Raw genomic sequence first — 55,816 nt, 5'->3', positions numbered from 1 at the left:
TGAAGCCGATCACCCTCGCCGAGGGGCTGATGCAGGACGTGACCGAAATCGCCCGCCGCTATGCCGACCGGGCCGATCTGACGAAGATTCCCTGCGTCTCCAGCTGGAACGGGAAGCGCGCCGAAGCGCTGAAGAGCGAAAGCGTCACCGTTTCGACGGGCGGCGTCGAGAACCACGTCCGTTCCGCCTGAGGTCTGATGTCCGACGCCGCCCCGCCCGTTTCGCTGCTGGTCTTCGGCGGCGGCTGGCTGGGCCGCGCGGCGGCGCTCGAGGCCATCCGTCGCGGCGGCCGGGCCGTCGCCACCTCGCGCGATCCCGACACTCGCGGCGCGCTTGAGGCCGACGGGATCGGCGCCGTCGATCCGGCGGACGAGGCCGCGCTGGCGAACGCCGTGGCCGGCGCCTCGGCCCTGCTGGTCACCGCGCCGCCGGATGCCCACGGCTGCCCGGGGCTCAAGGCCCTGATCCCGGCCATCACCGCCTCGGGCGCCTGGCCCGACTGGATAGGCTATGTCTCCTCGACCGCCGTCTTCGGCGACCGCGCGGGCGGTTGGGCCTTCGAGGATGACGAGCTGAACGCCGCCAGCCTGGAGGGCGCGCGCCGCGTCCGGGCCGAGCGGGACTGGCTGGACGCCGGGCGGGGCATGGGGCTGACGGTCCAGCTGTTCCGCCTGCCCGCCCTCTACGGCCCTGGCCGCTCGCCGCTGGACCGCCTGCGCGACGGCACGGCGCGGATCGTCCGCAAGCCGGGGCAGATCTTCAACCGTGTGCATGTGGACGACGCGGTGTCGGGCCTGTTCGCCTCCATGGCGCGCCCACACCCCGGCGCCGCCTACACCCTGTGCGACGACGAGCCTTCTGCGGCGGACGTGGTCATCGAGGGGGCGGCGAAACGGCTGGGCCTGCCTCTGCCGCCCGAGGTCGATCTGGACGATCCGTCGGTGTCGGACGCCATGCGCCGCTTCTACCGCGACTCCAAACGCCTCTCGAACGCCAGGGCCAAGGCGGAGCTGGGCTGGAGGCCGAAATATCCGGGCTGGCGCGAAGGGCTCGAGGCGCTCATCCACGAGCGTGGATGAGCGCATTTTTGTTGGGCCGCGGTCGTCGGCCCTCCGGGACCTCCCGACCCGACGCGGCCTGGCGCTTCGCGCAGGCTGATCGTCAGGCAGTGATCTGAATTGCGCTCAAGCAGTGAGCGACCGCGTCGCGAGCGGTAGCGCCCTTCCTTAGAAAGGAAGGATGTTGCGCTGGCGGCTGTAGGCCATGGTGCCGACGTTGGCGCCGAGGCGCAGGCCGACGCCCGTGCGGATGGGGGCCAGGACGATGCCGTCGGCGCGCTGGTAGTTCACGCCCAGACCGCCGATCAGATAGGCCGAACCTTCCACGCCGGGGTAGCGGCGGTAGATCATGTCGGGGTGGTACAGGCCGTAGACCAGGGTGAAGACCCGGCTGCCGTTGCCGCCGACGTCCCAGCCGATCGAGATGCCCTGCCAGAACACTTCCTGCGAGGCCGACAGGTCCTTCATGTGCAGGGCGCCGCGGCCGTAGCGCAGGCCGACGCCGGCGGCGCCGGAGGCTTCCTCGCCCGCGATATAGGCGGTGGGGGCGTCGCCCTGGTCGGCGAAGATGCGCTCGATGGCGCCGCCGATGGCTTCGGCGGCGATGCCCAGCTCACGCGAGCCGGCGGCGATCAGTTCGTCCGAGGTGTAGGCGGGAGCCGTCTCGTCCGAGCGGATCGGATAGTTCGGATTGCTCGGGCCGGCGGTGGCGCAGGCGCCGAGGGCGGAGGTCGCGCCGAGCGCGAGGCCGGACTGGATCAGGTGGCGGCGGTGCATGGTCTGGCTCCGGGATCGGTTCACCCGACTATCGCGGGCGCTGAACCCAGCGTCGCCGGGCTTTGCGTCAGCCTTGGGGCCGTAAAGTTAACGGGAGATTGCTGGTGGGCTCCGTTGAGGGCGGAGGCAGTCTTCGGGCATTTGCGGATGGGAAGTGGCTAGTGACGAGTGGCTGGCCACCAGCGTGCGACGGCGCCGTGAGCGCCGCCCTTCCGCATCGATCGAACCCCCGAACATTAGCCACTAGCCACTAGCCACTAGCCCCCCGTGCACCACCCCGTCAGCTCCGCAGCGTCGCGCCCAGCTTGGTCGCCGCGGCGACGACCCTGGCGGTCAGCGCCTCGATCTCCGCGTCGGTCAGCGTCGCCTCGACGGGCTGGAGTTCGACCTCCAGCGCCACCGACTTGAAGCCCTCGTCCACGCCCTTGCCGCGATAGACGTCGAAGACCCGGACGTCCGAGATCAGGGCCTTGTCGACCCCGGCCACGGCGCGCACCAGATCGCCGGTGGCCTTGGCTTCCTCGACCACGAAGGCGAAGTCGCGGGTCAGCGGCATCAGGGTCGACAGACCGGCCTTGCCGCGCGCCTTGGACTTCGCGCCGCGCGGCTCGGGGACCGCGTCCAGCACGATCTCGAAGGCCAGCATGGGCGCGTCGGCGTCCAGCGCCTTGAGCACGCGCGGGTGCAGGGCGCCGAACTCGACCATGACGTTCTTCGGACCCAGCTGCAGACGGGCCGAGCGGCCCGGGTGCCACCAGTCGCGGTTCTGGCCCTGAACCAGCTGCAGCGACGCCGTCGGGGCGCCCAACTGGTCCAGCAGGGCGATCAGGTCGCCCTTCAGCGCGAACAGCGCGTCTTCCGGCGCGCCGCCCCAGTGACGGGCCGCGCGCGGGGCGACCAGACCGGCGATGACGGTCCGCTGGCCGTTCGGCTGGTCGTCCAGATAGATCGGACCGATCTCGAACAGGGCCGCGTCGGCGTGGCCGCGCGCGGCGTTGCGCGCCGCCGCCTGGATCAGGTTCGGCAGGGCCGAGGGCCGCATGCAGTCCAGATCGGCCGCGATGGGGTTCTCCAGCACCAGCTTCTCATCGCCGCCGCCGAACAGGGCCGCGATCGACTGTTTGGTGAAGGACCAGGTGACGGCCTCGGCATAGCCCATGGCGGCCAGCGCCCGGCGGGCCAGACGCACGCGCGCCTGACGCGGGTTCAGCACGCCCTTCGACGGGGCGCCCTGATCGGGCAGCGGGGTGGTCGGCAGCTTGTCGAAGCCCTCGATGCGGGCGACCTCTTCCACCAGATCGGCGGGGCCTTCCACGTCCCGGCGCCACGACGGCGGGGTCACCGACCACGGCGAGGCGCGGTCCACGGTGAAGCCGAGGGCGATCAGGATGTCGGCGATGCGGTCGTCCGTCAGCGACAGGCCGGTCAGCGAGCCGACGCGGGCGGGGTCGAAGGCGAAGGCGGTCGGTACGGCCGGCGCCTGACCGGCGACAGTCACTTCGGACGGCTCGCCGCCGCAGAGCTCGAGGATCAGCTTCGTGGCCAGCTCGACGCCCGGCACGACCGACGCCGTGTCCACGCCGCGCGCGAACCGGTACTGGGCGTCCGAGGTCAGGGCCAGGGTGCGGCCCGTCTGGGCGATGACGATGGGGTCGAACCAGGCGCTCTCGACAAAGACGTCGACGGTCTCGTCCGAACAGCCCGTGCTCTCGCCGCCCATGACGCCGCCAAGGCCGATGGGGCGTTCGCCGGCGGCGTCGGAGATGACGCACATCGACGGGTCGACGGTGTAGGTCTTGCCGTCCAGCGCGATCAGGTGCTCGTGCTCGCCCGTGTCCTTCGCGACCTGTCCGGCGCGGACCACGATCTGGTCGCCCGACAGCTTGGCGATGTCATAGACGTGCAGCGGGCGGGCGCGGTCGTAGGAGATCAGGTTGGTGATATCCACCAGCCGGTTGATCGAGCGCAGGCCGATGGCCTCCAGACGGCGCTTCAGCCACTCGGGCGAGGGGCCGTTCTTCACACCGCGGATCGTGCGGCCGGCGAAGACTGGGCACAGCTCCGGCGCATCGATGCGCACCGTGACCGGCGAGGCGAAGCTTCCGGCGACCGGTTCGATGGCGGGGGTCTTCAGCACGCCCAGACCGGCGGCGGCCAGGTCACGGGCGATGCCCGCCACGCCCAGCCAGTCGGGGCGGTTCGGGGTCACTTCAAAGTCGATGACCGGCTCGGCGCCGAAGACGCCGGCGGCGGGCGTGCCGACCTGCAGGTCGTCGCCCAGCTCCAGGATGCCGTCGCTCTCGCCCGGCTGCTCCAGCTCGGCGGCCGAGCACAGCATGCCGTTCGAGACCACGCCGCGGACCGGCTTCTCGACCAGGGTCACGCCCAGTCCCGGCACATAGGCGCCGATGGGGGCGTAGATGGTGGTCAGGCCCGCGCGCGCGTTCGGGGCGCCGCAGACGATTTCCTTCAGGCCGTCGACGGTCTCCACCTGGCAGACCTGCAGGCGGTCGGCGTTGGGGTGGCGTTCGGCCGAGATGATCTTCGCCACGCTGAACGGGGCGAGGGCCGCGACCGGATCGTGGACGTCCTCGACCTCCAGCCCGGCCATGGTCATGGCGTCGGCCACCGCCGAGACGTCAGCCCCGGTGTCCAGGTGGTCCGTCAGCCAGGAAAGGGTGAACTTCACGCGTCCTCGCTGGTGATCTTCAGGTTGTCAGCGATCTGCGACAGGAAGTCGGGGTGGCCGGTGAAGCCGATGCCGACGAAGCGGCAGCGCACGAAGCGGGTGTTGGCGAACGGCACCACGCCGGTGACCTTCTCGCCGACGGTCTGCAGCAGCAGGTTCTTGCCGTTGTCGGTGATGCCCAGGTTGCAGCCTTCGAAGTGGACGTTGTCGGTGGCGAACAGAACCGCCGGGCCCTCGATCAGGCAGTCGGTGAAGGTCTTGCCGTCGATCAGCGTCTTGCCCGCCTGGATGTTGCTCATGGCGAACAGCGGCAGCCAAACGGCTTCCTTCTCGAACGTGGTGCGCTCGGCGACGGACGGGTCGATCTTCAGGGTGGGGGCGGTATCGGTCATGACTGTCGTCTCGTTCTCGAAAATGGGGTTCAGCTCAGGCCGCTGGCCGGGTTCGGCGCGGCGAAGGCGGAGAAGCCGTAGTGGGCCAGCCACCGGGTGTCGGCCTCGAACATGGGGCGCAGGTCCGAGATGCCGTATTTCAGCATCGCCAGACGATCCACGCCCATGCCGAAGGCGAAGCCCTGGTATTCGTCCGGGTCGATGCCGCAGGCGCGCAGGACATTGGGATGCACCATCCCGCAGCCCAGGATCTCCATCCAGCTGTCGCCGGTGTTCAGCTTCAGCTCGCCGCCCGAGCGGTCGCAGCGGATGTCCATTTCGGCCGACGGCTCGGTGAAGGGGAAGTGGTGCGGACGGAAGCGGGCGTCGACGCCGTCCAGCTCGAAGAAGCGGGCGACGAAGGTCTCCAGCGTCCACTTCAGGTGGCCCATGTGGATGCCCTTGTCGATCACCAGACCCTCGACCTGATGGAACATCGGGGTGTGGGTGGCGTCACTGTCCTTCCGGAAGGTCCGGCCCGGCGCGATGATCCGGATCGGCGGCGTCTGGCTCATCATGGTCCGCACCTGCACCGGGCTGGTGTGGGTGCGCAGGACCTTGCGCTCGCCCGTTTCCGGGTCGGGCTTCAGGAAGAAGGTGTCGTGCATCTCCCGCGCCGGATGCTTGGGCGGGAAGTTCAGGGCGGTGAAGTTGTGGAAGTCGTCCTCGACGTCCGGACCCTCGGCGACCGCGAAGCCCATGTCGGCGAAGATGGCGACCATCTCGTCCATGACCTGCATGGTCGGGTGCACGCTGCCGGTCCGGCGCGGGCGCGGCGGCAGGGTCAGGTCGACGTGCTCGGCCTTCAGCCGGGCGTCCAGCTCGGCGGCTTCCAGATCGGCCTTGCGGGCGGTCAGGGCGGACTGCACGCGGTCGCGCAGGCCGTTGATCTTCGGACCCTGTTCGCGGCGCTCGTCGGGGCTCATCGCGCCCATGCCTTTCAGCAGGCCGGAGATGGAGCCGGACTTGCCGAGGGCGGCGACGCGGATGTCCTCGACGGCGGCGGCGGTCTCCGCCGAGCCGATGGCGTTGATCAGGTCGAGTTCGAGTTGGGCGAGATCGGTCATTGTGGGCAGTCGTCTAGCGGGCGCGGACGCTTTCGTCACGCCCGACGGCCAGCAGATACGAAAACGCCCGCCCCGGCGAGCCGGAGCGGGCGTGTTTCAGATCGCTTGCCTGAGCCGATTAGGCGAGGGCGGCGCGGACCTTGTCGGCGATCGCCTTGAAGCCGGCTTCGTCGGCGGCCATGGCGGCCAGAACCTTGCGGTCCAGTTCGATGCCGGCCTTGTTCAGGCCGTTGATGAACTGCGAGTAGGTGAAGCCTTCGATGCGGGCCGCGGCGTTGATGCGCTGGATCCACAGGGCGCGGAAGTTGCGCTTCTTGGTGCGACGGTCGCGGTAGGCGTACTGGCCGGCGCGATCAACGGCGGCCTTGGCGGTGCGGATGGTGTTCTTGCGGCGGCCGTAGAAGCCCTTGGCCTGCTTCAGAACCTTCTTGTGCTTGGCGTGGGACGTAACGCCCCGGGTAACGCGAGCCATGATGTTTTCTCTTTATCGGGAAGTCCCTACCGCTCGACCCGCGGGGTCTCGCTGCTTGAGGGACTGTCGTTCAAATTCGTTGCGGTTGGATCAGTCTGCTGCGTGCGCCGATCAGGCGTACGGCATGTAGGACTTGATCTTCTTGGCGTCGGCGTCGGCCATGACCGAAGTGCCGCGGTTCTGGCGGATGTACTTCGAGTTGTGGCTGATCAGGCGGTGGCGCTTACCGGCGACGCCGGCCTTGACCTTGCCCGTGGCGGTGAATTTGAAGCGCTTCTTGGCGCCCGACTTCGTCTTCAGCTTCGGCATTTTCACTCTCTCTTTTGAGTGGGCTACCGCTCTTCGAGCTACTTGAGCCCGAAGGTGATCGCCCTGATTAAGAACCGCCCAGGCATGCCTGTTCGCCCGGCGGTTCGGTACGCGAAGGCGCGGCTTCTAGGCGAAGCGGGGCGCAAACGCAAGCAGAGTCTGACTCCGGAGCCTATTGCGGCGGGTTGTGGGTCTCCAGGAAGCGGACCATCTCGGCCAGCATCCGGTGACGGGTTTCCGGCCGCGACAGCCAGTGGTCCTCGCCTGACAGTTCGATCAGCTCATAGGGCTTGCCCGCCCGGCGCAGGGCGTCGGCGAAGATCTGGCTCTGCTCGAACGGCACCACGGTGTCGTCCCGGCCGTGCAGCAGCAGGATCGGGGCGTCGGCGCGGGCCGCCTGCCAGGCCGGAGAGATCGGGTTCAGGTCGCTGTCGCCCAGCCGGTCCGCGCCCATGAAGCGGTTCCAGTAGCGGACGACCGGCGAGTCGCGTCGGCCGCCCTGCTCGGCTTCCCACAGCACCATGCGGCGCAGGTCCGACACCCCGGCCACCGAGACGGCGCAGCGGTAGACGCCCGGGTCCAGGGTCGGGCCGGCCATGGCCGCGTAGCCGCCGTAGCTGGCGCCCACGATGCAGACGCGCGCCGGATCGATGATGCCTTCGCTCGCCAGATAGCGGACGCCGTCCGACAGGTCGGTCTGCATCTTGCGGCCCCACTGGCCGTAGCCGGCCTCGAGGTGGGCCGTGCCCAGACCGTCCGAGCCGCGGAAGTTCGGCTGCAGGACGACATAGCCGCGCGAGGCCAGCGCCTGCGCCCACCAGTCGAAGCCCATGTAGTCGCGCGACGCCGGTCCGCCGTGCGGCAGGACCACCAGCGGCAGGTTGCGGGGCTCGGTGACGCCGGGCGGGAGGGTCATGTAGCCGGGGATGACCATGCCGTCGGCGGCCGGATAGCTGACCGCCCGCACCTCGCCGACGCGGGCGCCGGTGATCGAGGGGTATTCCTCGCCGATGATCTCCGCCGTGCGGCGATCCAGGTCGACCAGCTGGTAGGTGCCCGAGTCGCCCGGGCCCTGGGTGTGGACGACGATCTGGCGCATGTCGTTCGACCAGGCGGTCAGACGGATCTGCTTGCCGCGGAAGGTGCTCTGGATCGTCCGCCAGGTGCGTTCCGCCACGGGATCGAGGAACTGCCAGCGCTCGGAATCGTCGTCGGCCAGCGTCCGCGCGCCGATCAGCAGCCCGGTTTCCGGATGGTGCATCAGATTGGTCGGCTTGCCCTCGAACGGCAGGTCCGAGATGGTCCCGGTGGCCAGTTCGACGGCGTAGTAGCCTTCGGGGCGGCCGTCGATCGTACCGTACAGGATGACGCTGTCGGTGGTCTGGCCGAAGCCCGCCAGTCCGGGGGTGTCGATGCGGGCGTCGGTGCGCCAGACGGTGCGCCAGAAGCCGCCGCGCATCGCCTGCAGGGCCCATTCCTCGCCGTCGTACTGGATCCGCACCACCGGCGCGCCCGCGGCGTCCAGCAGCGGGGTGGAGCCCCGGCGGTCGGGGGCGATGACCTCGCGGCCCACGCCGGTGTCCAGGTTGATCCGGTAGAGGCCCAGACCGCTGTAGCCGGCGCCCGAGACGAACATCGTCGGCTGGCCGTCCACAGTGCGGATGATCGGACCGCTCATGATCTTGCCCATCACCCCGGGGGTGTTGTTCAGGGCCATCGACACCCGACGGGTCGGGATCGAATAGATCTGGGCGTCCGCCAGCTCGGACCGGCGCAGGCCGATCGAGGCGCCGACCTGGGTGGCCGTGCTGTAGATGTAGACATAGTCCTCGCCGACCCAGCCGAGGCCGCGGACCTTGATGTCGCCGGCCCGGACGCCGCCGATCAGGCTCATGTCGCTCAGGTCGTTGATGATCAGGCTGCGGTCGTCGCCGACGACCGTGATGTAGGCCATGCGGTCGCCGCTGGGGGACAGGTCGATGTAGTCGTAGGCGGGCAGGGCGCCGTAGGCTTCCAGCGGCGCGCGGTCCGTCGCGGCGGCGGCCGCTGGGTCGGCGGCGACCTCCTGGGCCGAGGCGGCGCCTGCGCCGAGAAGCACCGCCGCCACGGCCGCGGCGACGATCGAACGATGCTTGATCACGGGTGTGTCCCCCAACACGGAAATGCCGGACCAACCTAAAGGTCGGTTCGGCGCCCGATCAAGGGTTGAACCGGCTCAACCCTCGCTGCGAACGTCCGTGCATAGGCGGCGGGGGTCCTGGATGCGGGCGGCGGCGGCGCGGCGGATGTCGATGGCGGCGCCCGTGCCGGTGCGGTCCAGAACCTCCGAGCCGGTCTGCGGCCAGCTGGGGGCCAGCAGGCGGGAGTCGTCGCGGTCCAGATCGACCAGATGGAAGTCCGAGCCGCCCGGGCGCTCGGCGTAGACGATCAGCTTGCGGAAGTCGGCCGACCAGGACGCCAGTTGCACGTCGTCTCCGGGGAAGGCGGCGATGATCGACGGCCAGTCCCGGGCGAGGGCTTCGTTGAAGAAGATGTGGGCGTGGCGGTCATCGTCGTCCCGGCCGACGAGGCCCAGCAGGACGCCGGTCTGCTCGTCGTGGATCGGAAGCACCTCGGTCAGGCCCTCGGGGTTCAGGTTCGACACCACCTCGCCGGTGTCGCGCGCGACCTCGACCAGACGGGCGGTCGGGTCGTCGCCGATCTTCACCAGCACGGTGCCCTGCCGGCCGAGGCCCAGCAGTTCGACCGGCTCGCCGCCGAACCGCGAGGCCGGGATGATCCGCCAGCCGGCGCCCCGGCGCAGCTTGATCCGGCCCTCCTGCTGAAGCGCCGCCGGCTCGCCGGCCTCGTCCAGGATCATGGCCTCGGTGCGCTGGACGCCCTTCACCTCGCGCGCGGGTTCGGCGGTGTCCAGGTTCACGCTGTACAGGTCATACCGGCACGAGCCGTCGAAGCTGATGGTGTCGACCACGGCCTCCAGCCGGCCGTCGCGCAGACGCACCGACGGGCGTTCGAACACGATGGCCATGACGCGCGGATTGGTGCGGATGCGCGACGGGGTGATGTTGCCCAGGGTGTTGATGCTGGTCCGGTTGCGCAGCAGGGTCTCGTAGCCGTCGGTGGCCGGGTTGTAGGCGATCACGCTCATCAGGCCGTTGTCGACGTCGAGGGTGTCGATCGACTGGGTCGACAGGGTCAGCAGGATGTGGCCGTTCCCGGCCCACATCAGGTCGCGCAGATTGGTGTCTTCCAGATCGGCGGTCCGGCTCAGTGAGCCGTCCAGCCGCTCGACCCGCACCCTGCGGTAGTTCGCCCGCGCCGCGACATAGGCGATGGTCGAGCCGTCGGGCGAGATTTCGGCGCGCTCGACCAGATAGGTCGGTCCGTTCGGGGCCCGGAAGCTCGAGGCCTGCACGTCCGGCAGCACCGTCGTCGGGTCCGGGGCGGTCTGGGCGAGGGCGGAGGAGGCGAGGGACAGGCCGACGGCGGCGGCGAGAACGGAACGACCGGTGCGGTTCACTGGGGGACGGCCCTGACTGGATGCAACTGATCCGGGTTCTCTAAAGCAAAACGCCCCGGCGCGAACCGGGGCGTTTCGTTTTTCGGATCAGGACCGGCGGCTCAGCGCGGCGCCAGGATCATGATCATCTGGCGGCCTTCCATACGCGGGGCGTATTCGACCTTGGCCACTTCCTCGAAGTCGGCCTGCACCTTGTTGAGCAGCTTCATGCCCAGTTCCGGGTGCGCCATCTCACGACCGCGGAAGCGCAGGGTGACCTTCACCTTGTCGCCTTCGTCGAAGAAGCGGTGCATGGCCTTGGCCTTCACCTCATAGTCGTGGGTGTCGATGTTCGGACGGAGCTTGATCTCTTTCAGCTCGACGATCTTCTGGCGCTTGCGCGCCTCCGCCTTCTTCTTCTGCTCCTGGAAGCGATGCTTGCCGTAGTCCAGGATCTTGCAGACCGGGGTGTCGGCGCTGGCGACGATCTGGACCAGATCCAGACCCGCTTCCTCGGCGGCCTCAAGCGCGGCCGACAGCGGCATCACGCCCTGCTTCTCACCGTTCTGATCGATGAGCAGAACGCGCGTGGCGCGGATTTCCTGGTTGATGGGCGGCCCGTCTTTCACGGGCGGCGTTTGCATCGGACGGCGAATGGGCGTCGTTTCCTTATGTGGTCGAAGCGGTCGATAATCTGACAAGACGAAGCGCGCGATAAATCGCGGCGTTCCCCTCGGGTGGGCCTATATGAGCCCCAAACCCCGTATTTTCAAGGCGTGCCGGGCTTCCCCGCCGCGATGAAGTCGGCGTGTAGCGCCAGTACCGCAGCGTACACATGCTCGACCGTCAGGTCCTCGATCGGGGCGAACTGCCCGCGCGTTTCATTCGAGGCCGCCGTACGGGTCTTCGGGCCCCACGGGCCGTACAGCCACCATTCGGTCGGGCCGAACAGGCCCAGCGTCGGCCCGCCCAGCGCCGCCGACACATGCATCAGACCGGAATCATTGCCGACGAACAGGTCGGCGCGGTCGATGGCGGCGGCCGAGGCGAGGATGTCGCCCTTGCCGACGAAGTCGATGCCGCGTTCGCCCGCGGCTTCAAGCGCCGGGGTCGCGGGCGGACGGTCGCCCGGCCCGCCCACGGGCATGAAGCGCCAGCCGTCGAAGCGAGGGTCGGCCTTCAGCTTCTCTACGAGGGCGCCCCAGCGGTCGGCGGGCCAGCTCTTGCCCGGCTGGTGCGCGATGGGGGCCAGGGCGATGATCGGCCCCGGGCCCGCGCCGCCGGTCAGTTGCGGGTCGATAACAGCGGCGGCTTCGGCGCGCGCCTGGTCGTCCAGCCAGATTTCAGGGTCCAGCGGGGTCTCCGAGCCCGTCAGGCGCGACACCATCTCGACCTTGCGCAGCCCGGTCTCCCACGACCGGTTGTAGACCACCCGCCGCTTCGCCGGGATCAGGTACGACAGGGCCGAGCCGCGGATGTCGATGACCATGTCCCAGCGGATCCCGGCCACCTGCTTCCACAGATCGACCCAGTGTCCGGCCATCTTCTTCTTGTCGAGGATGATGGTCCGCTCGACGCCCGGCGCATTGCGGAAGAAGGGGGCGGGCGGCCGGCCGCAGGCGACGGTGATCCGGGCGCCGGGCAGCTGCCGGCCGATCTCGCGGATCACGCCCGACGAGATGACGCAGTCGCCGATGCGGTTTGAGGTGACGAACAGGACCTTGGGGTCGGACACGCTTTTCGGCCTTCGCTTGGACAGTCAGGGTTCGCTATCAGTCCCCGAACGTTTTCGCGAGAGGAACCGCCATGGATGATCTGGAACGCCTGACCCGGCCCGACGGCGAGACCCTGGCCCTGAAGCGGGTGACCGGGACGGGTCCGACGGTGATCTGGATCGGCGGCTTCCGTTCGGACATGGAGGGGACCAAGGCGCTGGCGCTGGATGCGGCGGCGCGCGAGCGGGGGTGGAACTACGTCCGCTACGATCATTTCGCCCACGGGGTTTCGTCCGGCGACTGGCGTCAGGCCACGATCGGCCGCTGGCGCGAGGACGCCGTCGCCCTGATCGACAGCCTCGAGGGCCCGGTCATTCCGGTCGGCTCGTCCATGGGGGGCTGGGTCGCCCTGCTGGCCGCCGTCGCGCGGCCGGAGCGGGTGGCGGGGCTGGTGTTGGTCAATCCGGCCCAGGACTTCACCGAACGCCTGATGTGGCCGGACCTGCCGGATCATGTCCGCCAGACCATCCTGCGCGACGGCGAGGCCCTGATCGTCGAGGAGGGGCTGGGCGAGTACGTCCTGACCCGCCGGATGTTCGAGGAGGCCCGCGACTGGCTGCTGCTGGACGGGGTCATCGAGATCGCCGCGCCGGTGCACATTCTTCAGGGACGTAAGGACGATGTGGTCCCGTGGCGTCATCAGGTGGAGCTCATCGAACGCCTCCGGGGCGGCGACATCACGCTGGACCTGGTGGCCGAGGGAGATCATCGTCTGTCCACGCCCGCCGACCTTGATCGTCTGGTCGAGGCGGTTGAGCGGAACCGTGGTCAGATCACGACATTGTCCTGATCCGAGGAGAACGCCATGCGCACCCTGATCGCCTTCACCCCCGTCGTGCTGGGACTGGCCCTGACCGCCTGTTCGACCACGCCCGGCACGGACCGTTACGGAACCGAGCTGCAACGTCTGGCCGACGACTGCCGCGCCCGCGGCGGCATCCTGGCCCCGACCGGACAGCAGTCGGGCCGTCCGCAGCAGGACAACGTCTGTGAAATCCGCGGCGGCACGGGCCGCGCGCCCAGCCCGTCGAACTGACCATGCGCGCCCTTGTCCTGACGGCCGCGCTCGCCGCGTCCCTGTCCGCCTGCGCCTCGACCGGAGAACGGGCGGGGCCCGACACGACCGCCGAACTCGCGGCGAAATGCCGGGAGCGCGGCGGCATACTGGTGCCGACCGGACGACCTTCGACCGGCCGCCCGGAAACGGACAACGCCTGCCAGATCAACGGCGGCGCTTCGCGGATTCCCTAGGGCCTAGAGCAGGGCGCTGATCGCCGCCCGCGCCGCCTCACCGAGGTCGGCGCGCTTCAGCGCCAGCGCGACGTTGGCGCGCAGCAGGCCGATCTTGTCGCCGCAGTCGTGGGTCACGCCCGCGTACTCGACCGCCGTGAAGGACTGCTGCGTCATCAGGCGCGCCATGCCGTCGGTCAGCTGGATCTCGCCGCCCGCGCCGCGTTCCTGGGTCTCGAGGATGTCGAAGATTTCCGGCTGCAGGATGTAGCGGCCCGAGATCGACAGGTTGGACGGCGCCGTGCCCTTGGCGGGCTTCTCGACCATGCCCCGCATATGGATGCGGTTTCCGTCCCGGCCGTCCGGGTCAACGATGCCGTATTTGTGGGTCTCGCTCTCCGGCACCTGCTCGACGCCGATGACGTTGCCGCCGACCTCGGCATAGACGTCGGCCAGCTGCTTCAGCGCGCCCGGCTGCCCATCGACGATCACGTCCGGCAGGATCACCGCGAAGGGTTCGTCGCCGATGATGTCGCGGGCGCACCAGACGGCGTGGCCCAGCCCCTTGGGCTGCATCTGGCGGGTGAAGCTCATCTCGCCGGCCTGGGCCAGTTCGGCGTTCATCATCTCGAGGATGTCGGTCTTGCCCTTGGCCGCCAGCTGGGCCTCCAGCTCGATCTGGTGATCGAAATAGTCCTCGATGGCGCCCTTCGAGCGGCCGGTGACGAAAACGATGTGCTCGATGCCCGCCTCACGGGCCTCCTCGACGATGTAGCTCAGGATCGGCCGGTCGACGACGTTCAGCAGTTCCTTGGGCGTGGTCTTGGTGCCGGGCAGAACGCGGGTGCCGAGGCCAGCGACGGGCAGCACGGCCTTGCGCAGGCGGCGGGTCTGGGTGGTCATGAACAGTCCTGATCAGAAGGGTCGGGCAGCCTAACGTATTTGCGTCAGGAAGCGATCATTCAACGGTGACGGACTTCGCCAGATTGCGCGGCTGGTCCACGTCGGTGCCCTTCTGCACGGCGGTGTAATAGGCCAGCAGCTGCACCGGGATCGCATAGATCAGCGGCGCGATCAGGGAGTGGCAGTCCGGGGCGTCGACGCGGCGGATGCCCGCGCCGTGCGGATCGGGGGCCGACTTCGGCGCGATCATGATCACCGGGCCGCCGCGCGCCGCGACTTCCTGCAGGTTCGAGGCGGTCTTCTCGAACACCTCGTCCAGCGGGGCGAGGGCCACGATCGGGGTCTTCTCGTCGACCAGGGCGATCGGGCCGTGCTTCAGCTCGCCGGCGGCATAGCCCTCGGCGTGGATGTAGCTGATCTCCTTCAGCTTCAGCGCGCCTTCCATGGCCAGCGGGAACATCGAGCCCCGGCCCAGGAACAGCACGTCCGTCGCCTTGGACAGGTCGAGGGCGACGGCCTTCAGGTCGCCTTCCATGCTCATCGCCTCGGCGATCAGGCGCGGGGCCTCGAACAGCGCCTTGACCAGTTCGGCCTCGGTGGCGGCGTCGATGCGGCCGCGCTGGACGCCCGCCGCCACGGCGAGGGCCAGCAGGGCAGCGACCTGCGCCGTGAAGGCCTTGGTCGAGGCGACGCCGATTTCCGGCCCGGCATGGGTCGGCCACAGGGTCTGGGCCTCGCGCGCCATCGAGGACGAGTGGACATTGACGAGGGCGGCCGTCTTCAGCCCCTGCGCCTTGCACCAGGTCAGGCTGGCCAGGGTGTCGGCGGTCTCGCCCGACTGGCTGACGGCCACCGCCAGCGTGCCCTTGGTCAGGGCCGGGTGGCGATAGCGGAACTCCGACGCGATCTCGACGTCGCACGGCAGGCCCGCCAGCTTCTCGAACGCATAACGGCCGATCTGGCCGGCGTAGAAGGCGGTGCCGCAGGCGACGATCTGGACGCGGTCGATGGCGGCGAAGTCGATCTCGCCCGCCTTGGCCTTGCCGTTCACGAAGTCGAGGTACTCCGACAGCGTGTGCTGCACGCTGTCCGGCTGCTCGTGGATTTCCTTCTCCATGAAGTGCCGGTACTCGCCCTTCTCGACGAGGGCCGACGAGGCCGAGACCTGCACGATCGGGCGATCCACCGGCGCGCCCGAGGCGTCGAACATGCGGGCGCCGTCGCGGTCGATGGCGACGAAATCGCCCTCTTCCAGATAGCTGATCTTCTGGGTGAAGGGGCCGACGGCCAGGGCGTCCGAACCCAGGTACATCTCGCCTTCGCCCCAGCCGACGACCAGCGGGCTGCCGCGGCGCGCGCCCAGGATCAGGCCGTCCTCGCCCTCCAGCAGGACGGCCAGCGCATAGGCGCCGGTCAGGCGGTCCAGCACGCGCTTGAAGGCTACCAGCGGATCGTTGGTCTTGGTCAGTTCGCTGTCCAGCAGGTGGGCGACGACCTCGGTGTCGGTCTGGCTTTCGAAGGCGTGGCCCTCGGCAACCAGCTCGGCTTTCAGTTCGGCGAAATTCTCGATGATGCCGTTGTGAACCAGCGTCACGCGGCCCGCCTTGTGCGGGTGGGCGTTGGCCGTCGTCGGCGCGCCGTGGGTCGCCCAGCGGGTGTGGCCGATGCCGATGGTGGCGTTCAGCGGCTCGGCGGCCAGCACGGCCTCCAGCTCGCGGATCTTGCCCTTGGCGCGGCGGCGCTCGATCTTGCCGTCCACCAGAGCGGCCACGCCGGCGGAGTCATAGCCGCGGTATTCCAGCCGCTTCAGGCTGTCGATCAGACGGGGAACCGCCGGACCGGTTCCGGTCACGCCAATGATGCCGCACATGAGAGAAACCCTCGGAAAAATCGAAATTCCGCGCTTTGCACCTCGGCGCGGGAGGGTCTAAGCCGACCCTGACTGTCCGTGCCGGTGTAGGCGAGGACAACGTGGATTTGCACCTGAAAAGCGGTTTCGCAAGGTTACGCGCGCCGCCGAGCAAGGAAGACTGGACTTGGCTGAACGACGCTATTTCGGCACCGACGGCATCCGCGGACGCGCCAATACCCACCCGATGACGCCGGAAGTGGCGTTGCGCGTCGGGCTGGCGGCGGGCCGGATGTTCATGTCGTCGGACGACCGACGTCACCTGGTTGTGATCGGCAAGGACACCCGACTGTCCGGCTACATGATCGAACCGGCGCTGGTCGCGGGCTTCTCGGCCGCGGGCATGGACGTGCGCACCTTCGGGCCCCTGCCGACCCCCGGCGTGGCCATGATGACCCGTTCGATGCGGGCCGACATCGGGGTGATGATCTCGGCCTCGCACAACGCCTATCTGGACAACGGCATCAAGCTGTTCGGGCCGGACGGCTACAAGCTGTCTGACGAGGTCGAGCTGAAGATCGAGTCGATGATGGACGAGGACCTCGGTTCGGGTCTTGCGCCCGCCGACAAGCTGGGCCGGGTCAAGCGCATCGACGACAGCCAGGCCCGCTATGTCGAGATCGCCAAGGCCAGCTTCCCCAAGGGACTGAGCCTGCAGGGCCTGCGCATCGCCGTCGATTGCGCCAACGGCGCCGGCTACAAGGTCGCGCCCACGACCCTCTATGAACTCGGCGCCGACGTGATCGCCGTGGGGGTCGAGCCGAACGGCCTGAACATCAACGAGAACTGCGGCTCCACCCATCCGGCCACCCTGGCCGAGGCGGTGAAGCGCCACGGCGCCGACATCGGCATCGCCCTGGACGGTGACGCCGACCGGGTCATCATCTGTGACGAGAAGGGCCAGATCGTTGACGGCGACCAGATCATGGCCATGGTCGCGTTGGACTGGGCTCGTCGCGGCCTGCTGACCGGCGGCGGTCTGGTGGCCACGGTCATGTCCAACCTCGGCCTCGAGCGCGCGCTGAACGCCGAGGGCCTGACGCTGGAGCGCACCAAGGTTGGCGACCGCTACGTCATGGAACGGATGCGCGGCGGCGGCTTCAATGTCGGCGGCGAGCAGTCGGGCCACATCATCCTGCACGACTACGCCACCACCGGCGACGGCCTGATGTCGGCCCTGCAGGTGCTGGCCGTGCTGGTCGAGAGCGGCCGCCCGATGAGCGAACTGGCGCGTCAGTTCGAGCCGGTGCCGCAACTGCTGGAGAACGTTCGCTTCACCGGCGGCAAGCCGCTGGAGGACGCCGCGGTCAAGGCGGCCATCGCCGACGCCGAGGCCCGTCTCAACGGTCAGGGCCGCCTGCTGGTCCGCCCCTCGGGCACCGAGAAGCTGATCCGCGTCATGGCCGAAGGCGACGACGAGGCGCTGGTGAAGCAGGTGGTCGCGGACGTCAGCGCGGCGGTGAAGGCGGCGGGCTAGGGCTCAGCCGCCCCGGGTCCAGTCGCTGACCGGTTCGGGCTCGGAGCCGGACGCGCGCGCCGCGCCGTAGCGGTTCGGGCCCGGCGTCCCCTTCTGCGCCAGCACGATGATCAGGCCGATCAGCGTGACCATGTAGAGCAGGTTGTTCAGGAACAGCAGGCCGCCCAGGGCGAAGTTCGGCATGCCGGTGTCCATGGCGCTCTTGAGCATCAGCAGGAAGCCGAAGATGCCGAAGGTCACGAATGGCACGGGCGCCAGTCCCCACCAGCCGGGGAGGTTCCGGTCGTGCAGCCGCCGCACCACGGCCGCCGCCAGCAGCCCGATGAAGACGAGGACGGTCGCGCCCTGCACCCAGAAGAAGGGGGTGAAGTCCGGCATGACGGCGAGGGGGGACGGGTAGGTCTCCACGACCTCGACCCGCACCGTGTCGGACGGCGCGAGGGATGAGGCGGTCGTCGCGGGCGCGACGACATGGGGGGCGAATTCGCCCATGATCCGGCTCATCATCACCCCGCCGGCCCCGCCGCCCAGGACCATGACCAGGGCGAACACCACCCCGGCGTAGGGCCAGAATTCCCCGCGCGTGTCGCGCCCCGAGAACTGGGTCAGCTTGCGGAAGCCGCGGACGATCGGATTGGCCATGGTGTCTCCCCTGTGTGCGGCCAGCCTATCGGGGGTCCGCCGGAGAGGCCAGTCAGTCCCGCACCGGCTCCACCGTCAGCACCGTCGCGTCCGGCGCGCCCACGTCGCCGCCGGGGCAGGGGCGCGGGTTGAAGGACAGGTCATTGCAGATGCGCACCTCGCGCAGCCGCACCCGGTCGGTGGTGGCGATATAGACCCCGTCGCGCGGCAGGCCCGGGTTGGCGGCGGCGAAGGCGTCGCGCAGCTGTCCGGCGGTCATCCCCTCGCGCGGCTCCGGCCGGGCCAGCCCGTCGTACATCCGGGCCGACTGGGCGAAATAGGCTTCCGGCGTATCCCAGCCGCAGGTGCCGTGCGCCGCCCACTCATGCTGGACCAGATCGACCGAGGGCGTCCGGCACAGCTCGGCGCGGATGGTGGCGTCCGACACCCGCGTCGCCGCCCGGCAGTAACGCGGATAGGGCCGTCCGTCAGAGTTCGGCCACAGGCCGTGCAGGGTCCAGCCGAATTTGTTCGGCCCCGAACAGGCCATGTCGCCCTGGCCGTCGCCGCCGTTGCGGCAGGTCTCGGGCATCCAGGTCACCGCCAGCATGTGGAACAGGATGGGGCGGTCGGCGACCACGTCGTCCGGGCTGACCGCCTCCATGTGCGGGGCGGGCAGGCTGGTCGGCAGGACGCAGCTTTCGACCGCCGTCGGGGCCGTCGTCGGCGCCGGCGCGGTCATGAACGGCAGGTCGCAGCCGGACAGGACCGGCAGGGCCGCCAGGACAGTGGCTTGGGCGATCAGGCGTTTCATGCGGGGGTGTCCGTCAGCGTCTTCACCACATCCTCGATCCGCTTGCGGATGTCGGGCACGGCGATGGTTTCCCAGAAGGCGGCGCGGGCGGGCGGGCCCAGCACCAGCAGGCGCGGGTCCGGCCTTCCGTCGGCGCCCAACAAGCGGCCCTGCGCGTCGAGATCCAGCCCCAGTCCCAGTTCATCAAGCCGCGCCCGGCCCGAGGCCAGCAGCGGCCCGGTCAGCGCGCCCTGCGCCGGATCATGCCCCGGTCCGGTGCAATCGATCAGCCAAGGCGCGGTCAGCGTCGCCTCCGGGCCGCCGCCGCGAGGCTTCCAGGTCAGGGTCACGCCGTCGGCGTCCTGCGCGATCCGCGACACCCTTCCGGCAGAGACGGTCAGGCGGCCCGCCGTCTCCAGCGCGGCCAGGGCGGCGGCTATGCGGTCGGCGATCCGGTGGCGGTGCACGTCCCACCACGGTCGCAGATGGCGCAGCCAGCGGGCGCGCGTGGCGACGTCGGCCTCGCGCCAGAGCCCGGTGGTGATCGGGCGCAGCCCCTCCATCACCCCGCGCCAGCCCGCCTGCTCCGACAGCCACCGGGCCTCCCGCAGCCGCCGTGAGGGCGTCGCGTGCAGCAGGGCGTCCGTCGGCGGAACTGCGGCGTCCGGCCGGGCGCCGTGCGCGCGCGGGATCAGCCCCCGGCGGGACAGGGTCTTCGCGACGCCGCGCCAGCCGCGGGCCTCCAGCCACAGCACCATGTCGACCATGGTCAGGCCCGTGCCGACCACGATCACGTCATCGGTGGGGCCGATCCGGTCCAGCGCCCCCGGGGCCCAGCCGTCGGACAGGACCCGGCTTCCGGTCGCATCGGCCGCCGTCTTCGGCGCCGGATTACCGGTGGCCAGGACCACGGCGTCCCCTGAGACGACCTGTCCGTCGGACAGCTGGACCGCGCCGTCGTCAATCGTCGCGACCTCTCCGGCAATCCGGGTGATCCGGCCCGGACGGGCGGCCTCCACGGCCGCGAGCCGATCCTGCACATACAGGCCGTACAGCCGCCGGGGGGCGAAGCCTTCGGGATCGGCCTGACCGGGGTGGTGCTCCGCCAACCATCGGACGAAGTCGTCGGGCCGCCCCTCCACCGCCGTCATGCGGTTGGCCCGGACGTTCAGCAGGTGGCCGTCAAAGGGGGTGGCGTAGGCCAGGCCCGGTCCGAACCGGCCCGTCCGGTCGATGATCGTCGAGGCCACGCCGCTTTCGGCCAGCCGCGCGGCCAGCATGGCGCCGGAAAAGCCGCCGCCCACGATCACCACATGCTGGATTGTCCCGGCCACGACATCTCCCGTTCGACCGGGTTCTGGACTGTGCAGGGATGGGGTTCAACCCCGGATCACTCCGCCGGGCAGGCATAGGCCTCGCGATAGGGGCGGTCGAAACAGCCCTGCAGTCGGCGCAGGGCGCGGGCGTTGATCTGGTTGCGCATCCCCTCCTGCGCCGACAGGGCGGCGACCGCGGCGTCCATCGCCGCCCGGTCCTTGGTCAGGAAGGCGTGGGTGCCCAGGACGTAGGTGTTCCAGTCGAAATTGTCCGGCGTCATCTCCTCGCGCCGGATCGTCGTCGCCATCACCCGGGCCGCCTCCAGCTCGGCGCCGGACGAGGCCAGGTACTGGCCCAGATGCCAGCTCACCACCTGCCGTTGGCGCTCGGTCAGCTCGGGACCGTGCAGCAGATAGTCCTCGCTGGCCCGCGCCGCCTCGACGTAGCACTCGCGCTCCCCCAGCTTGCGGGCCGTCCACGGCGTCGACCCCGCCTGATCGAAGGCCTCGAAGCTCAGGGTGCGATTGTTCGCCAGATGCTCCGGCGTCAGGGCGCAGCCGACGGCGTCAGGCGCGGTCTGCAGGGCGAGGGCGGTCACGAAGGCGGCGAGCATGGTCGGCTTCTCCCTTTATGGTGAAGCTTACTGTGCCCGCGCCAATGTGTCGGAAAGAGGCCCGGCGACCGGCCTCAGATTTCCTGGTTATAGGCGCCGATCTCGTCGTACTTCGCGAGACGCGGCTTCACTTCCTCGCGGAACAGGGCGCGCATGTCGTCTTCCGATCGCATGCTCTCGACCACCACGACCAGTTCGGGCTTGTTCGAAGAGGCGCGGACCAGAACCCAGCTGCCGTCTTCCAGATGCACCCGCACGCCGTTGACGGTGATGGCCTCCACGATCTTCCGCCCAAGGATCTCGCCGCCCGCGTCGGCCAGCGCCTTGTACTCGGCCACGATGCGCTCAAGCACCTCGTACTTCAGCTCGTCGTCGCAGTGCGGGCTCATCGTCAGCGACGTCCACGCGTCCGGCAGCGCCGTCTTCAGTTCGCTCAGGCTCTTGCCCGGGTTGCGGTCCAGCATGGCCAGCACGGCGCCGGCGGCGACGATGCCGTCGTCATAGCCGTGGCCCAGCGGGGCGTTGAAGAAGAAGTGGCCTGACTTCTCGAAGCCCGCCAGCGCGCCCAGCTCGGCCGTCTTGCGCTTGATGTAGCTGTGCCCCGTCTTCCAGTAGACGGTCTCGGCCCCGTTGGCCTTCAGCACCTCGTCGGTCTTGTACAGGCCCGTCGATTTCACATCGACGACGAAGGTCGCGTTCGGGTGCAGGGCCGACAGGTCGCGGCCCAGCATCAGGCCGATCTTGTCGGCGAAGATTTCCTCGCCGGTGTTGTCCACCACGCCGCAGCGATCACCGTCGCCGTCGAAGCCCAGCGCCAGATCGGCCCCGGTTTCCTTTACCCGCTGGGCCATCTGCACCAGCATGGCGTGGTCTTCGGGGTTCGGGTTGTATTTGGGGAAGGTGTAGTCGAGGTCGGTGTCCATCTCGATCACCTCGGCGCCCATCCGGCGCAGGGCCTCGGGTGCGAAGGCGCCCGCCGTGCCGTTGCCGCAGGCGGCGACCACCTTGATCGGACGGGTCAGCTTCACCCGCGAGGCGACCTCGTTGATGTAGGTCTCGCGGAAGCCGTCGATGTGCACCAGCTTGCCGCCCTCGCGCGACACGCCCTGGTTCTCCAGCACGATCTCCTTCAGGCGGCCGATCTCGTCGGGGCCGAAGGTCAGGGGCGGGTTGGCGCCCATCTTCACCCCGGTCCAGCCGTTCTCGTTATGGCTGGCGGTGACCATGGCCACGCAGGGCGCATCCAGTTCGAACTGGGCGAAATAGGCCATCGGCGACAGGGCCAGGCCGATGTCCAGCACCTCCATCCCGCCTTCCAGCAGGCCGAGGATCAGCGCCTGTTTCACCGACAGGGAGTAGCCGCGGAAGTCGTGGCCGACGACGATCCTGGGCCGCTGGCCGATCTCGTGGATATAGGTCGCCAGACCCAGACCCAGCGCCTGGATGCCCAGCAGGTTGATTTCCTTCTCCAGCACCCAGCGCGCGTCGTACTCGCGGAAGCCGGTCGCCTTCACCAGAGGGATGGTCTCGTACTCGGCGGTGTTGGGACGAAGGTCGGCGCGGGGCTTAAGCATGGAATGTCCTGATTGGCCGGACCGAAGCGGTCGCGGCGAAAGGTGCGCCTTGATAGACCCGGGCGCTCGCGAGCCGCAACAACGCGCGAACACTGTCATGGGTGCTGGCGCGCGGTGGAACTCCGTGGGCGGTCGAAAGCTTGACCCTTCGGTACCCCGGGCCTACGCCCGACACACATAAGTCCGGAGACCTGCATGCCCCGCCTGATCCTGCTGCGCCATGGCCAGAGCCAGTGGAACCTCGAGAATCGCTTCACCGGCTGGGTCGACGTCGACCTGACGGCGGAAGGCGAGGCCCAGGCGCGCAAGGGCGGCGAACTGATCGCCGGCGCCGACTTCCATCCGGCGGTGATGTTCACCTCGGTGCTGAAGCGGGCCAAGCGCACCGGCGCGCTGGCGCTGGATTCGGCGGGCCTGAAGGATGTGCCGGTGGTCGAGGACTGGCGTCTGAACGAGCGCCACTACGGCGGCCTGACCGGGCTGGACAAGGCCGAGACGGCGGCGAAGCATGGCGAGGACCAGGTCAAGATCTGGCGCCGCAGCTACGACATCCCGCCGCCCCCGCTGGCCCCGGGCGGCGAATGGGATTTCACGACCGATCCCCGCTACGCCGGCAAGGACATCCCGGACACCGAAAGCCTGAAGACCACGCTGGACCGCGTCCTGCCCTATTGGGACGCCGACATCGCCCCGCGCCTGAAGGCCGGCGAGGACGTGCTGATCGCCGCCCACGGCAACTCGCTGCGGGCCATCGTCAAACACCTGTTCAACGTGCCGGACGATCAGATCGTCGGCGTCGAGATTCCCACCGGCAACCCGCTGGAGATCGATCTTGACGCCTCGCTGACCCCGACCGCCGCCCGCTATCTGGATGCGGATCGCGCCACGCCCCTGCCGCCGATCGCCGGAGCCTGAGCCATGACCAGCGCGCAGCAGGAATCGGACGATATCCGCTTCATGGGGCGGGCCATCGCGCTCGCCAAGGCGCGGATGGGCCAGACCTGGCCCAATCCCGCGGTCGGCTGCGTGATCGTCAGCGAAGGCGAAGTGGTCTCCGAGGCCGCGACGGCGCCCGGCGGCCGTCCCCACGCCGAGGAGCAGGCCGTGCCCGCCGCCGGTGATCGGGCGAAGGGCGCCACCGCCTACGTCACCATGGAGCCCTGCGGCGCGCGGTCGTCGGGCCGGACCTCCTGTTCGCACTTCCTGATGGATGCGGGCGTCAGCCGCGTCGTCATCGCCGCCGTCGACCCGTCCCCCTTCGCCTCGGGGCGGGGGGTCGAACGGCTCCGCAAGGCGGGCCTGCAGGTCGAGACCGGCCTGCTCTCGCAGGAGGCGGCGGTGCTTTACGAAGGCTATCTCCACCGGGTCGAGACCGGCCGTCCGATGGTCCGGATCAACGACACCGGCGAGGGCTTCGACGCCCGTTTCGCCGCCTCGTCGCGCGCGGATCTGGCGACCGAGCTGAAGCGTCTGGGCGAGGCCGGCTACACCCGTCTGTGGGTCGGTCCCGGCGAACTGGCCGACGCGCTCGCGGACCAGGGCCTGCTGACCCGATAGCTTGGCCGTAAGCGCGCTGAAACACACGTTTTTTTAAGCGCGCCGTGCCATTCTGGATCAATGTCGGGGCCTAACGCGCAAACCCCTGCCGTCAGAAGACGGATCACCCAACAGGAACTGGACGCCATCTGCGCCCGGCACGACCGCCTGTGGCAAGCCAAGCCCGGCGGCGCGCGCGCGGTCTTCGCCTGGATGGATCTCAGCGGCCTGTCGCTGGCCGGGCGCAACCTCGCCGACGCCGATTTCGCCGCCGCCTGCCTGATCGAGTGCGATCTCAGCGGCGCGCGGCTGGATAACGCCACCTTCTTCGGCGCGGACATGCAGGACGCGGTGCTGCGGGACGCCAGCCTTCGCCGGGCCGACCTGCGCGGCGCCTGCCTGCGCGGCGCGGACCTGACCGGCGCCGACCTGTTCGAGGCCGACCTGCGCGAAGGCACCATTGCCGCCGCCGACTCCCGCCTCGGCTTCCGGGTGGTGGAGGCGCGGGCGAGTCGGGACACCCTGGCCCAGGGCGCCTGTCTGGCGGGGGCCAACCTCGAGCGCTCCAAGCTGACCGGCGTGGTCGCCGTCGCGGCCGACTTCTCCGACGCCATCATGAAGGACTGCAAGCTGGTCCGGGCCAATCTGAAGCAGGCCAGCTTCAAGGGCGCCAACCTGGCGGGCGCGGACCTGTCCGGCGCGGACCTGACCGGCGCCGACCTGCGCGACGCCGTGCTGGTGGGGGTCAAGGCGGCCATGTGGCGTACGGACGGGGCCGACATGTCCGGCGCCCTCACCGATGACCGCTCGGCGGGCGAGCCGGTCGGCAAGATGCCCGCCGCGGAAATGCTGTCCGAGCACGCCCAGTGGTGCGAGACCGGCGGCGCTTCGGGCCAGCCCTCGGTGTTCGACGGCGTCGACCTGCGGGCCCTGAAGTCCATCCGCGGCTACAACCTGACCGCCCTGTCGGCCAAGCGGGCCGTCTTCTACGGACTCGATATGGGCGGGGTGCAGTTGCAGGGCGCCCATCTGGAAGAAGCGGACCTGCGCTCGGTCAATCTGCGCGGCGCGGACCTGCGCGGCGCGCGCCTGGCGCGGGCGCGTCTGGACGGGGCCGACCTCCGCGAGGCCCAGCTGGGGCCGTTGATGATCGCCGCCGACCGTCTGTTGCCGGCGGACCTGACCGGCGCCAGCCTGAAGGGCGCGGACCTGACCGGCGCCGATCTGAAGCGCGCCAACCTGACCGAGGCGGCCCTGAACCGCGCCGTCCTGCACGGCGCCTGTCTGCGACAGGCCGAGGTTCGCGGGGCGACCACCTTCGGGGCCCGCGGGCTGGAAGCCGCGTTGCGGGCATAGAAAAAGGGGCGACGCCTTCGCGCCGCCCCTTCTCTTTTGTTTGGCCTATCGCCTGTCGGCTACTTGAGGCCGGAAACGGCCAACCTCCAGGTTTCAGCTTCCGGCCTGATGGCGATTAGGCCGCCTTGGCCTTCTTGCCTTCGATCAGCTTGGAGCCGCCGCCGATCTCGATGCGGCGGGGCTTCAGGGCTTCCGGCAGTTCGCGGGCCAGTTCGATCGACAGCAGGCCGTTCGACAGGTCGGCGGTCTTCACCACGACATAGTCGGCCAGCTGGAAGCGACGCTCGAAGTCCCGCTCGGCGAGGCCGCGGTGCAGGAAATTGCGCTCGGCGGTCGCGTCATCGTTGGCGGTCTTGCGACCGGTCACGGTGAGCAGGTTCTCCTTCACCTCGATGTTCAGCTCGTCGGGCTTGAACCCGGCGACGGCGATCTCGATGCGATAGGCGTTCTCGCCGGTCGTCTCGATGTTGTAGGGGGGCCACCCGTTCTCCTGGCTGGTGCGCGCGGCGCTCTCCAGCAGATTGGCCAGACGGTCGAAGCCGACGGCCGAACGGTACAGGGGCGAGAAATCATAGGTACGCATGGGTCATCCTCCTGAGGATCAGCAAGGTTGGCCGGTCCCGCGGTTTATGCCCGGACCGGCGATGGGAGTTCGGCTCGTGCGGCCCGTGATCGGCCCCGCGCGCTCCGGAGGCCCCGGGATCGGCGGCCTCGAGAGTTCAGATGGGAAGCCGCGTTTCGACGTCAAGACCGCGTGATCGTGTCGCGTCGAACGCGATGCGCCTTGCCCCTGCCGCCCGGCCCCTTCAGGGTCGCGCCTCCTTCGAACGCTTCCGGGATTCATGATGCGCCTCACCGCCCTGACCGCGACCGCCGCCCTGCTGTTCCCCGTCGTCGCCCTGGCGCAGAGCCTGCCGGCCATGCCCGCGCTGGATGAGAGCCCTGCCCAGCGCTCGGCCCGCCGCGCCGCCATGGAGCCGCCGGTCCTGCAGGAAGACGCCGCCCTGCAGGCCGCCGTCGCCTCGACGACCCGGCCCGAGGCGGATCGCGCCCGTGACGGCGCCCGCCATCCGTTCGAGACCCTGACCTTCTGGGGGCTGCGCCCGAACCTGACGGTGGTGGAGATCGAGCCGGGCCGCGCGGGCTGGTGGCGCAACATCCTCGAGCCCTACGCCGCGGCCACCGGCGGTCGCTACGTCGGCGTCAACCGCCCGCTGGAAGGCATGGGGGTCGAGGACGGCAGCGCCGATCTGATCGTGGTCGCCCGCGCCCTGCACAACTGGCACGGCAGCGGCCGCACGGGCCCCTACATGGAGGCCTTCTTCCGCGCCCTCAAACCGGGCGGTATTCTGGCGATCGAACAGCACCGCGGCGCCGAGGGGCTGAACGCCGACGAGACCGCGCCGACGGGTTATGTCTCCGAAAGCTACGTCATTCACGCCGCCCAGGCCGCCGGCTTCGTTCTGGAGGCCCGCAGCGAGCTGAACGCCAACCCGGCGGACGATCATGACCATCCGTACGGCGTCTGGACCCTGCCGCCGACCCGGGTCAGCGCCCCGCGTCAGGGCAACGCCAACGACCGCCCGACGCCCCTCACCCCGGAGGAACGCGCGGCCTTCGACGCCGTCGGCGAAAGCGACCGCATGACCCTGCGATTCCGCAAGCCGGAGTAAGGCGATGCGGGTTTTGACCCTGCGGGGGAACAAGGTTAAGCCCTCCCTTCCGGTGGCGGAGGACTGCGATGTCCGACCGCGCCGCGGGGGCCGTGCATGACTGATCTGACCGAGGGTAGGCGACCGTTTCTGTCACGCCGGGGCATACTGTCCGGCGTGGCGGCCTCGGCCCTCGTCGGTCTTGCGGCCTGCGGGAAGAAGGAGCCGACCGCCGAGCCGCCCGAGACCGCCGACGGTCCGCCCAAGGGCTCGCTGGAGTGGGCCGTGGCCGGTCCCTGGCGCGCCCAGGATCGCTGGCGTGACGCCGCCCGCCATCCGATGGAAACCCTCCGCTTCTTCGGTCTTCAGCCGCGCATGACGGTAGTGGAGTTCTGGCCGGGCAGCGGTTGGTACACGGAGATTCTCGCCCCCTATCTCGCCGAGGGCGAGGGGCACTACATCGCCGCCGGCTACCAGACCGGCCCCGGCGCCGATCCGGCCCAGGTCCAGCTGACCGGCGCCTTCCAGCAGCGTTTCACCAACGACCGCAAACTGTACGGCGAGATCGGCCTGTCCAGCTTCGGCCCGACCTCCGGCCCGGTAGCCGAGGCGGGGACGGTGGATCTGGTGCTGTTCATGCGCACCATCCATGCGTGGATGGCGGCTGGCATCGCCGAGAAGGCCTTCGCCGACGCCTGGGCCGCCCTGCGCCCGGGCGGCATCCTCGGCGTCGAGCAGCATCGCCTCGGGCCCGAGGAGGATCAGGATCCGGTCGCGGCGAACGGATACGTCCAGGAAGCGTTCGTCAGACAACTGGCCGCCGAAGCGGGCTTCGCCTTCGTCGCCGCCGCGGAAATCAACGCGAATGAAAGGGATACCAAGGATCATCCCTTCGGAGTGGACACCTTGCCGCCGCAGCGCCTGACCGCGCCGCGCGGATCACCGCCGGACCCGACCTTCGATCGTTCGAAGTATGAAGAGATCGGGGAAAGCGATCGCATGACCTTGAAGTTCAGGAAGCCTGAGTGAACCGAGCCGCCGCCTACGCCGCCAATGCGCCCCTGATGGGGGTTCCGGGCGCCTCCTCGCCTCCCGGTGGCGAAGGGGAGTGGTTCCGCGGCGCCGGCGGCCTGCGTTTGCGCGCCGCCTTCTGGACGCCCTCTGCCCTGGTGGCCCGCAAGCCGCGCGGCACCGTGGTGCTCAGCCCCGGCCGCACCGAGCCGATCGAGAAATACTTCGAGGTCATCGGCAACTTCCTCGCCCGCGGCTGGTGCGTGCTGGCCCATGACTGGCGCGGTCAGGGCCTGTCGGCCCGCCTGCTGCCGGATCGTCTGAAGGGTCACGCCCGCGCGGTCGAGGAGTTCCTCGACGACTACGCCCGCCTGCTCGACGCCTTCGAGGCCCGCGCGCCCAAGCCCTGGGTGATGGTCGGCCACTCGATGGGCGGCGCCCTGAATCTCATGACGCTCGAGAACGGCGAGACGCGCTTCTCCGGCGCGATCCTCTCCAGCCCCATGCTGCGCATCCGGACCGGCAAGCGGTCGATGTGGTCGGTCAAGCTGGCCGTCCGCTGGAACCTGCGTCACGGCAAGGCGGGCGACTATGTGCTGGATGATCCGGACGATCCCTTCGACCACACCTTCGAGAAGGACGCCCTGACGTCCGACGAGACCCGCTATGAACAGTGGCGGCAGCAGTTGTACGCCTGCCCGCATCTGGCCGTCGGCGGTCCGACCTGGGGCTGGCTGGCCTTCGGGCTCGACGTCGGCGAGCGGTCGCTCAAGCCCAAGGCGCTGAAGAGCGTTCGCATCCCGGTCGCCGTGGTCCAGTCGGGCGAGGATGACCGCGTCTGGAAGCAGACCAACAAGTGGGCCGCCCGCCGTCTCGGCCGTGGCCGCTATGTCGAGGTGCCGGCCGCGAAGCACGAGATCATCATGGAGACCGACGACAAGCGCGCGGTCTTCCTGGAGGAGTTCGACTCCATGGCCGCCTATGTCTCGCCGGTGGAGGACCTGAGCCCCGCCGCCGCGTCGGAACCGGCCGTCGACGCCGGTTTTCCCCCGTCGACCGAGCCGGAACCGACGGCGGCCTGAGCAGGCGGGTGATTGGTGGCTGGTGATTGGTGATTGCCGGCGTCAGGGGCTGGTGATCTTCGCCCTGGCGTGATCGTCGGTCCCATCGAACCACCAATCACCAACCACCCTTCCGGGCGCCGCCCCCGCCGAGGGCCATCGGCCTAGACCGCCGCCCGCTTCAGCGTCACCAGCGCCTGATCGATCAGGCGTTCATCGCCGACGGCCAGCACCTGGCCGTTGTCGTCCGGGGCTCCGCCGCGCCAGTTGACCACCTTGCCGCCCGCCGCCTCGATGACCGGGACGAGGGCCGACCAGTCCCATGGCTTCAGGCTGGTTTCGGCGACCAGATCCATCCTGCCCGCCGCGACCATCGCATAGGCGTAGGCGTCGCAGCCCAGCCGTGCCAGTCGCGCCGCCGCCCGCACCTGGGTCCAGGCGCCGAGTTCGGCGCCGTTGAAGATGTTCGGATCGGTGGTCGAGATCGTCGCCTCGGTCAGCTTCGCGCACGACCGGGTCTTCAGCGGGGTCTCGCCGCCGCCGCGGATCAGGCGGGCGCCGGACGGGCCGCCCAGGAAGATTTCATCCAGATAGGGCTGGGCGATCACGCCCGTATTCGGCTTGCCGTCCACCCGCAGGGCGATCAGCGTGGTCCACAGGGGCAGGCCGGAGATGAAGGCGCGGGTCCCGTCGATGGGGTCCAGCACCCAGACGAACTCGGCGTCGGGCCGGTCCTCGCCGTACTCCTCGCCGATAACGCCGTGGTCCGGATAGCGCTCGGCGATCAGCTTGCGGATCGCCGCCTCGGCCTGTTTGTCGGCCTCGGTGACCGGGTCGAAGCCTGCCTTGCCGCCCTTGTCCTCATGCCCGAGATCCGAACGGAAGAAGGGCAGGGTGACGGCCGCGGCCGCGTTCGCCAGCTCGACGATGAAGCGCTCATGTTCGGTCATGACAGGCGGGATACTCACGCCCCGCCGTCATGTCACCCTCCGACGCCGTGCAATGCGCCGATGGGCCGCCGATCGGATGCACGGTGCAACGCGCGTCCGGGAACCCCGCCCTTAGGCAGCGCGCGACCGCGTCGCGTGCGATAGGGCGAAGGCTATGCCCCCTCAGGCCGCGGTGCCGTCCACGTGCAGCGACTTGGCCAGATCCAGCAGACGGCGGCGCGGCTTCTCGTCGAGCTGATAGTAGGCCTGGATCAGGTCGAGCGTTTCCTTGCGGGAAAACATCTCGCCGCCCTGGCTGGCGGCCTCCCGGCGCTCGATGGCTTCCTCCAGCCCGTCGTAGAAATAGCTGACCGGGGATTCCAGCGCCTCGGCCAGTTGCCACAGGCGGGCGGCCGAGATGCGGTTGGCGCCGCACTCGTACTTCTGGATCTGCTGGAAGCGGATGCCGACCTGCATGGCCAGCTGCTGCTGGGTCAGACCCAGCAGGCGACGACGGCGGCGCAGCCGGCGTCCGAGGTGAAGATCGATATCCGAAGCCATGGCCCGGGTTCCCTGATGATCCGCCTGTCCCGAAGCGGGACGGCTCGCCCTTCACGCGGCAAGGGACATGCCGCGCTCGCCCGCCGGGGGATTACGGAAAACCGCGGTTCGACCTGTTCGAGGCAACCGGACGGGCGGGACGGGCGTTTGCCCGCCGAGCGTTGCTTTGTGGAAGGAGAGAACCATGGGCTTGGGTATTCTTGGCTGGATCGTCATCGGCATCGTCGCCGGCTGGCTGGCCGAACAGGTTATGGGCCGCAATCACGGCCTGCTGACCAATCTGATCGTTGGCGTCGTCGGCGCCCTGCTCGGCGGCTTCATCGCGGGCAACCTGCTGGACATTCCGGTCGGCGGCTTCAACCTGATGACCCTGTTGGTCGCCTTCCTCGGCGCCTGCCTGCTGCTGTTCCTGGTCGGCCTGGTCAAGCGCAAGACCTGATCCGGTCTTCGACGGCCATGAAAAAGGGCGGCTCACTCGGGAGCCGCCCTTTCTGTTTGCGTCAGCGCCCGATCAGGCGGTCGGCGCGTCCGGCGGGGTCTGGCCCTCGCCCGGAGCCGGTTCCGGGGCCGGCGGCGGGGTCGGTTCAGCCGGGGTCGGCGGTTCCGGCGCGGCGACCGGCGGCGAGGCTTCCGGCGGGGTCGCGGGTTCAGCGGGGGTGGCCGGTTCGGCCGGGGTGGCGGGTTCGCCCGGTTCACCCGGCGCGGCCGGTTCCGCCGGCTGGGCGGGCGTCGCGGGCTCGGCCGGGGCGCCGATAGCCGGAGCCGACGAGAACTGGCCGGCGGTCCAGCCGACCTTCACGCCGGTCCCTTCCTGTTCGACGCCGCCCGAAGTCGGGACGCCGCGCAGCACGCCGTCCGGGCCGCGCACGGTCAGTTCCTGGCCCGAGGGGCCGCTGCGCACGCCTTCCAGCGTGCCGAGGGTCGCACCGTCCGAACCGGTCACGGGCGATCCGGGCTGGAGCTGCAGCGTGCGGGATTGTTCGGCGGCGGGCGGCGAGGCGGGCGCCGGGGTTTGCGGGGCCGTGCTGTCCTGCGCGAACGCCGGAGCGGTCATGAGGAACAGGCCGGCGACGCCAGTGAGGAGCGCGGTCTTACGCATGATGTCAGCCTTGGTTACGCGGGCACAGGCGCCCGCTCACAAGGCAAACAAGCGATGTTTCTGTTTGTTTCAGGCGCCGCGAAATGACCTTGGGCTTGCCGTGATTGGCCGATTTCGGGTCTACCAGCGTCATGATGAAGGTAAACGCCGCGCGGGCGAACAGATTGATCGTCAGGGCCGCCGCCCTGCTGTTCGAGGTGTCGCCGCACATCTTCGCCGCGCTCTGCGTGGGCGCGGGCACCCTGCTGCTGACCTCCGGGGTCACCCCGGCCTACGAGGACCGGCTGGATCACATCCGCGCGGTCCTGCCGCCGATCCTGATCGAGCTGTCGCACTTCGGGGCCAGTATCTCCGGCTTCCTGCTGCTGCTGCTGTCGGCGGGGCTGTGGCGGCGTCGACGCGGCGCCTGGCTGGCGGCCGTCGTCGTACTGGTGGTCGCGGCCCTCTTCTCCCTGCTCAAGGGACTGGACTGGGAGGAGGCGGCGGAGCTGCTGGTGCTGGCGGCGGTGCTGGCGCCGTGCCGCGCCGCCTTCGATCGCCGCTCACGGATGTTCGAGGCCCTGTCGCCGACCTGGGTGATGCTGGTGCTCACGGTCGTGGCGGGCATGCTCTGGCTGGGCTTCTTCGCCTATCGGGACGTCGCCTACACCGATGACCTGTGGTGGAGCCTGCTGATCGACCGCGAGGTGTCGGGCTTCCTGCGCGTCGGCGCCGTGCTGGCCCTGCTGGGGGTGATCGTGGCGGGGCGGTCCCTGATCTCCGCGCCCGGCGCCCGCAGCCACGGCCCGGCGAGCGAGGCCGAGATCCAGCGCGCCCTGGCCGTCTTGCAGGCCGGCGACGGCGTCCTGCCCGACGGCTGGCTGGCCATGCTCAGGGACAAGGCCCTGATGTTCAGTCCGTCGGGGCGATCCTTCCTGGCCTATCGGGTCCGCGGGCGGCGCTGGATCACCATGGGCGAGCCGATCGGGCCGGCCGAGGAACATCTGCCCCTGCTCTGGGCCTTCGCCGAAATGGCCGACAGCTACGGCGGCGCTCCGGTCTTCTATGCGGTGGAGGAGACGGCCCTGGCCGATCTGGCCACCCTCGGCCTGGCCGTGCGCAAGATCGGCGAGGAGGCCCTGGTCGACATCGAGGCCTTCACCCTGCAGGGACGCTCGCGCCAGAACCTGCGCACGGCGGTCAACCGCTGCGAGCGCGAGGGTGCGACCTTCGAGATGCTGCCGCCCGGCGCCGCCCTCGACGTCGCCGACGCCCTGCGCGCCGTGTCCGACGTCTGGCTGACCCACCACATCGGGGTCGAGAAGGGGTTTTCCCTCGGCCGGTTCGATCCGGACTATCTGGCCCTGACCCCCGTCGCTGTCGTCCGGCAGGGCGAGCGCATCGTGGCCTTCGCCAATCTGATGCCGGGCGGCGACCGGCTGGCCGTGGACCTGATGCGGTTCACCCCCGACGCGCCTCCGGGGGTGATGGACTATCTGTTCATCCACGCCATCACCTGGGCGAAGGACAACGGCTACCGCTGGCTGGACCTCGGGCGCGCGCCGCTGGCCGGGCTGGAGAACCGCCGCCTGGCCCCGGTCTTCGCCCGTGTCGGCGCGCTGGTGTTCGAGGAGGGCGGCGCGCTGTACGGGTTCGCGGGCCTGCGGGCGTGGAAGGCCAAGTTCGCCCCCGAGTGGCGGCCCTGTTTCATCGCCGCCCCGACCTCGACCCCGCTGGCCCTCGCCCTGCTGGACGTGGCCCTTCTGACCAGCGGCGGCTGGACCGGCATGCTGGGGCTGGATGCAAAAAGGGCGAGCCGTCAGGCCCGCCCTTCTGAAGCTCCGGCTGTCGCCCTGGAGGCTTAGTCTTCCTTCACGCGGCGCTTGCGGAAGCTGGGGTTCAGCACCGACTTGCGCAGGCGGATCGACTTCGGCGTCACTTCCACCAGTTCGTCGCTCTCGATGTAGGCGATGGCCTGTTCCAGCGACGGACGGCGCGGCGGGGTCAGGCGCACGGCCTCGTCCTTGCCCGAGGCGCGGACGTTGGTCAGTTGCTTGCCCTTGATCGGGTTGACGTCGAGGTCGTCCGAACGCGAGTTCTCGCCGATGATCATGCCCTGGTAGGTCTTCTCGCCGGCGCCGACGAACATCACGCCGCGCTCTTCCAGGTTCCACAGGGCGTAGGACGCCGTGTCGCCGTCCGAGTTCGACACCAGCACGCCCTTCAGGCGGCCTTCGATGGCGCCCTTGTGCGGCTCATAGTGGCTGAACACGCGGTTCAGCACGCCCGAACCGCGGGTGTCGGTCAGGAACTCGCCCTGATAGCCGATCAGCGCGCGCGACGGGCATTTCAGCTGGATGCGGGTCTTGCCGGCGCCCGACGGACCCATGTCGGTCATCTCGGCCTTGCGCTGGCTCAGCTTCTCGATGACCACGCCGGTGAACTCGTCGTCCACGTCGATGACCACGTCCTCGATCGGCTCCAGACGCTCGCCGTTCTCGCCGGTCTGATAGACCACGCGCGGGCGCGAGATCGACAGCTCGAAGCCTTCGCGGCGCATGTTCTCGACCAGAACACCCAGCTGCAGTTCGCCGCGACCGGCGACTTCATAGGCGTCGGCGCCCGGGGTCTCGGTCACGCGGATGGCGACGTTGGCCTCGGCTTCCTTCAGCAGGCGGTCACGGATGACGCGCGACTGGACCTTGTCGCCTTCGCGACCGGCCAGGGGGCTGTCGTTCACGCCCACGGTCATCGAGATGGTCGGCGGATCGATCGGCTGGGCGTCCAGCGGCTCCAGAACTTCCAGGGCGCACAGGGTGTCGGCCACGGTCGCCTTGGACATGCCGGCGATGGCGACGATGTCGCCCGCTTCCGAACCCTCGTCCAGCGGCTGGCGTTTCAGGCCGCGGAAGGCCAGCACCTTGGTGATGCGGCCCTGTTCGATCTGCTTGCCGTCGCGGTCCAGCGCCTTGATGGCCATGCCCGGAACGGCTTTGCCGCTCTCGATGCGGCCGGTCAGGATGCGGCCCAGGAACGGATCGGACTCGATCAGCACGTTCAGGATGCGGAACGGCTTGTCCTTGTTGGCCTGCACGGCCGGGGCCGGCACGTGCTCGACGATCAGGTCGAACAGCGGGGCCAGGGTGTCGGACTTCTCGTTCAGGTCCAGGGTCGCCCAGCCGTTACGGCCCGAGGCGTAGATGTGCGGGAAGTCCAGCTGCTCCGGCGAGGCGCCGATCGCCTCGAACAGCTCGATGGTCTCCAGGTGCACGCGGTCCGGGTCGGCGTGGGCGCGGTCGACCTTGTTGATGCAGAGGATGGGACGCAGGCCCATCTTCAGCGCCTTGGTCAGCACGAACTTGGTCTGCGGCATGACGCCTTCCTCGGCGTCGACCAGGATGACGCAGCCGTCGACCATGCCCAGGATGCGCTCGACCTCGCCGCCGAAGTCGGCGTGGCCGGGGGTGTCGATGATGTTGATGCGCGTCTCGCCGGCCTTGCCGTTCCAGAGCACCGAGGTGCACTTGGCCAGGATGGTGATGCCGCGTTCCTTCTCCTGGTCGTTCGAGTCCATGGCGCGTTCTACGGTGGCCTCGTTGGCCCGGAACACGCCCGACTGGGCCAGAAGCTGGTCAACCAGGGTCGTCTTGCCGTGGTCAACGTGGGCGATGATGGCGACGTTGCGCAGGTTCATATCGGGCTCGGGCGGACTGTGTTCGGTCACGGAAGGTCCGCGCCGCTGCAAGGAGATTGCAGAATGGGGAAGGGTTCGGGGCGCCTCATACAGGGGTGCGCGCCGAAACGCCAGAGCAGGCCGTCGTGTGGATCAGCCGGTCGGCAGCGCCGCGATGGCGAACAGGGCCAGCGCGCCGATCATCAGGGCTGACAGGGCGGCGACCGCGGCGACCCGGGGACCGGCCCGCACCACGGCGCGCGGATCGACCGTCAGGCCCAGCGCGGCCATGGCGATCAGGGTCATGGCCATCACCCCGTGCTGCAGCGGGGGCAGGACCGCCTCGGGGATCAGTCCGGCCGAGCGCAGGCCCAGCAGGGCCAGGAAGACCAGGATGAACCACGGCGCCATGTGACGCAGCTTCGGCCCGTTCCCGCGCGCTCCCCCCTCCGCGCTCGAGCGTGACTTCAGCAGGCCCAGCGCCAGACAGACCGGCCCCAGCATCAGGACGCGGACCAGCTTGATCACCGCGCCGGTCTGGATCGCGGCCAGTCCGGCCGGGGCGGCGGCGGCCAGCACCTGCGGCACCGCATAGACGGTCAGGCCCGCCAGCACGCCCACCTTCACGGCGTCATAGCCCATCAGCGCGCCGACGGCCGGGACCAGCAGGACCACGGCGATGCCCAGCACGGCGGTGAAGCCGATGGCGGCGGCCACGTCCTCGCCCTCGGCCTCGATCACCGGGGCCACGGCGGCAATGGCAGAGTTGCCGCAGATGGCGTTGCCGCAGGCGACCAGCAGGGCCATCGCGGGCGGCAGGCCGAAGGCGCGGCCCAAGGCGTAGCCGCCGAGAATGGCCAGCACCACCAGACCGGCCACCATCAGCAGCATCACCGGACCGAGCGCCATCACCGCCGCGCCGGACACCGTCGCGCCCAGCAGGGCCACGGCGGTCTCCAGCAGGGTCTTGCCGCTGAAGGCGATGCCCGGGGTCCAGACCGCCGACGGCGTCCACACCAGACGCAGGGCCGCGCCGCCCATGATGGCCAGCACCAGCCCCTCGACCCAGGCCCGTCCGAACAAGGCCGCCTCGATGTGCTGCAGGCCGAACGCCGCCGCCGCGACCGTGGCGCTCAGCAGGACGCCGGGCAGCAGTCGCCCCGGACCGCGCAGCGGTGCGCGGCGGGGCAGGGGGCTTGAAACCGGATCGGCGGCGGTCGTCATGACGCCCCCTTTCTCCGCCCGGAGCGGTCGATCATTCCAACGGATTGTTCTGGATTTAATGATCGACAAAAGCGATCAATGGATCGCCATGACCCTCGAGCAGCTCCGCATCTTCGTCGCCGTCGCCGAGCGGCAGCACATGACCCGGGCGGCCGAGAGCCTGAACCTGACCCAGTCGGCGGTCAGCGCGGCGGTGGCGGCGCTGGAGGCCCGGCACGGCACGCCCCTGTTCGACCGGGTCGGGCGGGGCCTGGCCCTGAACGCCGCCGGCCAGGCCTTCCTGCCCGAGGCGCGGGCGGTCCTGACGGCGGCGGCCGCCGCCAGCCAGGCGCTCGATGATCTCGCGGGCCTGAAGCGCGGCGCGGTCCGGGTCTTCGCCAGCCAGACCATCGCGGCCTACTGGTTGCCGCCGCGCATGGCGGCCTTCGCCCGGGCGCATCCGGGCATCGACCTGCACCTGTCCATCGGCAACACCCATCGGGTGACGGAAGCCATGCTGGCGGGCGAGGCCGAGCTGGGTCTGGTCGAGGGAGCCATCGAGTCGGCGCGGATCGACAAGCTGCGCGTCGACGCCGACCGGCTGGCGGTGGTGGCGGCGCCGGGCCATCCGCTGGCGGGCCGGGACGCGGCCCTGACCGGACCGGAGATGGCGGGGCTGGACTGGGTGCTGCGGGAGAGCGGCTCGGGCACCCGCAGCGAGTTCGAGGCGGCCCTTCCGTCCGGGGTGACGGCGGCGGACCTGAGGACGGTGCTCACCCTGCCGTCAAACGAGGCCATCCTGTCGGCGGTGATGGCGGACGGACTGGTCACCGCCATCTCGGAACTGGCCGCCCAGCCCCTGATCGAGGCCGGGCGGCTTGTCCGTCTGTCGCTCGATCTGCCCGAGCGACCGTTTCACCTGCTGCGCCACCGCGAACGGCGGCCCGGCCGGGCGGCGGAAGCCTTCGCCTCCGCCCTGTCTCAAACCTTGGCCGACCGACCGCGAACCCAGGCGTAGAGTCCGATCGCCAGCACGGCGAAGGCGGCGATCCCGGCGGCCATGGCTGGCCAGGTCGAGCCTTCCGGCAGCATGGCGAACGGCGCCTCCTTGCCGGTCCACACGATCACCCCGGCGGTCATCACCAGGAACAGGCTCTCGCCCACGATCAGGCCCGAGGCCAGCAGCACGCCCATCCGGCGGCCGACGTCGGCGAAGCGGGTGCCCTTGATGCCCTTCTCGTAGATCCAGCCGGCGACCGCGCCGACCACCAGCATCGTGGTCACGGCGGCGGGCAGGTAGAAGCCGATGCCGACGGCCAGCGGCGGCAGCTTCATCTTGCCGCCCGTCGACCGGTTCAGCACCACGTCCAGAATGATGACCACCACGCCGATGGCGGCGCCCAGACCGATCAGGTCCCAGCGCAGGCCGCCCTCGATCACGCCCTTGGCGAGGGCCGAGATCAGGGTCGCCTGCGGGGCAGGCAGGGGATCGTTGGCGATGCCCGGAGGCCCTCCGGCGAAGCCCACGGCCTTGTTCAGCAGGTTCAGGATGATCGGGATGATGATGGCGCCCGCGACGACGCCGATGATCAGGGCCACCTGCTGACGCCAGGGCGTCGCGCCGACCAGCTGGCCGGTCTTCAGGTCCTGCAGGTTGTCGTTGGCGATGACGGCCACGGCGAAGACCACGGCGGTCACGATCAGGGCGAAGGCCACGACCGACGGATCGGCGGGCACGCCCGCCAGCGCCAGCACGCCCAGCATCAGCACCGAGGCGACGACGATGGCCAGGATGCCGACGCCCGACACCGGGCTGTTCGACGAGCCGATCAGGCCGGCCATGTAGCCGCAGATGGCGGCGACCGCGAAGCCGATGACGATCACATAGACCAGACCGCCGCCGACCAGAAGGACGGTCGAGCTCGCCAGCGTCGGATTGCCTTGCGCGAACACCGCCAGGATGGCCGCGATGCCGACCAGGCAGACGACCGACAGACCGGCCACGATGTTGATCGGAATGTCCTGCTCGGTGCGGTCCAGCACCTCGCCGTGCTTGCGGCGGGCATTGGCGGCCAGGGCCGAGGTCAGGCCGCCGATCAGCGGACCGGCCAGCTTGATCAGGGTCCAGATCGCGGCGACACCGATGACCCCGGCGCCCATGAAGCGCACTTCGCGGGCCCAGACGGTCCCGGCCAGTTCCTCGGCGCCCGCGCCGGCGGGCAGGGTGGTGGCGATGGACGGAATATTGTGCGCCGTCAGCCAGGCGATGACGTCCGGATTGGTCAGCAGCGGCACGGCGATGCACCAGGCCAGGATCAGGCCGAACAGCTGGGCCAGACCCACCGCCAGGCCGATCAGGTGGCCGGCGCCCAGAAGGGCGAACTGCATGCCGAAGCCGATGCCCGTCGCCCCGCCGCCCAGCGCCGCGGGAAGCTTGATGAATTTGGCCGCCTCGCCGGCGAACACCCGGCCCGCGACCAGCAGGGAATAGGCCGCCGACACGATCGCGCCGGTGACCACGACCCACAGGCCGGCGGCGTTCTCACGCACCGCGCTTTCGTCCTCATCGGCGCCGCGCGAACCGACGGTCAGAACCTCGGCCGCCGCCACGCCCTCGGGGTAGGGCAGGCCCGCCTCGACCACCAGCGCGCGGCGCAGGGGGATCGAGAAGGTCACACCCAGCACGCCGCCGAAGATGCAGATCAGCACCGACTCCCAGAACGGGAACTCCAGCCACCAGCCGACCATGACCAGGCCGGGCAGGACGAAGATGATCGAGCTCATCGCGCCGCCGACCGAGGCGACGGTCTGGACGGTCATGTTCTCCCAGATGGTCGAGCTGCGGAACGCCCGCAGGATCGCCATCGAGATCACCGCCGCGGGGATCGCCGAGGCGAAGGTCAGACCGACCTTCAGGCCCAGATAGGTGTTGGCGGCGGTGAAGATCACCGCCAGCAGACAGCCCAGGACCACGGCCCTCAGCGTCAGCTCGATGCGTTTTCCGCCCGTCGTTGCAGGCGTGTTGGTGGCGTCCGTCATGCGGCCCTCTCCCGATGTTGCGCGGACCTAAGCCCGAAATGGCACAGGCGTCGAGAGGGGAGGGATTAGGGACTAGGGATTAGGGATTAGGTTTGCTGTGCCTGTCCTGTGCGGGTGCGCCCGGATACGCTACCTCCCTAATCCCTAATCCCTGGTCCCTAATCCCTAGTCCCTCAGAAATGCCCGAACTCCCCGAAGTCGAAACCGTCCGTCGCGGCCTGCAGCCGGTGATGGAGGGAGCGCGGCTGGACCGGACGAGGCAGAACCGCCCCGACCTGCGCTTCCCCTTCCCCGACCGCTTTCCCGAACGGCTGGACGGCGCCGTGGTCGAGCGGATCGACCGGCGGGCCAAATACCTGCTGATGCGGCTCTCGACCGGCGAGACCTGGGTCACCCACCTCGGCATGACCGGCCGCTTCACCCTCGACGGCCGCCAGCTGGGCGAGTTCGAGGAGCCCGCCCCCATCGCCGGCAAGCACGAACACATGAGTTTCTGCGCCACCCTGAACGGGGCCACCCACCGCGTGGGCTTCGCCGACGCCCGCCGCTTCGGCTTCATGGGCCTGATCCCCACCGATCAGGTCGAGGCCCATCCGTGGTTCGCGGGCATGGGGCCCGAGCCGCTCGGCAACGCCTTCTCCGGCGCCCACCTGTCCGAGGTGTTCGCGGGCCGCAAGCAGAACATCAAGGTCAGCCTGCTGGACCAGCGGCTCGTCGCCGGTCTGGGCAACATCTACGTCTGCGAGGCCCTGTACCGCGCCCGCATCTCGCCCCTGGTCGCCGCGGGCAAGGTCTCGAAGCCACGCCTCGAGATCCTGGCTGCCAGGATCCGCGACGTCCTCAACGACGCCATCGAGGCCGGCGGCTCGACCCTGCGCGACTTCGCCAACGCCGAGGGCGGGCAGGGCTATTTCCAGCACCGCTTCGACGTCTACGGCCGCGAGGGCGAGCCCTGCCGGGCCGAGGATTGCTCCGGGGTGGTCAGGCGCATCGTCCAGTCCGGCCGCTCCACCTTCTTCTGTCCGTCCTGCCAGAAGCGCTAGCTCCTCTCCGGCTTTTCCGGCACGACTGACGGGTCAGGAGAGTGTGCATGCGTCAGTGGTGGATATCCGGCCTCGCGGCCCTTGCGCTGTGCGCGGCCTCGCCGGCTGTGGCGCGGGCCGACCCGCCGCTCTGGCGGGTCAGCGACGCGGATACGGAGATGGTCCTGTTCGGCTCCATCCACGCCCTGCCGGAAGGGGTCGACTGGCGTAGCGCGGCGCTCGACGAGGCCCTGGCCCAGGCCGATCTGGTCGTTTTCGAGATCCTCACGCCGGCCTCCGAGGAAGAGGAGCAGGCGGCCTTCCTGCCCATGCTGACCTATCTGGTCAGCCCGGAGCCCCTGCAGACCGTCGTCAGTGCGGAGACCTACGCCCGCGCGCTCGCCCGCGCCGAGGCGCAGGGGTTCGAGCCGTTCATGTTCAACATGCTCCGTCCGTGGGCGGCGGCGATGATGCTGGACATCGGGGCCGAGGAAGCCAAGGGCCGTTCGGGTGATCTGGGCGTCGACACCCTGATCGAGACCGGCCTGAGACCTGACCAGCGCACCGAGGCTTTGGACACCGACGCGCTTTTGCTGGCCTCCATGCAGGCCCTCGCCGAAACCGGAGAGGCCGAGGGCGAGCAAATGCTGATCGAGGTGCTGGACATCCTCGATGAGGAAGGCGGCCTCGATATGGAGATCGAGAACGCCTGGGTCCGGGGCGATCTCCAGCCGATCCTGGACGACATGGCCGAGATGAAGGCCGAGGCTCCGCACCTGTATCAGGTCATCCTGGTTGATCGGAATCACGGCTGGATGCCCGCGCTGAAGCGGATGATGGAAACGGAAGGCCGTGTCGTCGTCATCGCAGGGGCCGCCCACATGGTCGGCGAGGACGGCCTGCCGACCCTGCTGCGGCAGGCGGGCTACGCGGTCGAAGGGCCCTAGGTCCCGGGTGCCCCACCGCATCATCCTCTTTCGAGGCATGAACACCGGCGGCGTCCGCGCGCCGGTCGGCGAGCAGCGGGCCATGGCCGAGGCCATGGGGCTGAAGAACCCCCGCACCCTTCAGGCCAGCGGCAATCTGGTGGTCGAAAGCGCCCTCGCCACCGACCGGCTCGAGGCCGACATCGAGGCCGCCATGGACAGGACCTTCGGCCTGAAGATCGTCGCCATGGCCCGCACCCCCGACCAGTGGTCCAAACTGATCGCCGTCAATCCCTTCCCGAAGGAGGCCGCCGCCCATCCGGCCAAGGTCGTGGCCATGGTCATGAAGGACGGGATCAAGGCCGGCGCCCTCGACGCGGTCCAGGCCCTCTGCCGCGACGGCGAAGCGGTCGAGGCCATCGACGGCGTTCTGTACTTCTGGTTCCCCAACGGCCAGGGCGGGTCCGAGATTTTCAGGAAGGCCACCCCGAAAATGCTCGGCATGGGTACGGGCCGGAACTGGAACACGGTGCTGAAGCTGGCGGAAATGGCGGGGGAGAAGTGAGTGGCTAGTGGCTAGTGAAGCAGAGGGCCGCTGCATGCTTCGATGCCCACCATGCTTGCGCTCCGCTCGCCTTACCGGTCCACTAGCCACTAGCCACTAGCCACTAGCCACTAGCCACTAGCCACTAGCCACTAGCCACTAGCCACTAGCCACTAGCCACGCCCAAAGGCCGCCCATGCGCAAGACCCACCTCTGGATCAGCCTGATCGTCGGCGTGCTCGTCTGGGGCGCCTATTTCGCCCACTTCATCCAGTCCCTGCGCGGCGAGGCGACCGGAGGGCTGGTCTGGTGGTTCCTCGGCGCGCTCGCTGTCACCGTCGTGGCCGAGACGGTCGCCACCGGCCTGATCGGCTGGCTGTTCCGCCGCCGCGCCCGCGCCCTCGATGACGGCCCGACCCTGCAGGCCGCGCTCAAGGCCGGCCACGTCGCCCTGATGCTGCTGATCCTGATGGTGCTGGTCGCCGCCGCCGTCCTGGCCCTCGGCTCGCAGTTCGGCTGGACCTTCGACCTCTCCGGCGCCCGCGGTCAGGTCATCGCCGCCAACGCCCTTCTGGCCATGGTGGTGATCGCCGAGCTCCTTCGGGCGGCCCTGACGCTGGCGCTTCTCCCGAGACGGTAGCGCCGGGCAAGTGGCTAGTGGCGAGTGGTTAGTGATTGGCCGGGCTCATCGACCGTTGCGCGGTCATCCACTAACCACTAGCCACTAACCACTTTCAGCCACCCCTGCCCGCCGCCGGAGCGCCACCGATGGACACCTACGCCAACCTCCTGATCGAGCGTCACGACGACGGCTATGCGGTGGTCACCCTGAACCGGCCCGAGGCGCTGAACGCGCTGAACTCGGCCCTGTTCGCCGATCTCGCCGCCTTCCTCGACAGCGTCGAGCATGACGACAGCGTCCGCTGCCTGATCCTGACCGGTTCGGGCGACAAGGCCTTCGCCGCCGGCGCCGACATCAAGGAGATGGCGGACCAGTCCTACGCCCAGATGTACACGGGCAACTACTTCGCCCTCGGCCATGACCGCATCACCCGCTTCCGCAAGCCGATCATCGCCGCGGTCAACGGCTTCGCCCTGGGCGGCGGCTGCGAGCTGGCCATGCTGTGCGACTTCATCGTCGCCAGCGAGAAGGCGAAGTTCGGCCAGCCCGAGATCAATCTCGGCGTCGCCCCCGGCATCGGCGGCTCCCAGCGCCTGACCCGTCTGGTCGGCAAGTCCAAGGCCATGGACATGGTCCTGACCGCCCGCATGATGGACGCCGCCGAGGCCGAACGCGCCGGCCTCGCCAGCCGCGTCTTCCCGCACGAGACCCTGCTGGAGGAAACCCGCAAGATCGCCGCGAAGATCGCGAGCCAGAGCCCGCTCGCCGTCATGGCCAACAAGGAAATGGTCAACGCCGCCCTGGAAACGACCCTGACCCAGGGCGTCCAGTTCGAGCGCCGCCTGTTCCACAGCCTCTTCGCCTTCGACGACCAGAAGGAAGGCATGGCCGCCTTCGTCGAGAAGCGGAAGCCGAGCTTCACGGGCAAGTAGGGCGGCGGCGAGGGAAGGGGCCCGGACGGCGCGCGACCGGGCGATCCGGGTTGAGGTTTCCGGCCTCGGCCCTCGCCCCTCGACCCTCGTCCCTTCTCAATCCCAGACTCCGCTTGAACCCCTCCGCCCTTTCCGCTATAGCCGCGCGCTCTTGAGATTTCCGCACGCCGTGGACGTGAGCTCCGCGGCGTTTTCCGTTCGAAGGTTTGACTGATGGCCAACAATCCCGGCGCCAAGAAAGCGATCCGCAAGATCGCGGCCCGCACCGAAGTGAACAAGGCGCGCCGCACCCGCGTCCGCACCTTCCTGCGCAAGTTCCAGGAAGCCGTCACCGGTGGTGACGTCGCTGTCGCCAAGGGCGCCTTCGTGGAAGCCCAGTCGGAGCTGATGCGCGCCGTCTCGAAGGGCGTCGTTCACAAGAACACCGGCTCGCGCAAGGTCTCGCGCCTGGCCGCGCAACTGAAGAAGATGTCGGCCGCCTGATTTTCGGGCTCCGGACGGCCTTTTAACGGGCTGTCATAGTAAATCCGAGTGATTTCAACGGCGAGGGCGCGCAAGCTCCCTCGCCGTTTGCGTGTGTGGCGGTAACCGTTGTCACGCGAATTGAGGCTCGCCTCTGTGGCGAAATCCGGATTTTCGCAGGCGCAGGCGGGACTTGGCGGAGTCAACAATTTTAACTGCAAATCGACTCTCGAATCAGCGTTGACGGCCCCTTCGCCGGGCGTAAGTTCGGGGGGCTGACGCACTTCCATCCCCACACGGATGAAGACGGCGCGGAACGCTGTTCTGCTCCGGCGTGAGCCGTCTGATCGAGAGAACGACCCCATCCGGGCGGCGGCATAGCTGCACCGGGCCGGAGAAGTCGTCCCTGCGTCAGCCGGTCTCAGAAGGGCGTCGCGTGATGGAATTTGCGGCGGGTGGCTGACCGATGATGGGGAGCGCAAGGATGGCGGGGATGACGGATCCGGATCGTATCTGGACCGAGGCGGCCGGTCGGCTGCGTGGTGAGATCGGCGAAGGGGCGTTCAGCTCCTATATCGCGCCGTCGGCCGTGCGCGTGGACGGCGCCGGCCAGCTGATCCTCGTCACCCCGACCGCCTATGCCCGCGACTGGGTGCGCAAGAACGCCCTGCGCCGCATGAACGAGCTGTGGCTGGGGCTGGACGCCCAGGCCCGTCGTCTGGACGTCCGCTGCCGCGCCGAGATGGGCTCGGTCGCCCCGGCCTCGCAGGTCGCCGCCGGCCGCGCCGCGCCGTCCGCCCTGTCGGGCAACGTCGTCGCCATGCCCCACGCCGCCATGCCGATGGCCACGGTCGCCCCGGTCGCCGACGGCGCCCGCGCCGTGCGCGCCGCCGGCCTGCAGGACCGCCTGACCTTCGACAGCTTCGTGGAAGGGCAGGGCAACGCCTTCGCCCTGGCCATCGCCCGCCAGGCCGCCGCCTGGGCCGACGGCCACTTCAACCCGATCTTCTTCTGCGGCCCCTACGGCTACGGCAAGACGCACCTGCTGAACGCCATCGCCTGGGAGGCCCAGCGCCTGCGTCCGGACGCCAAGGTGGTCTACCTGACCGCCGAGCGCTTCCTGTCGACCTTCGTGCGCGCCATGCAGGACCGCTCGACCGCGGCGTTCAAGGACAGCCTGCGCTCGGCCGACATGCTGCTGATCGACGACGTCCAGTTCGTCGGCGGCAAGGCCTCGACCCAGGAAGAGCTGCTGTCGACGCTGACCGCCCTGATCGAGGACGGCAAGAAGATCATCCTCTCGGCCGACAAGCCGCCGATGGCGCTGACCGACGTCGAGCCGCGCCTGCGCAGCCACCTGGCCTCGGGCCTGACCTGCCCGGTCGAGCCGGCCGATCGTTCGCTGAAACTGGCCGTGGCCCGCAACCGCATCGAGGCCCTGTCGAAGCTGGGCGTCGTCTCGGGCGAGGTCCGTCCCGACGTGCTCGAGCACCTGGTTGATCGCACCCCCGGCTCCATGCGTGAGCTGGAAGGCGCCGTGAACACCCTGGCCGCCGTCGCCGCCACCCGCCTGTCGGCCCTGACCGTCGACGAGGCGCAAGGCCTGCTCGGCTCGGCCCTGCGCGGCGGGCCGGAACGCCGGATTACCGTCGACGAGATCCAGAAGACCGTCGCCGAACACTTCACCCTGAAACAGGCGGACCTGCTGTCGGAGCGCCGCACCCGTTCGGTCGCCCGCCCGCGCCAGATCGCCATGTATCTGTGCAAGCAGCACACGACCCGCTCCTACCCGGACATCGGGCGTCGTTTCGGCGGTCGGGACCACACCACGGTCCTGCACGGCGTCCGCAAGATCGAGGAGCTGATCGCCCAGGACGAACAGATCGCCCGCGACGTCGAGGCCCTGACGCGGAAGCTGCGCGGCTAGGGGTGAGGGCTGAGGGGCGAGGCTCGAGGCGGGTTATCCACATTCGCCTGAGCCTTCATCCCTCGCCCCCCGACCCTCGACCCTCGACCCTTCCTTGCCCCCTGCGGCCAATCCGCTAGTGTCCAAGGCCCACTATTCGCGGCGACGCTTCCGAGTCGCCGCACGCCGGGCGAGACGACATGCAACTGACCATCGAACGTTCCGCGCTTCTGAAGGCCCTCGGGCACGTCCAGAGCGTCGTTGAGCGTCGCAACACCATTCCGATCCTGTCCAACGTCCTGCTGTCGGCGGGCCGCGACAAGCTCAGCTTCGCCGCCACCGACCTCGACATGGAGATGGTTGACGAAGCCGACGCCACGGTGAACGTCGAGGGCCAGATCACCGCCCCGGCCCACACCCTGTACGAGATCGTCCGCAAGCTGCCGGACGGCGCCGAGGTGTCCCTGTCCTATTCGGGCGACGACCCCCGCCTGCTGGTCCAGGCCGGCCGGTCGAAGTTCAACCTGCCGGTCCTGCCGGCCGGCGACTTCCCGGTCATGTCGACCGAGACCACGGGCGCCCGCTTCACCCTGGCCAAGGAAGACCTGGCCCGGCTGATCGACAAGACCCGCTTCGCCGTCTCGACCGAAGAGACCCGCTACTATCTGAACGGCCTGTACCTGCACACGGTGGCCGAGGGCGGCATTCCGCTGCTCCGCGCCGTGGCCACCGACGGCCACCGTCTGGCCCTGGCCGAGACCCCGGCCCCCGAGGGCGCCGCCGGCGGCCCGGGCGTCATCGTCCCGCGCAAGACCGTCGATCAGGTCCGTCGCCTGCTGGATGACGGCGCCGGTCCGGTCGAGGTCCAGGTCAGCCCGCAGAAGATCCGCTTCGAGTTCGGCGACGCCAGCCTGACCTCAAAGGTCATCGACGGCGCCTTCCCTGACTACATGCGCGTCATTCCCAAGGGGAACGACAAGCAGGCCGATATCGACAACGGCCTGTTCTCCAAGGCCGTCGACCGCGTCGCCACCATCTCGGCCGAGAAGAGCCGTTCGGTGAAGCTGGCCTTCGAGCTGGACCGCGTCACCCTGACCGTCCGCAACATGGAAGCCGGCCAGGGCGTCGAGGAGGTCGAGATCGGCTATTCCGACGAACCGTTCGAGATCGGTTTCAACGCCCGCTACCTGCTGGACGTCGCCGGCCAAATCACCGGCGAGACCGCCGCCTTCAAATTCGCCGACCCGGCCTCGCCGACTCTGGTCCTCGATCCGGGCGATCCGGGCGTCCAGTACGTGCTGATGCCGCTGCGGGTGTAGCGGCTTGCCGGTGCTTCCCCAAGACTTTGCGCTGCACCCCACGACCTTCAAGCCGTTGGCCGTGGGGTTCGGCGCCTGTCTTGCGACCAATATGATCATAGTCGATGGGGCGAAGGTGGCTTTCTGCTATCGTGAAAAGCCCGATAACGAGATCGATAGTGGGTGGCGGTTCTTCGCAGGCGGAGAATCCGATGAGTATCTCGACGACCCCGACAACACCGGCGTCTACGATATCAACACCGTCGCCAACTATGATCCCCAGATCACCCAGTTTCTGGACGCGCCCATCGGCTCCGCGTTCGAGCGCGAAGCGGGCGTTGGACGGTTCGTGCAAGTGTATGATTTCCAGCCACGCGAAGATTGAGCGAGACGCGGTGCGCCTCGGCGCTGGCGTCCACTACGTGCTGATGCCACCGCGGGTGTAAGCGCGGTAAGTAAATCCGCTCATCCCGGCGAAAGCCGGGACCCAGTGCTTTCGTTACGTACGGAGGTTGCGGTTGGCGTTCTTCACCTACATCGTCGCCAGCCGTCGAAACGGGACGCTCTACACCGGCTCGACCGACAATCTGGAAGCGCGGGTTCACCAGCATCGCAATGGGCGCTTCGGTGGATTCACCGCCCGGCATGGCGTGGCGATTCTGGTCTGGTATGAGGTGCATGGCAGCCGTCATGCGGCCTTTGTGCGTGAGCGTCAGATCAAGGAATGGAAACGCGTCTGGAAACTCGAGCTGATCGAGAAATCCAATCCCGAGTGGGCCGATCTTTCGGCGAACTGGGGGCTGCCCGGCTGAGACCCGCTGGACAGGACTGGGTCCCGGCGTTCGCCGGGATGAGCGGATCCATATATCCAGCTTGATCACCGCCCTCACCCTCACCGACTTCCGCTCCTATGCGAGCGCCACCCTGCCCATCGCGGCGGGGGCGGTGGTGCTGCATGGACCGAACGGGGCGGGGAAGACCAATCTGCTGGAGGCGCTCAGCCTCTTCACCCCCGGCAAGGGCCTGCGTGGCGCCACGGCCCCCGAGATGGGCCGTCGCGAGCCGGGGGAGGCCACGGGCCGCGCCTGGGCCGTCGCCGCCGTTCTCACGCACGACGGCGACGAGACGAAACTCGGCACCGGCGTCCAGACGCCCGGCGCCGCCCGCCGCATCGTCCGTATCGACGGCGAGACCGCCCAGCCGGGCCGCCTGCTCGATCACCTCCGCCCGGTCTGGGCCACGCCCGAACAGGACCGGCTCTTCTCTGACGCCCGCGCCGCCCGGCTGAAATTCTTCGACCGCCTGGTCTTCGCCGATCGGCCCGACCATGCCGCCGCCGTCTCCGCCTATGAGAAGGCCCTGCGCGAGCGTCTGCGCCTGCTGACCGATGGCGCCGAAGGCCGCCCCGCCGATCCGCTCTGGCTCGATGCGCTCGAGGTTCGGTTGGGCGAGGCCGGGGCCGCTGCCGCCGCCGCGCGCGCCGGCGCGCTGACGGTGCTCCAGGCGGCTATCGACGCACGCAACGACCGTCCCTTCCCCCAGGCCGACCTCGGCCTGACCGGCGAGGCTGAGGCCATGGCCGCTTCGGGCGCCGACCTGGAGGCCGTCGCCGCGGCCATCCGCGAGGGCATGGCCCGCTCCCGCGCCCGCGACGCCGCCGCCGGCCGCTCCCTGTTCGGACCGCATCGCTCCGACCTGACCGCCCTGCATCGCGAGAAGAACCGCCCCGCCGCCGAGGGCTCCTCGGGCGAGCAGAAGGCCCTCGTCCTCAACCTGATCCTCGCCCAGATCACCCGCCTGTCCGGCCAGGCGGCGGCCCCCGTCCTTCTCCTCGACGAGGCCCCGGCCCATCTCGACACGGCCCGCCGCGCCGCCCTCTTCGATGAGATCGAGGCCCTGGGGCTTCAGGCCTTCATGACCGGCACCGAATCCGACCTCTTCGCGCCGCTGGCCGGACGGGCCCAGTTCGTGAAGGTGGCGGACGGCGGGTTCGGCTGAAGGTCGAGCGCGAACTCACCTCTCCGTTCGCGAAGGCGAATGGAGAGGACAGATCGGCGTCTTCGCCGATCAGGTGAGGGCGGCTCCGTCGGGGCCGGATGGGGCGCAAGCACCGGTGTCTGCGGGCCGACCGCCGCCCCGTGCGCCGCCCCCTCCTGATCGCTGCGCGATCTGTCCGCCCCATCGCCTTCAACGGGCGATGGGGAGGTGAGCGCAATCGCCCCGAAAACCTCGCAATTCCCGCGATATTTCCTATATTCTGACCCTTCCGGCGGGACACAGATTCGCGCCGTCTTCCGGGCCCTTCGCGGGGCCGTTTCACCGACCGATTTGATGACCGATCAGACCCCCGACGACGCTGTCGCCCCGGCCGAATACGGCGCCGACTCCATCAAGGTTCTCAAGGGCCTGGATGCCGTCCGCAAACGTCCCGGCATGTACATTGGCGACACCGACGACGGCTCGGGCCTGCACCACATGGTCTACGAAGTCGTCGACAACGCGATCGACGAGGCCCTGGCCGGTCACGCCGACCTGGTCGAGGTGATCCTGAACGCCGACGGCTCGGTCACCGTGACCGACAACGGGCGCGGCATCCCCACCGCCATCCATGCCGAGGAAGGCGTCTCGGCGGCCGAGGTCATCATGACCCAGCTGCACGCGGGCGGTAAGTTCGACCAGAACTCCTACAAGGTCTCCGGTGGCCTGCACGGCGTGGGCGTCTCGGTCGTGAACGCCCTGTCGGACTGGCTGAAACTGGTCATCTTCCGCGACGGCAAACGCCATGAGATGCGCTTCGAGCGCGGCGACACCGCCGAAAGCCTCAAGGTCACCGGCGACGCCCCGATCCGCACCGAAGGGTCGAAGAAGGGCGAACTGCTGACCGGCACCCAGGTCACCTTCTTCCCCTCGCTGACCACCTTCAGCCACATCGACTTCGACCTGAAGACCCTCGAGCATCGCCTGCGCGAGCTGGCCTTCCTGAACTCGGGCGTGGTCATCAAGCTGCGCGACGACCGCCACGCCGAGCCGTTCGAGGAAATCCTCCACTACGAGGGCGGGGTCGAGGCCTTCGTGCGCCACCTCGACAAGTCGAAATCCCCGCTGCTGAAGGACGTCATCACCGTCCGCGGCCGCAAGGACGGCATCGAGCTGGACCTGGCCCTGTGGTGGAACGACAGCTACCACGAGACCATGCTGTGCTTCACCAACAACATCCCGCAGCGGGATGGGGGCACGCACCTGTCGGCCTTCCGCGCCGCCCTGACCCGCGTCATGAGCGGCTATATCGAGGCCGCCGGCGCCGCCAAGAAGGAGAAGGTCTCCGTCTCGGGCGAGGATGCCCGCGAAGGCCTGACCTGCGTCCTCTCGGTCAAGGTTCCGGACCCCAAATTCAGCTCGCAGACCAAGGACAAGCTGGTCTCGTCCGAAGTCCGCCCGGCGGTCGAGAACCTCTGCCAGGAAGGTCTCGCCACCTGGTTCGAGGAGCATCCGGCCGAGGCCAAGCTGATCGTCTCCAAGATCATCGAGGCCGCCGCCGCCCGTGAGGCCGCGCGCAAGGCCCGCGACCTGACCCGCCGCAAGACCGCGATGGAGATCAGCTCCCTGCCGGGCAAGCTGGCCGACTGTCAGGAACGCGATCCGGCCAAGTCCGAACTGTTCATCGTCGAGGGTGACTCGGCCGGCGGCTCGGCCAAGCAGGCGCGCAACCGCGAGAACCAGGCCGTCCTGCCCCTGCGCGGCAAGATCCTGAACGTCGAGCGCGCGCGCTTCGACCGGATGCTGTCATCGGACCTGATCGGCACCCTGATCCTGGCGCTCGGCACCGGCATCGGCCGTGACGACTTCAACGCGGACAAGCTGCGCTACCACAAGATCATTCTGATGGCCGACGCCGACGTCGACGGCGCCCACATCCGCACCCTGCTGCTGACCTTCTTCTATCGTCAGATGCCGGAGCTGATCGAGCGCGGGCACGTCTACATCGCCCAGCCGCCGCTCTACAAAGTCTCCAAGGGCAAGCAGTCGCGCTACCTGAAGGATCAGGCGGACATGGACGCCTATCTGATTGAGGAGGGTTCGTCCGAGGCCGAGCTGGACCTGCCGTCGGGCGAGCGCCGGACCGGCCTGGACCTGCAGGCGCTGGTCCGCGAGGCCAAGGCCTTCAAGGCGGGCGTCGATCGCCTGTCGCAGCGGGCCCCCGCCTTTGCCATCGAACAGGCGGCCCTGGCCGGCGTGTTCAATGAAGCCGGCGGCGATCTGGACAAGGCCGCCGCGCGCCTGAACCTCTTCGCCGAGGAAGGCGACGGGGCCTGGACCGGCGGTCCGGGCGCGCAAGGGGCGGTCGCCTTCGAGCGCGTCCGTCGCGCGGTGTCCGAGCGCATCGTGCTGGAAGAGACCCTGATCCGTTCGCAGGACGCCCGTCGTCTGGCAGAGCGCGCCGCCGCTTTCGATGGCCTGTTCGATCAGCCCGCCGTCTTCCGCCGAAAGGAGAAGTCGACGACCATCCGCGGGCCGCTCGACCTGCTCGAGGCCGTCCTCGACGCGGGCAAGAAGGGCATCGCCATCCAGCGCTACAAGGGTCTGGGCGAGATGAACCCCGAGCAGCTGTGGGAGACGACGCTGGACGTCAACGCCCGCACCCTGCTGCAGGTGAAGGTCGAGCACGCCGATGACGCCGACGACCTGTTCGCCAAGCTGATGGGCGACGTGGTCGAACCGCGCCGCGAGTTCATCCAGGAAAACGCGCTCGACGCCGCCGTCGACGCCTGATCTTCAGGGGAGGGGCGGCTACGGCCGCCCCGCCTCCACGAAGGCCCGGATGCTGGCGTAGGTCTGGCCCTCGGACCGCGATCCGTCGCAGGCGATCTGCTTCAGATAGTCCGGCACCGTGTTGGGGCGCAGGTCTTCCCACGCGGCGTCCGCCTCGGGGTAGTCACCGTCCAGGCTGCCGTCGGCGGCATAGTCCCTGGCTCCGGCCGTCCGCCATTTCCCGCTGGCGCAGTCAAACTGGTAGGTCTCCTCGCCGTGGGTCAGATCCCCCGGTGGCGACGCCAGCGGCACAGAGGCGGCGGTGATCGACACGACGCTCCCGCCGGCCGCGGCGATGCTCTGCACATCGGCCAGATAGGCCCGCGTGCCCGTCCTCGAATAGGCGTGCCATTCCTCGGCCAGAACGGGCGTCGCCGCCGTAGCCAGAAGCGCGGCGACCGTCAGTGCGAATTTCATCTGATTACCTCCCCAGGATCATCATTATCCATGATGCTCCAGACGCGGCGTTTGGCAAGCGTCCGCCGCGTTTCAGGCGGCCTTCGCGGTCCCGGTCGCCGCTTTCGCCAGCGGTTCGAACAGCCAGCGGGACAGGTGCCCCACCACCGGCGCCGCCACCCCGTCGCCGGTCAGCTTGCAGGCAGCGCTGTACGATCCCGGCAGGCGGTAGTCGTCGGACAGCCCCATCAGCCGGGCTGTCTCCCGCGCCGTCATCAGTCGCGACCGGACGCGGCCGTGCTCGACCACCACCAGCGTCTGGCGGCTGGAGCCGCCGCCCGGGGTCCGCAGGCAGCCGGCCATGTCGAACCGCACCTCGGCCCGTTGCACCTTGCAGCCCTCGGCGTCCTTGCGCGTCCGCCGGTACAGCGCCCCGACCTGCCGCGTCCCGGAGGCCTGCGCCGCCTCGACCTTGGCCCGGTTGAGCGGGGACATCAGCTCCAGCAGCCGCGCCGTCTGCGCCTGATTGTGCCACTCCAGATGCGGCCCGTCGGTCTCGGTCACGGCGGCGAGGCTGGGCGGAGCCGCCTCCGGCTCGGGCAGCCGCCACCACAGGGCCCGGCTGCGCAGGTCCGCGGGCAGCCGCTCCACCGCCCGCCTCAGGTTGACCGGATGGAACGGCCCCTCCGGCCCGCTCGCCAGAAGGGCCGGGTCGATCTTCACATCGCCCCGCACGCCCACCACGAACAGCCGGGGCCGTGACTGCGGCACGAATCGGTCGGCGTTGATCACCAGCGCGCCGAAGGCGTAGCCGGCCTCATCCCAGGTCCGGCACAGGATTTCGAAGTCGCGCCCGCCGCGGGAGGTCAGGGCCCCGCAGACGTTCTCGATGGCCACGATCTTCGGACCGCGCCCCTCCCGGAGCAGCCCGTTGGCGAGGCCCCAGAAGGCGTGGAACGTCCCCGACCGGGCTCCGCCCAGCCCCTTGCCGTTTCCCGCCAGCGACAGGTCCTGACAGGGGAAGGAGCCCCACATCAGGTCCGCCTGTCCCGGCAGGTCCTGCGGCGTCAGGGCGCCGATATCGCCGACCGCCAGCTCCTCGCCGCCCCAGTTGGCGCGATAGAAGGCGGCCTTCTGCGGGTCGATGTCGTTGGCGAAGGTGCAGGTCCAGCCGTCGCCCAGCCCGGCCCGCAGCATGCCGCCGCCAGCGAAGAACTCATAGGCGTGAAGGGAAGGCGATTCGACCATCGCCGCCGAGCATGGAGGCTCGGCGGCGCCCGGTCCATGGGTCAGCCGGCCAGCGCCTGCCGGTCCCGTTCGAGGAAGGCGACCACATCGGCGATCGTGGTCCGCGGGTTGCGGGTATGCGGATAGGCGTGGGCCGTGCGCGGCTTTCGGTCGAACCAGATCTGGTCGACCACCTCGGTCGGCCGGGTGGCCGCCAGCCAGTCGATGGTGTCCGCCCCTTCGTCGTCATTGCGCAGGATGGGGGCCAGCACCTTGCGGAACTTCGGCAGGGAGGTCTTCACCCCCGCCGTGTCGGCCCAGCCGGGATGCACGGCGTAGGTCTTCGCCCCGATATCCGCGAAGGTCGCGCGCCAGTGCTCGGCCAGCGCAAGCTGCGCCCGCTTGTGCGCGGCATAGGCGGCGAAGCCGTTGAACTTCTCTTCGGGGATGTTCAGCATCGATTTGGTCAGGGGCAGATTGTACAGCCCGCCCGACACCACATTGATGACCGCCGCGCCCCGCGCCAGTCGGCCCTCGGCGTGCAGCTGTTCGGTCAGGATGTAGTGGCCCAGCAGGTTGGTCGCGTAGGAGGTCTCCAGCCCTTCCGCGGTCGCCTCGTAGGACCGCATCAGCAGGCCCACGTTGTTGACCAGCACGTCAAACGTCTGGTTGGCGATTTCGGGGCGCCGGGTCAGGTCGGAGACCGCCCGCATGGAGGACAGGTCGCAGATCACGGGCACGACCCGGCCGGGCAGGTTCGCGGCGGCCGTTTGCAGCGACTCCAGCGCTTTCACATTGCGGCCGACCGCATACACGGTGGCCCCCTTCTTCACCCCGCGCAGCGTCGCGGCGCGGCCCAGCCCTCCGGTCGCTCCGGTGACCAGCCAGGTCTGTCCGGCGTAGTCCGCGCGCACCGACCGGAACGGCAGACCTCTGGCGACATAGCCGACGCGGGTGAAGGACGGGGCGAAGCGTCCGTAGAAATTCACAGATTTCATAAGAGCTTGCAGGAAGGGCGGTTCGGCCATCGATCAGTCTCCCCGGCGCGGTCGCCGTTACTTTCGTAAACATACTAAATCAGCGAAGCGCGTTGGCAACCGGCTTGCGTTTCTGGACTAACGGCGTATCGGTTCGATATCGAAAGTGACGGGCGCCGCTTCCATGACCAGACCGATCCGCGTGATCCAGTGGGCGACCGGCTCGATGGGCAAGACCTGCCTGAGGGCCGTCATCGACGATCCGAGCTTCGAATTGGTCGGCCTGTTCGTCTACGGCGCGGGCAAGGCGGGCCGGGACGCCGGCGAGATCGCCCGACGCGATCCGACAGGCGTGCTGGCGACACGCAGCATCGACGACGTCCTGGCGCTGGACGCGGATGTGGTCCTGCACTGTCCCATGCTGTCCGACCCATACGACGGGCATGACGCCGAAGTCCGCCGGCTTCTGGAGTCAGGCAAGAACGTCATCTCGATCAACAACTACTTCGAGCCCCGGGCCCTGGGGGCGGCCTATGCGACCGCACTGGAGGAGAGCGCCCGCAAGGGCGGGGCGACGCTCGCGGGGACCGGCGTCAATCCGGGCTGGGTGGCGGAGCGGATGGCGGCCAACGCGGTGGCCCTGTGTCTGTCGCATCGCAACGTCGCGACCCGCGAAATCATTGACTGTGCGACAGTTCCCAACCCCGACTATGTGTTCGGGGCCCTCGGCTTCGGCGCGGATCCGGCCGAGGTCGATATGGTGGACGGGGCCCTGGCGCGCACCTTCGACCGGATGTTCGCCCAGAGCGTGGAGGGGCTGGCGCAGAGGATCGGGCTGACGCTCGACGGCTATGAATCCGACCACGAGTTGAGACAGGCGACGCGCGATCTGACGGTCGCCGCCGGAACGATACCGCAAGGCTCGGTCGCGGCCACGACCTGGCGGGTGCACGGGGTCGCGGACGGCGTCCGGCGCATCACCCACGAGGTCACCTGGATCATGGATCCGACCGACCCGGCCTTCGCCGGAAAGCCGCACTGGCAGATCGAGGTCGATGGCCTGCCGGGCCTGACCATCGCCA

The 55,816-nt window shown here is 69.3% G+C and carries 55 protein-coding genes (2 of these 55 only partly in view); 28 read left to right on the top strand and 27 right to left on the bottom strand.

Annotation, left to right across the window (positions count from 1 at the left end):
- Together VGE03_RS09280 and VGE03_RS09275 are read left to right on the top strand one after the other, a co-directional pair.
- Positions 1-191, top strand: part of the annotated coding region (locus VGE03_RS09280) for an NAD-dependent epimerase/dehydratase family protein (protein ID WP_331046197.1) (this coding region is incomplete at its 5' end). Its footprint begins 429 nt before the window's first position; 191 of its 620 annotated nt are in view.
- Between the two features lie 6 nt (positions 192-197).
- Positions 198-1,079, top strand: a complete 882-nt coding sequence (locus tag VGE03_RS09275) for an SDR family NAD(P)-dependent oxidoreductase (protein WP_331046196.1) — start codon at positions 198-200, stop codon at positions 1,077-1,079.
- 147 nt (positions 1,080-1,226) lie between these two features.
- Here the strand turns inward: VGE03_RS09275 and VGE03_RS09270 are convergent, their stop codons facing one another.
- From VGE03_RS09270 to VGE03_RS09225, 10 genes are all read right to left on the bottom strand, one after another.
- On the bottom strand, positions 1,227-1,835 hold the full coding sequence (locus VGE03_RS09270) for a DUF1134 domain-containing protein (RefSeq protein ID WP_331046195.1): 609 nt from the start codon (positions 1,833-1,835) through the stop codon (positions 1,227-1,229).
- Positions 1,836-2,115: 280 nt separating this feature from the next.
- The gene (pheT, locus tag VGE03_RS09265) at positions 2,116-4,524 is read right to left on the bottom strand and encodes a phenylalanine--tRNA ligase subunit beta (RefSeq protein ID WP_331046194.1); all 2,409 of its coding nucleotides are present in this window, start codon (positions 4,522-4,524) and stop codon (positions 2,116-2,118) included.
- Complete coding sequence (locus VGE03_RS09260) at positions 4,521-4,916, bottom strand: hypothetical protein (protein WP_331046193.1); 396 nt, start codon at positions 4,914-4,916, stop codon at positions 4,521-4,523. Before VGE03_RS09260 ends, pheT begins: the two co-directional genes overlap by 4 nt.
- A gap of 29 nt (positions 4,917-4,945) precedes the next feature.
- Complete coding sequence (gene pheS, locus VGE03_RS09255) at positions 4,946-6,022, bottom strand: phenylalanine--tRNA ligase subunit alpha (RefSeq protein WP_331046192.1); 1,077 nt, start codon at positions 6,020-6,022, stop codon at positions 4,946-4,948.
- A gap of 118 nt (positions 6,023-6,140) precedes the next feature.
- Positions 6,141-6,494, bottom strand: a complete 354-nt coding sequence (gene rplT / locus VGE03_RS09250) for a 50S ribosomal protein L20 (RefSeq protein WP_331046191.1) — start codon at positions 6,492-6,494, stop codon at positions 6,141-6,143.
- 111 nt (positions 6,495-6,605) lie between these two features.
- Positions 6,606-6,803 (bottom strand): 50S ribosomal protein L35, encoded by a 198-nt coding sequence (gene rpmI / locus VGE03_RS09245; protein WP_003166435.1) that lies wholly within the window; start codon positions 6,801-6,803, stop codon positions 6,606-6,608.
- Between the two features lie 172 nt (positions 6,804-6,975).
- Positions 6,976-8,943, bottom strand: a complete 1,968-nt coding sequence (locus VGE03_RS09240) for a S9 family peptidase (protein WP_331046190.1) — start codon at positions 8,941-8,943, stop codon at positions 6,976-6,978.
- Positions 8,944-9,018: 75 nt separating this feature from the next.
- Complete coding sequence (locus VGE03_RS09235; protein ID WP_331046189.1) at positions 9,019-10,323, bottom strand: hypothetical protein; 1,305 nt, start codon at positions 10,321-10,323, stop codon at positions 9,019-9,021.
- Positions 10,324-10,424: 101 nt separating this feature from the next.
- On the bottom strand, positions 10,425-10,946 hold the full coding sequence (infC, locus tag VGE03_RS09230) for a translation initiation factor IF-3 (RefSeq protein ID WP_331046188.1): 522 nt from the start codon (positions 10,944-10,946) through the stop codon (positions 10,425-10,427).
- Positions 10,947-11,071: 125 nt separating this feature from the next.
- A complete protein-coding gene (locus tag VGE03_RS09225) occupies positions 11,072-12,037 on the bottom strand; it encodes a glycosyltransferase family 9 protein (RefSeq protein ID WP_331046187.1) in 966 nt (321 codons plus the stop codon).
- 71 nt (positions 12,038-12,108) lie between these two features.
- Between VGE03_RS09225 and VGE03_RS09220 the strand changes: the two genes are divergently transcribed.
- Genes VGE03_RS09220 through VGE03_RS09210 form a run of 3 tightly spaced genes read left to right on the top strand, consistent with a single transcriptional unit; the run spans position 12,109 to position 13,328 of the window.
- Positions 12,109-12,867, top strand: coding sequence for an alpha/beta hydrolase (locus tag VGE03_RS09220; RefSeq protein WP_331046186.1), 759 nt, complete (start codon positions 12,109-12,111; stop codon positions 12,865-12,867).
- 15 nt (positions 12,868-12,882) lie between these two features.
- A complete protein-coding gene (locus VGE03_RS09215; protein WP_331046185.1) occupies positions 12,883-13,113 on the top strand; it encodes a hypothetical protein in 231 nt (76 codons plus the stop codon).
- A 2-nt stretch (positions 13,114-13,115) separates the two neighbouring features.
- Positions 13,116-13,328, top strand: coding sequence for a hypothetical protein (locus tag VGE03_RS09210; RefSeq protein ID WP_331046184.1), 213 nt, complete (start codon positions 13,116-13,118; stop codon positions 13,326-13,328).
- A gap of 3 nt (positions 13,329-13,331) precedes the next feature.
- On the opposite strand, the gene galU is transcribed toward VGE03_RS09210, so the two are convergent.
- Both galU and glmS read right to left on the bottom strand, forming a co-directional pair.
- Positions 13,332-14,210: a UTP--glucose-1-phosphate uridylyltransferase GalU gene (gene galU, locus VGE03_RS09205; RefSeq protein WP_331046183.1), complete on the bottom strand. Its 879-nt coding sequence runs from the start codon at positions 14,208-14,210 to the stop codon at positions 13,332-13,334.
- A 55-nt stretch (positions 14,211-14,265) separates the two neighbouring features.
- Positions 14,266-16,080, bottom strand: coding sequence for a glutamine--fructose-6-phosphate transaminase (isomerizing) (gene glmS / locus VGE03_RS09200; protein WP_331046182.1), 1,815 nt, complete (start codon positions 16,078-16,080; stop codon positions 14,266-14,268).
- 166 nt (positions 16,081-16,246) lie between these two features.
- Here glmS and glmM point away from each other — a divergent pair, with 166 nt between their 5' ends.
- Positions 16,247-17,596, top strand: coding sequence for a phosphoglucosamine mutase (gene glmM, locus VGE03_RS09195; protein WP_331046181.1), 1,350 nt, complete (start codon positions 16,247-16,249; stop codon positions 17,594-17,596).
- 3 nt (positions 17,597-17,599) lie between these two features.
- Here the strand turns inward: glmM and VGE03_RS09190 are convergent, their stop codons facing one another.
- The 5 genes from VGE03_RS09190 to VGE03_RS09170 form a co-directional block, all read right to left on the bottom strand.
- Positions 17,600-18,238: a DUF805 domain-containing protein gene (locus VGE03_RS09190; RefSeq protein WP_331046180.1), complete on the bottom strand. Its 639-nt coding sequence runs from the start codon at positions 18,236-18,238 to the stop codon at positions 17,600-17,602.
- A 52-nt stretch (positions 18,239-18,290) separates the two neighbouring features.
- On the bottom strand, positions 18,291-19,031 hold the full coding sequence (locus VGE03_RS09185; RefSeq protein WP_331046179.1) for a ribonuclease T2 family protein: 741 nt from the start codon (positions 19,029-19,031) through the stop codon (positions 18,291-18,293).
- A complete protein-coding gene (locus tag VGE03_RS09180) occupies positions 19,028-20,344 on the bottom strand; it encodes an FAD/NAD(P)-binding protein (RefSeq protein WP_331046178.1) in 1,317 nt (438 codons plus the stop codon). The genes VGE03_RS09185 and VGE03_RS09180 overlap by 4 nt, the downstream gene beginning before the upstream one ends.
- A gap of 56 nt (positions 20,345-20,400) precedes the next feature.
- Entirely contained in the window at positions 20,401-20,940 is a 540-nt protein-coding gene (locus tag VGE03_RS09175) for a hypothetical protein (protein ID WP_331046177.1), read from the bottom strand.
- Between the two features lie 74 nt (positions 20,941-21,014).
- Positions 21,015-22,514, bottom strand: a complete 1,500-nt coding sequence (locus VGE03_RS09170) for a phosphomannomutase/phosphoglucomutase (protein WP_331046176.1) — start codon at positions 22,512-22,514, stop codon at positions 21,015-21,017.
- Between the two features lie 195 nt (positions 22,515-22,709).
- Between VGE03_RS09170 and gpmA the strand changes: the two genes are divergently transcribed.
- The 3 genes from gpmA to VGE03_RS09155 are packed head-to-tail and all read left to right on the top strand — an operon-like array spanning position 22,710 to position 25,406.
- Complete coding sequence (gene gpmA / locus VGE03_RS09165) at positions 22,710-23,429, top strand: 2,3-diphosphoglycerate-dependent phosphoglycerate mutase (protein ID WP_331046175.1); 720 nt, start codon at positions 22,710-22,712, stop codon at positions 23,427-23,429.
- Positions 23,430-23,432: 3 nt separating this feature from the next.
- A complete protein-coding gene (gene ribD / locus VGE03_RS09160) occupies positions 23,433-24,071 on the top strand; it encodes a bifunctional diaminohydroxyphosphoribosylaminopyrimidine deaminase/5-amino-6-(5-phosphoribosylamino)uracil reductase RibD (protein ID WP_331046174.1) in 639 nt (212 codons plus the stop codon).
- A gap of 60 nt (positions 24,072-24,131) precedes the next feature.
- Positions 24,132-25,406, top strand: coding sequence for a pentapeptide repeat-containing protein (locus VGE03_RS09155; RefSeq protein WP_331046173.1), 1,275 nt, complete (start codon positions 24,132-24,134; stop codon positions 25,404-25,406).
- A gap of 115 nt (positions 25,407-25,521) precedes the next feature.
- Here VGE03_RS09155 and VGE03_RS09150 read toward each other — a convergent pair whose 3' ends face one another.
- Complete coding sequence (locus tag VGE03_RS09150; RefSeq protein ID WP_331046172.1) at positions 25,522-25,989, bottom strand: Hsp20 family protein; 468 nt, start codon at positions 25,987-25,989, stop codon at positions 25,522-25,524.
- A gap of 262 nt (positions 25,990-26,251) precedes the next feature.
- Here VGE03_RS09150 and VGE03_RS09145 point away from each other — a divergent pair, with 262 nt between their 5' ends.
- From VGE03_RS09145 to VGE03_RS09135, 3 genes are all read left to right on the top strand, one after another.
- A complete protein-coding gene (locus tag VGE03_RS09145) occupies positions 26,252-27,079 on the top strand; it encodes a methyltransferase (protein WP_331046171.1) in 828 nt (275 codons plus the stop codon).
- Between the two features lie 96 nt (positions 27,080-27,175).
- Complete coding sequence (locus VGE03_RS09140) at positions 27,176-28,087, top strand: methyltransferase (protein WP_331046170.1); 912 nt, start codon at positions 27,176-27,178, stop codon at positions 28,085-28,087.
- On the top strand, positions 28,084-29,151 hold the full coding sequence (locus tag VGE03_RS09135) for an alpha/beta hydrolase (RefSeq protein ID WP_331046169.1): 1,068 nt from the start codon (positions 28,084-28,086) through the stop codon (positions 29,149-29,151). Before VGE03_RS09140 ends, VGE03_RS09135 begins: the two co-directional genes overlap by 4 nt.
- A 143-nt stretch (positions 29,152-29,294) precedes the next feature.
- Here VGE03_RS09135 and hisN read toward each other — a convergent pair whose 3' ends face one another.
- Together hisN and VGE03_RS09125 are read right to left on the bottom strand one after the other, a co-directional pair.
- Positions 29,295-30,080, bottom strand: coding sequence for a histidinol-phosphatase (gene hisN / locus VGE03_RS09130; protein ID WP_331046168.1), 786 nt, complete (start codon positions 30,078-30,080; stop codon positions 29,295-29,297).
- A gap of 162 nt (positions 30,081-30,242) precedes the next feature.
- Complete coding sequence (locus VGE03_RS09125; RefSeq protein WP_331046167.1) at positions 30,243-30,620, bottom strand: helix-turn-helix transcriptional regulator; 378 nt, start codon at positions 30,618-30,620, stop codon at positions 30,243-30,245.
- 184 nt (positions 30,621-30,804) lie between these two features.
- Here VGE03_RS09125 and VGE03_RS09120 point away from each other — a divergent pair, with 184 nt between their 5' ends.
- Positions 30,805-31,059, top strand: coding sequence for a GlsB/YeaQ/YmgE family stress response membrane protein (locus VGE03_RS09120; protein ID WP_331046166.1), 255 nt, complete (start codon positions 30,805-30,807; stop codon positions 31,057-31,059).
- Positions 31,060-31,131: 72 nt separating this feature from the next.
- On the opposite strand, the gene VGE03_RS09115 is transcribed toward VGE03_RS09120, so the two are convergent.
- A complete protein-coding gene (locus VGE03_RS09115; RefSeq protein WP_331046165.1) occupies positions 31,132-31,719 on the bottom strand; it encodes a superoxide dismutase in 588 nt (195 codons plus the stop codon).
- A gap of 164 nt (positions 31,720-31,883) precedes the next feature.
- Here VGE03_RS09115 and VGE03_RS09110 point away from each other — a divergent pair, with 164 nt between their 5' ends.
- Positions 31,884-33,563, top strand: coding sequence for a GNAT family N-acetyltransferase (locus tag VGE03_RS09110; RefSeq protein ID WP_331046164.1), 1,680 nt, complete (start codon positions 31,884-31,886; stop codon positions 33,561-33,563).
- Here VGE03_RS09110 and typA read toward each other — a convergent pair.
- Together typA and VGE03_RS09100 are read right to left on the bottom strand one after the other, a co-directional pair.
- Positions 33,560-35,392 (bottom strand): translational GTPase TypA, encoded by a 1,833-nt coding sequence (typA, locus tag VGE03_RS09105; RefSeq protein WP_331046201.1) that lies wholly within the window; start codon positions 35,390-35,392, stop codon positions 33,560-33,562. The genes VGE03_RS09110 and typA overlap by 4 nt on opposite strands.
- A 132-nt stretch (positions 35,393-35,524) precedes the next feature.
- Positions 35,525-36,595, bottom strand: coding sequence for a YeiH family protein (locus VGE03_RS09100; protein ID WP_331046163.1), 1,071 nt, complete (start codon positions 36,593-36,595; stop codon positions 35,525-35,527).
- A gap of 58 nt (positions 36,596-36,653) precedes the next feature.
- Here VGE03_RS09100 and VGE03_RS09095 point away from each other — a divergent pair, with 58 nt between their 5' ends.
- Complete coding sequence (locus tag VGE03_RS09095) at positions 36,654-37,592, top strand: LysR substrate-binding domain-containing protein (protein WP_331046162.1); 939 nt, start codon at positions 36,654-36,656, stop codon at positions 37,590-37,592.
- Here the strand turns inward: VGE03_RS09095 and VGE03_RS09090 are convergent.
- A complete protein-coding gene (locus tag VGE03_RS09090; protein WP_331046161.1) occupies positions 37,556-39,613 on the bottom strand; it encodes an OPT family oligopeptide transporter in 2,058 nt (685 codons plus the stop codon). The genes VGE03_RS09095 and VGE03_RS09090 overlap by 37 nt on opposite strands.
- A gap of 179 nt (positions 39,614-39,792) precedes the next feature.
- Between VGE03_RS09090 and mutM the strand changes: the two genes are divergently transcribed.
- The 12 genes from mutM to gyrB all read left to right on the top strand — a co-directional run bounded on the left by mutM (position 39,793) and on the right by gyrB (position 52,095).
- The gene (mutM, locus tag VGE03_RS09085; RefSeq protein WP_331046160.1) at positions 39,793-40,656 is read left to right on the top strand and encodes a bifunctional DNA-formamidopyrimidine glycosylase/DNA-(apurinic or apyrimidinic site) lyase; all 864 of its coding nucleotides are present in this window, start codon (positions 39,793-39,795) and stop codon (positions 40,654-40,656) included.
- Positions 40,657-40,703: 47 nt separating this feature from the next.
- Positions 40,704-41,582: a TraB/GumN family protein gene (locus VGE03_RS09080; RefSeq protein ID WP_331046159.1), complete on the top strand. Its 879-nt coding sequence runs from the start codon at positions 40,704-40,706 to the stop codon at positions 41,580-41,582.
- Between the two features lie 7 nt (positions 41,583-41,589).
- Positions 41,590-42,126: a DUF1697 domain-containing protein gene (locus VGE03_RS09075; protein WP_331046158.1), complete on the top strand. Its 537-nt coding sequence runs from the start codon at positions 41,590-41,592 to the stop codon at positions 42,124-42,126.
- A gap of 175 nt (positions 42,127-42,301) precedes the next feature.
- On the top strand, positions 42,302-42,745 hold the full coding sequence (locus VGE03_RS09070) for a hypothetical protein (protein WP_331046157.1): 444 nt from the start codon (positions 42,302-42,304) through the stop codon (positions 42,743-42,745).
- Between the two features lie 128 nt (positions 42,746-42,873).
- Entirely contained in the window at positions 42,874-43,659 is a 786-nt protein-coding gene (locus VGE03_RS09065) for an enoyl-CoA hydratase-related protein (protein WP_331046156.1), read from the top strand.
- Between the two features lie 213 nt (positions 43,660-43,872).
- Entirely contained in the window at positions 43,873-44,142 is a 270-nt protein-coding gene (gene rpsT, locus VGE03_RS09060) for a 30S ribosomal protein S20 (RefSeq protein WP_331046155.1), read from the top strand.
- 472 nt (positions 44,143-44,614) lie between these two features.
- Positions 44,615-46,048, top strand: a complete 1,434-nt coding sequence (gene dnaA, locus VGE03_RS09055) for a chromosomal replication initiator protein DnaA (protein ID WP_331046154.1) — start codon at positions 44,615-44,617, stop codon at positions 46,046-46,048.
- 179 nt (positions 46,049-46,227) lie between these two features.
- Positions 46,228-47,346: a DNA polymerase III subunit beta gene (gene dnaN, locus VGE03_RS09050; protein ID WP_331046153.1), complete on the top strand. Its 1,119-nt coding sequence runs from the start codon at positions 46,228-46,230 to the stop codon at positions 47,344-47,346.
- 10 nt (positions 47,347-47,356) lie between these two features.
- Positions 47,357-47,710 (top strand): DUF2185 domain-containing protein, encoded by a 354-nt coding sequence (locus tag VGE03_RS09045; protein WP_331046200.1) that lies wholly within the window; start codon positions 47,357-47,359, stop codon positions 47,708-47,710.
- 133 nt (positions 47,711-47,843) lie between these two features.
- Complete coding sequence (locus VGE03_RS09040) at positions 47,844-48,137, top strand: GIY-YIG nuclease family protein (RefSeq protein WP_331046152.1); 294 nt, start codon at positions 47,844-47,846, stop codon at positions 48,135-48,137.
- Positions 48,138-48,198: 61 nt separating this feature from the next.
- Complete coding sequence (recF, locus tag VGE03_RS09035) at positions 48,199-49,323, top strand: DNA replication/repair protein RecF (protein ID WP_331046151.1); 1,125 nt, start codon at positions 48,199-48,201, stop codon at positions 49,321-49,323.
- A 333-nt stretch (positions 49,324-49,656) separates the two neighbouring features.
- Complete coding sequence (gyrB, locus tag VGE03_RS09030) at positions 49,657-52,095, top strand: DNA topoisomerase (ATP-hydrolyzing) subunit B (RefSeq protein ID WP_331046150.1); 2,439 nt, start codon at positions 49,657-49,659, stop codon at positions 52,093-52,095.
- Between the two features lie 18 nt (positions 52,096-52,113).
- Here gyrB and VGE03_RS09025 read toward each other — a convergent pair whose 3' ends face one another.
- From VGE03_RS09025 to VGE03_RS09015, 3 genes are all read right to left on the bottom strand, one after another.
- On the bottom strand, positions 52,114-52,551 hold the full coding sequence (locus VGE03_RS09025) for a surface-adhesin E family protein (protein WP_331046149.1): 438 nt from the start codon (positions 52,549-52,551) through the stop codon (positions 52,114-52,116).
- A gap of 72 nt (positions 52,552-52,623) precedes the next feature.
- Positions 52,624-53,778, bottom strand: coding sequence for a DNA cytosine methyltransferase (locus VGE03_RS09020; protein ID WP_331046148.1), 1,155 nt, complete (start codon positions 53,776-53,778; stop codon positions 52,624-52,626).
- A gap of 41 nt (positions 53,779-53,819) precedes the next feature.
- Complete coding sequence (locus VGE03_RS09015) at positions 53,820-54,785, bottom strand: SDR family NAD(P)-dependent oxidoreductase (RefSeq protein WP_331046147.1); 966 nt, start codon at positions 54,783-54,785, stop codon at positions 53,820-53,822.
- Positions 54,786-54,918: 133 nt separating this feature from the next.
- On the opposite strand from VGE03_RS09015, the gene VGE03_RS09010 reads away from it, so the two are divergent.
- On the top strand, positions 54,919-55,816 hold the 5' portion of the coding sequence (locus tag VGE03_RS09010) for a hypothetical protein (protein WP_331046146.1). It continues 125 nt past the right edge of the window; the window shows 898 of its 1,023 coding nt (coding positions 1-898); the start codon lies at positions 54,919-54,921; its stop codon lies off the right edge, out of view.

Origin of the sequence: Brevundimonas sp., from assembly GCF_036400995.1 — a bacterium.
Classification (GTDB): Bacteria; Pseudomonadota; Alphaproteobacteria; order Caulobacterales; family Caulobacteraceae; genus Brevundimonas.
This window is presented reverse-complemented; position numbering and strand designations above follow the sequence as displayed.

What these genes read in the sequence shown, in the direction of transcription:
- glmS (WP_331046182.1), bottom strand. Translation starts at nt 16,080, where the DNA reads ATGTGCGGCATCATTGGCGTGACCGGAACCGGTCCGGCGGTTCCCCGT.
- dnaA (WP_331046154.1), top strand. Translation starts at nt 44,615, where the DNA reads ATGACGGATCCGGATCGTATCTGGACCGAGGCGGCCGGTCGGCTGCGT.
- VGE03_RS09020 (WP_331046148.1), bottom strand. Translation starts at nt 53,778, where the DNA reads ATGGTCGAATCGCCTTCCCTTCACGCCTATGAGTTCTTCGCTGGCGGC.
- VGE03_RS09115 (WP_331046165.1), bottom strand. Translation starts at nt 31,719, where the DNA reads ATGCGTAAGACCGCGCTCCTCACTGGCGTCGCCGGCCTGTTCCTCATG.
- rpsT (WP_331046155.1), top strand. Translation starts at nt 43,873, where the DNA reads ATGGCCAACAATCCCGGCGCCAAGAAAGCGATCCGCAAGATCGCGGCC.
- VGE03_RS09090 (WP_331046161.1), bottom strand. Translation starts at nt 39,613, where the DNA reads ATGACGGACGCCACCAACACGCCTGCAACGACGGGCGGAAAACGCATC.
- mutM (WP_331046160.1), top strand. Translation starts at nt 39,793, where the DNA reads ATGCCCGAACTCCCCGAAGTCGAAACCGTCCGTCGCGGCCTGCAGCCG.
- ribD (WP_331046174.1), top strand. Translation starts at nt 23,433, where the DNA reads ATGACCAGCGCGCAGCAGGAATCGGACGATATCCGCTTCATGGGGCGG.
- dnaN (WP_331046153.1), top strand. Translation starts at nt 46,228, where the DNA reads ATGCAACTGACCATCGAACGTTCCGCGCTTCTGAAGGCCCTCGGGCAC.
- VGE03_RS09145 (WP_331046171.1), top strand. Translation starts at nt 26,252, where the DNA reads ATGCGCCTCACCGCCCTGACCGCGACCGCCGCCCTGCTGTTCCCCGTC.
- VGE03_RS09120 (WP_331046166.1), top strand. Translation starts at nt 30,805, where the DNA reads ATGGGCTTGGGTATTCTTGGCTGGATCGTCATCGGCATCGTCGCCGGC.
- VGE03_RS09015 (WP_331046147.1), bottom strand. Translation starts at nt 54,785, where the DNA reads ATGGCCGAACCGCCCTTCCTGCAAGCTCTTATGAAATCTGTGAATTTC.
- VGE03_RS09220 (WP_331046186.1), top strand. Translation starts at nt 12,109, where the DNA reads ATGGATGATCTGGAACGCCTGACCCGGCCCGACGGCGAGACCCTGGCC.
- VGE03_RS09275 (WP_331046196.1), top strand. Translation starts at nt 198, where the DNA reads ATGTCCGACGCCGCCCCGCCCGTTTCGCTGCTGGTCTTCGGCGGCGGC.
- VGE03_RS09125 (WP_331046167.1), bottom strand. Translation starts at nt 30,620, where the DNA reads ATGGCTTCGGATATCGATCTTCACCTCGGACGCCGGCTGCGCCGCCGT.
- VGE03_RS09095 (WP_331046162.1), top strand. Translation starts at nt 36,654, where the DNA reads ATGATCGACAAAAGCGATCAATGGATCGCCATGACCCTCGAGCAGCTC.
- hisN (WP_331046168.1), bottom strand. Translation starts at nt 30,080, where the DNA reads ATGACCGAACATGAGCGCTTCATCGTCGAGCTGGCGAACGCGGCCGCG.
- infC (WP_331046188.1), bottom strand. Translation starts at nt 10,946, where the DNA reads ATGCAAACGCCGCCCGTGAAAGACGGGCCGCCCATCAACCAGGAAATC.
- VGE03_RS09185 (WP_331046179.1), bottom strand. Translation starts at nt 19,031, where the DNA reads ATGAAACGCCTGATCGCCCAAGCCACTGTCCTGGCGGCCCTGCCGGTC.
- VGE03_RS09025 (WP_331046149.1), bottom strand. Translation starts at nt 52,551, where the DNA reads ATGAAATTCGCACTGACGGTCGCCGCGCTTCTGGCTACGGCGGCGACG.
- VGE03_RS09190 (WP_331046180.1), bottom strand. Translation starts at nt 18,238, where the DNA reads ATGGCCAATCCGATCGTCCGCGGCTTCCGCAAGCTGACCCAGTTCTCG.
- gyrB (WP_331046150.1), top strand. Translation starts at nt 49,657, where the DNA reads ATGACCGATCAGACCCCCGACGACGCTGTCGCCCCGGCCGAATACGGC.
- VGE03_RS09100 (WP_331046163.1), bottom strand. Translation starts at nt 36,595, where the DNA reads ATGACGACCGCCGCCGATCCGGTTTCAAGCCCCCTGCCCCGCCGCGCA.
- VGE03_RS09170 (WP_331046176.1), bottom strand. Translation starts at nt 22,514, where the DNA reads ATGCTTAAGCCCCGCGCCGACCTTCGTCCCAACACCGCCGAGTACGAG.
- VGE03_RS09215 (WP_331046185.1), top strand. Translation starts at nt 12,883, where the DNA reads ATGCGCACCCTGATCGCCTTCACCCCCGTCGTGCTGGGACTGGCCCTG.
- galU (WP_331046183.1), bottom strand. Translation starts at nt 14,210, where the DNA reads ATGACCACCCAGACCCGCCGCCTGCGCAAGGCCGTGCTGCCCGTCGCT.
- VGE03_RS09210 (WP_331046184.1), top strand. Translation starts at nt 13,116, where the DNA reads ATGCGCGCCCTTGTCCTGACGGCCGCGCTCGCCGCGTCCCTGTCCGCC.
- rpmI (WP_003166435.1), bottom strand. Translation starts at nt 6,803, where the DNA reads ATGCCGAAGCTGAAGACGAAGTCGGGCGCCAAGAAGCGCTTCAAATTC.
- VGE03_RS09270 (WP_331046195.1), bottom strand. Translation starts at nt 1,835, where the DNA reads ATGCACCGCCGCCACCTGATCCAGTCCGGCCTCGCGCTCGGCGCGACC.
- VGE03_RS09155 (WP_331046173.1), top strand. Translation starts at nt 24,132, where the DNA reads ATGTCGGGGCCTAACGCGCAAACCCCTGCCGTCAGAAGACGGATCACC.
- VGE03_RS09150 (WP_331046172.1), bottom strand. Translation starts at nt 25,989, where the DNA reads ATGCGTACCTATGATTTCTCGCCCCTGTACCGTTCGGCCGTCGGCTTC.
- VGE03_RS09260 (WP_331046193.1), bottom strand. Translation starts at nt 4,916, where the DNA reads ATGACCGATACCGCCCCCACCCTGAAGATCGACCCGTCCGTCGCCGAG.
- VGE03_RS09080 (WP_331046159.1), top strand. Translation starts at nt 40,704, where the DNA reads ATGCGTCAGTGGTGGATATCCGGCCTCGCGGCCCTTGCGCTGTGCGCG.
- rplT (WP_331046191.1), bottom strand. Translation starts at nt 6,494, where the DNA reads ATGGCTCGCGTTACCCGGGGCGTTACGTCCCACGCCAAGCACAAGAAG.
- VGE03_RS09175 (WP_331046177.1), bottom strand. Translation starts at nt 20,940, where the DNA reads ATGCTCGCCGCCTTCGTGACCGCCCTCGCCCTGCAGACCGCGCCTGAC.
- typA (WP_331046201.1), bottom strand. Translation starts at nt 35,392, where the DNA reads ATGAACCTGCGCAACGTCGCCATCATCGCCCACGTTGACCACGGCAAG.
- gpmA (WP_331046175.1), top strand. Translation starts at nt 22,710, where the DNA reads ATGCCCCGCCTGATCCTGCTGCGCCATGGCCAGAGCCAGTGGAACCTC.
- VGE03_RS09065 (WP_331046156.1), top strand. Translation starts at nt 42,874, where the DNA reads ATGGACACCTACGCCAACCTCCTGATCGAGCGTCACGACGACGGCTAT.
- VGE03_RS09140 (WP_331046170.1), top strand. Translation starts at nt 27,176, where the DNA reads ATGACTGATCTGACCGAGGGTAGGCGACCGTTTCTGTCACGCCGGGGC.
- VGE03_RS09070 (WP_331046157.1), top strand. Translation starts at nt 42,302, where the DNA reads ATGCGCAAGACCCACCTCTGGATCAGCCTGATCGTCGGCGTGCTCGTC.
- pheS (WP_331046192.1), bottom strand. Translation starts at nt 6,022, where the DNA reads ATGACCGATCTCGCCCAACTCGAACTCGACCTGATCAACGCCATCGGC.